The 57,671-nt window shown below is 57.7% G+C and carries 46 protein-coding genes, 2 tRNA genes and 1 pseudogene (2 of these 49 running past the window's edge); 18 read left to right on the top strand and 31 right to left on the bottom strand.

The features are described 5' to 3' along the window. Positions 1–1,623 carry the 5' portion of a PKD domain-containing protein gene (locus NCG91_RS11910; protein ID WP_251349846.1) on the bottom strand. It extends 333 nt beyond the left edge of the window, so only the first 1,623 of its 1,956 coding nucleotides appear in the window; its start codon is at positions 1,621–1,623; its stop codon lies off the left edge, out of view. Positions 1,624–1,954: 331 nt separating this feature from the next. Between NCG91_RS11910 and NCG91_RS11905 the strand changes: the two genes are divergently transcribed. Beyond that, on the top strand, positions 1,955–3,145 hold the full coding sequence (locus NCG91_RS11905; protein WP_251349845.1) for a DUF1566 domain-containing protein: 1,191 nt from the start codon (positions 1,955–1,957) through the stop codon (positions 3,143–3,145). 40 nt (positions 3,146–3,185) lie between these two features. Next, positions 3,186–3,704, top strand: coding sequence for a hypothetical protein (locus NCG91_RS11900; protein WP_251349844.1), 519 nt, complete (start codon positions 3,186–3,188; stop codon positions 3,702–3,704). Positions 3,705–3,707: 3 nt separating this feature from the next. Here NCG91_RS11900 and NCG91_RS11895 read toward each other — a convergent pair whose 3' ends face one another. Next, positions 3,708–4,424, bottom strand: coding sequence for an SDR family NAD(P)-dependent oxidoreductase (locus NCG91_RS11895; protein ID WP_099665266.1), 717 nt, complete (start codon positions 4,422–4,424; stop codon positions 3,708–3,710). Positions 4,425–4,575: 151 nt separating this feature from the next. Between NCG91_RS11895 and NCG91_RS11890 the strand changes: the two genes are divergently transcribed. Next, on the top strand, positions 4,576–5,880 hold the full coding sequence (locus NCG91_RS11890; protein WP_099665267.1) for an MFS transporter: 1,305 nt from the start codon (positions 4,576–4,578) through the stop codon (positions 5,878–5,880). Positions 5,881–5,936: 56 nt separating this feature from the next. Here NCG91_RS11890 and NCG91_RS11885 read toward each other — a convergent pair whose 3' ends face one another. Further along, a complete protein-coding gene (locus tag NCG91_RS11885) occupies positions 5,937–6,350 on the bottom strand; it encodes an SMI1/KNR4 family protein (protein ID WP_251349843.1) in 414 nt (137 codons plus the stop codon). Positions 6,351–6,735: 385 nt separating this feature from the next. Between NCG91_RS11885 and NCG91_RS11880 the strand changes: the two genes are divergently transcribed. Then, positions 6,736–8,316 carry an isocitrate lyase gene (locus tag NCG91_RS11880; protein ID WP_034784508.1) on the top strand — a complete coding sequence of 527 codons (1,581 nt, stop codon included), beginning with the start codon at positions 6,736–6,738 and terminating at the stop codon, positions 8,314–8,316. A 176-nt stretch (positions 8,317–8,492) separates the two neighbouring features. Next, on the top strand, positions 8,493–8,915 hold the full coding sequence (locus NCG91_RS11875; protein ID WP_251349842.1) for a type II toxin-antitoxin system HicB family antitoxin: 423 nt from the start codon (positions 8,493–8,495) through the stop codon (positions 8,913–8,915). 10 nt (positions 8,916–8,925) lie between these two features. Here the strand turns inward: NCG91_RS11875 and NCG91_RS11870 are convergent, their stop codons facing one another. Together NCG91_RS11870 and NCG91_RS11865 are read right to left on the bottom strand one after the other, a co-directional pair. Next, the gene (locus NCG91_RS11870) at positions 8,926–9,360 is read right to left on the bottom strand and encodes an STY0301 family protein (protein ID WP_251349841.1); all 435 of its coding nucleotides are present in this window, start codon (positions 9,358–9,360) and stop codon (positions 8,926–8,928) included. A 10-nt stretch (positions 9,361–9,370) separates the two neighbouring features. After that, positions 9,371–9,757 carry a BPSL0067 family protein gene (locus NCG91_RS11865; protein WP_251349840.1) on the bottom strand — a complete coding sequence of 129 codons (387 nt, stop codon included), beginning with the start codon at positions 9,755–9,757 and terminating at the stop codon, positions 9,371–9,373. A gap of 702 nt (positions 9,758–10,459) precedes the next feature. On the opposite strand from NCG91_RS11865, the gene NCG91_RS11860 reads away from it, so the two are divergent. The 3 genes from NCG91_RS11860 to NCG91_RS11850 all read left to right on the top strand — a co-directional run bounded on the left by NCG91_RS11860 (position 10,460) and on the right by NCG91_RS11850 (position 14,153). Further along, positions 10,460–11,395, top strand: a complete 936-nt coding sequence (locus NCG91_RS11860) for a retron St85 family effector protein (protein ID WP_251349839.1) — start codon at positions 10,460–10,462, stop codon at positions 11,393–11,395. After that, positions 11,392–12,333, top strand: a complete 942-nt coding sequence (locus NCG91_RS11855) for a retron St85 family RNA-directed DNA polymerase (protein ID WP_251349838.1) — start codon at positions 11,392–11,394, stop codon at positions 12,331–12,333. The genes NCG91_RS11860 and NCG91_RS11855 overlap by 4 nt, the downstream gene beginning before the upstream one ends. 122 nt (positions 12,334–12,455) lie before the next feature. Then, entirely contained in the window at positions 12,456–14,153 is a 1,698-nt protein-coding gene (locus NCG91_RS11850; protein ID WP_251349837.1) for an ATP-dependent nuclease, read from the top strand. Positions 14,154–14,171: 18 nt separating this feature from the next. On the opposite strand, the pseudogene NCG91_RS11845 reads toward NCG91_RS11850, so the two are convergent. Next, a pseudogene (locus NCG91_RS11845) lies at positions 14,172–14,477 on the bottom strand (IS4 family transposase); the annotation flags it as partial. A 395-nt stretch (positions 14,478–14,872) separates the two neighbouring features. On the opposite strand from NCG91_RS11845, the gene NCG91_RS11840 reads away from it, so the two are divergent. Beyond that, on the top strand, positions 14,873–16,903 hold the full coding sequence (locus NCG91_RS11840; RefSeq protein ID WP_251349836.1) for an STM2767 family DEAD/DEAH box helicase: 2,031 nt from the start codon (positions 14,873–14,875) through the stop codon (positions 16,901–16,903). After that, on the top strand, positions 16,890–17,528 hold the full coding sequence (locus NCG91_RS11835) for an STM2766 family helicase-associated protein (protein WP_251349835.1): 639 nt from the start codon (positions 16,890–16,892) through the stop codon (positions 17,526–17,528). Before NCG91_RS11840 ends, NCG91_RS11835 begins: the two co-directional genes overlap by 14 nt. A gap of 14 nt (positions 17,529–17,542) precedes the next feature. Here NCG91_RS11835 and dinD read toward each other — a convergent pair whose 3' ends face one another. The 6 genes from dinD to acs form a co-directional block, all read right to left on the bottom strand. Beyond that, complete coding sequence (dinD, locus tag NCG91_RS11830) at positions 17,543–18,556, bottom strand: DNA damage-inducible protein D (protein WP_251349834.1); 1,014 nt, start codon at positions 18,554–18,556, stop codon at positions 17,543–17,545. 203 nt (positions 18,557–18,759) lie between these two features. Next, positions 18,760–18,960: a helix-turn-helix transcriptional regulator gene (locus NCG91_RS11825; RefSeq protein ID WP_251349833.1), complete on the bottom strand. Its 201-nt coding sequence runs from the start codon at positions 18,958–18,960 to the stop codon at positions 18,760–18,762. A 136-nt stretch (positions 18,961–19,096) separates the two neighbouring features. Beyond that, positions 19,097–19,963, bottom strand: a complete 867-nt coding sequence (locus tag NCG91_RS11820) for a phage integrase N-terminal domain-containing protein (protein ID WP_251349832.1) — start codon at positions 19,961–19,963, stop codon at positions 19,097–19,099. A gap of 1,114 nt (positions 19,964–21,077) precedes the next feature. Next, positions 21,078–22,388: a tyrosine-type recombinase/integrase gene (locus tag NCG91_RS11815; protein WP_251349831.1), complete on the bottom strand. Its 1,311-nt coding sequence runs from the start codon at positions 22,386–22,388 to the stop codon at positions 21,078–21,080. A gap of 241 nt (positions 22,389–22,629) precedes the next feature. Next, positions 22,630–22,720 (bottom strand) — tRNA-Ser (locus tag NCG91_RS11810). Between the two features lie 184 nt (positions 22,721–22,904). Then, positions 22,905–24,911, bottom strand: a complete 2,007-nt coding sequence (gene acs / locus NCG91_RS11805; RefSeq protein ID WP_251349830.1) for an acetate--CoA ligase — start codon at positions 24,909–24,911, stop codon at positions 22,905–22,907. Positions 24,912–25,219: 308 nt separating this feature from the next. Between acs and NCG91_RS11800 the strand changes: the two genes are divergently transcribed. From NCG91_RS11800 to NCG91_RS11780, 5 genes are all read left to right on the top strand, one after another. Beyond that, positions 25,220–25,834, top strand: a complete 615-nt coding sequence (locus tag NCG91_RS11800; RefSeq protein ID WP_077400355.1) for a YqhA family protein — start codon at positions 25,220–25,222, stop codon at positions 25,832–25,834. 105 nt (positions 25,835–25,939) lie between these two features. Continuing rightward, positions 25,940–27,481 carry a fumarate hydratase gene (locus tag NCG91_RS11795; RefSeq protein WP_251349829.1) on the top strand — a complete coding sequence of 514 codons (1,542 nt, stop codon included), beginning with the start codon at positions 25,940–25,942 and terminating at the stop codon, positions 27,479–27,481. 68 nt (positions 27,482–27,549) lie between these two features. Beyond that, a complete protein-coding gene (murI, locus tag NCG91_RS11790) occupies positions 27,550–28,395 on the top strand; it encodes a glutamate racemase (RefSeq protein WP_251349828.1) in 846 nt (281 codons plus the stop codon). A gap of 142 nt (positions 28,396–28,537) precedes the next feature. Continuing rightward, a tRNA-His gene (locus tag NCG91_RS11785) sits at positions 28,538–28,613 on the top strand. 181 nt (positions 28,614–28,794) lie between these two features. Further along, positions 28,795–30,153 (top strand): family 43 glycosylhydrolase, encoded by a 1,359-nt coding sequence (locus tag NCG91_RS11780; RefSeq protein WP_251349827.1) that lies wholly within the window; start codon positions 28,795–28,797, stop codon positions 30,151–30,153. Positions 30,154–30,198: 45 nt separating this feature from the next. On the opposite strand, the gene NCG91_RS11775 is transcribed toward NCG91_RS11780, so the two are convergent. Beyond that, entirely contained in the window at positions 30,199–30,951 is a 753-nt protein-coding gene (locus NCG91_RS11775; protein ID WP_251349826.1) for a hypothetical protein, read from the bottom strand. Positions 30,952–31,004: 53 nt separating this feature from the next. Then, positions 31,005–31,451, bottom strand: coding sequence for a response regulator (locus NCG91_RS11770; protein ID WP_099665282.1), 447 nt, complete (start codon positions 31,449–31,451; stop codon positions 31,005–31,007). Between the two features lie 289 nt (positions 31,452–31,740). On the opposite strand from NCG91_RS11770, the gene NCG91_RS11765 reads away from it, so the two are divergent. The 3 genes from NCG91_RS11765 to NCG91_RS11755 all read left to right on the top strand — a co-directional run bounded on the left by NCG91_RS11765 (position 31,741) and on the right by NCG91_RS11755 (position 35,548). Then, entirely contained in the window at positions 31,741–33,855 is a 2,115-nt protein-coding gene (locus tag NCG91_RS11765; protein ID WP_251349825.1) for a TonB-dependent receptor family protein, read from the top strand. 327 nt (positions 33,856–34,182) lie between these two features. Then, positions 34,183–34,842 carry a DUF642 domain-containing protein gene (locus NCG91_RS11760; protein WP_099665284.1) on the top strand — a complete coding sequence of 220 codons (660 nt, stop codon included), beginning with the start codon at positions 34,183–34,185 and terminating at the stop codon, positions 34,840–34,842. A 256-nt stretch (positions 34,843–35,098) separates the two neighbouring features. Continuing rightward, on the top strand, positions 35,099–35,548 hold the full coding sequence (locus NCG91_RS11755; protein ID WP_035825219.1) for a hypothetical protein: 450 nt from the start codon (positions 35,099–35,101) through the stop codon (positions 35,546–35,548). Positions 35,549–35,939: 391 nt separating this feature from the next. On the opposite strand, the gene NCG91_RS11750 is transcribed toward NCG91_RS11755, so the two are convergent. From NCG91_RS11750 to NCG91_RS11670, 17 genes are all read right to left on the bottom strand, one after another. Next, positions 35,940–36,323 (bottom strand): hypothetical protein, encoded by a 384-nt coding sequence (locus tag NCG91_RS11750; RefSeq protein WP_077400334.1) that lies wholly within the window; start codon positions 36,321–36,323, stop codon positions 35,940–35,942. A 162-nt stretch (positions 36,324–36,485) separates the two neighbouring features. After that, positions 36,486–37,058: a hypothetical protein gene (locus tag NCG91_RS11745; RefSeq protein WP_251349824.1), complete on the bottom strand. Its 573-nt coding sequence runs from the start codon at positions 37,056–37,058 to the stop codon at positions 36,486–36,488. 167 nt (positions 37,059–37,225) lie between these two features. Next, positions 37,226–37,573: an energy transducer TonB gene (locus tag NCG91_RS11740; RefSeq protein ID WP_251349823.1), complete on the bottom strand. Its 348-nt coding sequence runs from the start codon at positions 37,571–37,573 to the stop codon at positions 37,226–37,228. A 60-nt stretch (positions 37,574–37,633) separates the two neighbouring features. After that, complete coding sequence (locus NCG91_RS11735) at positions 37,634–39,394, bottom strand: methyl-accepting chemotaxis protein (protein WP_251349822.1); 1,761 nt, start codon at positions 39,392–39,394, stop codon at positions 37,634–37,636. A gap of 520 nt (positions 39,395–39,914) precedes the next feature. After that, positions 39,915–40,379 carry a hypothetical protein gene (locus NCG91_RS11730; RefSeq protein WP_251349821.1) on the bottom strand — a complete coding sequence of 155 codons (465 nt, stop codon included), beginning with the start codon at positions 40,377–40,379 and terminating at the stop codon, positions 39,915–39,917. Beyond that, positions 40,379–41,374 carry a tRNA dihydrouridine(20/20a) synthase DusA gene (gene dusA / locus NCG91_RS11725; protein WP_251349820.1) on the bottom strand — a complete coding sequence of 332 codons (996 nt, stop codon included), beginning with the start codon at positions 41,372–41,374 and terminating at the stop codon, positions 40,379–40,381. Before dusA ends, NCG91_RS11730 begins: the two co-directional genes overlap by 1 nt. Positions 41,375–41,491: 117 nt before the next feature. After that, complete coding sequence (typA, locus tag NCG91_RS11720; RefSeq protein WP_076569139.1) at positions 41,492–43,324, bottom strand: translational GTPase TypA; 1,833 nt, start codon at positions 43,322–43,324, stop codon at positions 41,492–41,494. Between the two features lie 207 nt (positions 43,325–43,531). After that, positions 43,532–44,467, bottom strand: coding sequence for a tRNA pseudouridine(55) synthase TruB (gene truB / locus NCG91_RS11715; protein ID WP_099665289.1), 936 nt, complete (start codon positions 44,465–44,467; stop codon positions 43,532–43,534). 2 nt (positions 44,468–44,469) lie between these two features. Beyond that, positions 44,470–44,886, bottom strand: a complete 417-nt coding sequence (gene rbfA, locus NCG91_RS11710; protein ID WP_099665290.1) for a 30S ribosome-binding factor RbfA — start codon at positions 44,884–44,886, stop codon at positions 44,470–44,472. Between the two features lie 114 nt (positions 44,887–45,000). Next, positions 45,001–47,859, bottom strand: coding sequence for a translation initiation factor IF-2 (infB, locus tag NCG91_RS11705; RefSeq protein ID WP_251349819.1), 2,859 nt, complete (start codon positions 47,857–47,859; stop codon positions 45,001–45,003). 46 nt (positions 47,860–47,905) lie between these two features. Then, positions 47,906–49,471, bottom strand: a complete 1,566-nt coding sequence (gene nusA, locus NCG91_RS11700) for a transcription termination factor NusA (RefSeq protein ID WP_077400312.1) — start codon at positions 49,469–49,471, stop codon at positions 47,906–47,908. Further along, positions 49,468–49,956, bottom strand: coding sequence for a ribosome maturation factor RimP (rimP, locus tag NCG91_RS11695; protein ID WP_035828693.1), 489 nt, complete (start codon positions 49,954–49,956; stop codon positions 49,468–49,470). Before rimP ends, nusA begins: the two co-directional genes overlap by 4 nt. Positions 49,957–50,300: 344 nt before the next feature. Beyond that, positions 50,301–52,394 carry a 23S rRNA pseudouridine(2605) synthase RluB gene (rluB, locus tag NCG91_RS11690; protein WP_251349818.1) on the bottom strand — a complete coding sequence of 698 codons (2,094 nt, stop codon included), beginning with the start codon at positions 52,392–52,394 and terminating at the stop codon, positions 50,301–50,303. Next, positions 52,387–53,181 carry an SMC-Scp complex subunit ScpB gene (gene scpB, locus NCG91_RS11685; RefSeq protein WP_077400306.1) on the bottom strand — a complete coding sequence of 265 codons (795 nt, stop codon included), beginning with the start codon at positions 53,179–53,181 and terminating at the stop codon, positions 52,387–52,389. The genes rluB and scpB overlap by 8 nt, the downstream gene beginning before the upstream one ends. Positions 53,182–53,581: 400 nt before the next feature. Beyond that, entirely contained in the window at positions 53,582–54,601 is a 1,020-nt protein-coding gene (locus NCG91_RS11680; protein ID WP_035825187.1) for a glucokinase, read from the bottom strand. 389 nt (positions 54,602–54,990) lie between these two features. Then, positions 54,991–55,953, bottom strand: coding sequence for a VTT domain-containing protein (locus NCG91_RS11675; protein ID WP_251349817.1), 963 nt, complete (start codon positions 55,951–55,953; stop codon positions 54,991–54,993). Between the two features lie 150 nt (positions 55,954–56,103). Then, a protein-coding gene (locus NCG91_RS11670; protein ID WP_251349816.1) for an ABC transporter ATP-binding protein crosses the window boundary here: on the bottom strand, positions 56,104–57,671 show its 3' portion. Its footprint extends 124 nt past the window's final position; the window shows 1,568 of its 1,692 coding nt (coding positions 125–1,692); the start codon falls outside the window, past its right edge — the gene reads right to left on this strand; the stop codon is at positions 56,104–56,106.

The following is a 57,671-nucleotide window of genomic DNA, read 5'->3' as shown; positions in this document are numbered from 1 at the left end:
CTCGACCGGACCGGCCCCATTGTCCTGCACCTGGTATAAATTGAGCAGATTCGGCGTCGCCGTTACCGTGACATTATCTTCGCCACTATTCACCGAGCCATCGTTGACGATTAATGTCGCGACATAATCACCGGCCATATCTGCGACAAATGTCGGCTGCGCGGCAGTCAGCGACGACAGCACGGCCGCACTGCCAGCAGGCTTGCTCTTCAACTGCCAGCGGTATGTCAAGACATCGCGGTCCGCATCCGTACTGCCAAGTCCCGTCAAACGCACGGTCGTTCCTGGTGCGACAACCTGATCTATGCCCGCATTGGCCATCGGCTCCGCATTGGTCGAGCTTGCAGCGGCAATAATGGTGGCGGTTGATGGTGCACTGTCGACCGTACCGTCATTGACGACAAGGCTGACGACATAGGTTCCCGGCACATTCGCCCAAAATCTGCTGACTGCCTGGCTGCGGTACAATTCGCCGGGAAACGGTTGCAGCATGCTATTTGGCGGCACGGAGATGAACGTCCATTTATAGCTGAGATTGTCGCCGTCCGCATCCGAACTGCCCCTGCCATCGAGGGTCACACCATACGCACCTGCCAGCACACGCTGATCCACCCCGGCATTCGCCACCGGAGCGGCATTCGTGGACGTCGCCGTAATCGTGACGCTCATTGAATCGCTCGATGTCGTTGCGTCCCACACACGCAACGTGGCGACGTACGTGCCAGCCTTGTCGGCGATAAAAGAGGGTTTCACCAGCGTTGCGGACGACAACGTGGCAGTACTCCCCGCAGGACGGTAAGTCAGGGTCCAGTAATACGTCAGGGCATCGCCATTCGCATCGGAACTTGCGCTGCCATCAAGAATGACGGTGTTCCCCTTGAGCACGTTCTGCGCCACGCCCGCATTGGCCAATGGCCGGGCATTGCCGACAACCGCCGTCGTCGTCACGAAAGCCGGCGCACTATCGACCTTGCCATCGTTGACAACCAGGCTCAGTTCATAGGCACCCGGCAAATCCACGCCGACATACGGACGCACGGAGTTTGCATCCACGATCCGTACAGTACTGCCGGCAGGTTTCGATACCAGGCTCCATTTATAGGTGAGGATATCGCCATTCGCATCGCTGCTTGCGCTACCATCCAACATGATACCCATACCCGCAACAATGGTCATTGACTGCCCCGCGTTGGCGACAGGCGGGGCATTGGCTACCGACGCGGCAACCGTCACCGACGACAGCTCGCTGCTGATCTTGCCATCATTGACCATCAGCGTGGCCACGTACACGCCCTCCACATCAGCGGTAAAAGTCGGTTTCACGGCAGATAAGGAATCCAGGACAGCGGCGCTGGATGCAGGTTTGGAGCTGATCACCCATTTGTAGGTCAAGGCATCGCCATTCGCATCGGAGCTGGTGCTCGCGTCCAAGGTCACGACGCTGCCGACCACCACGCTTTGGGCGGGCCCGGCCTGCGCGACGGGCGCCGTATTCGCCACCGGAATGGAAGGGGTAACGGGTGGCACGACTGCGCCGCCATTGTCCGCCGAGTTATTACTTCCGCCGCCACAGGCCGACAAGGCAGCAAAAGCCAGCGCACAAAATAAAATTCTACTATTCACGTGATATTCCGATCAGGTTAATGATATTTCACTCGACCCGAATTATTCACGATAAGTAAAAAATATGATAGGCAACCGCTGAATTGAACGGCATAAAAATATATTAATTCCAGCGCCGCCTTCTTATTATCCATTTCAAGCAGAGAAAAATATCGCGCCACAACCATCTAATAAAATTCATTTGTAACGATGAGTCACCACAGGAAGCCGAATTAATAAACACGAAAACAAGGACGATGCATTTTGATCGAAAAGAAATCTGCCACCATCAATAAAATCACGGGCGGCACAGGTCATAATGGCAGCTCATCGCGATCATTTCATTCATGCCATGCCACCCTCATTCGAACACTGGAAAGCCGAACTTTTAATTGTGGGCAACATCATCCAGGACGACGACACCGCCATGCCGCCCGATGAAGCCCAGCAGCGCTTCCAGCGCTACTGCGCCATGCTCGATGCGCTGACGGGCAAGGAAGGCGCGCAATACGCACTGGCCATCTTTCAATCCGTGCAAGCCGAACACGATTACGGCGCCTATCAGATAGCCAACCGCGCCGCCTGGCGCTACGGCGAGACGGCGTATTGCATGGCACTGCTGCATGAACTGCCGCGCCTGATCGCCACCTTGCCCGACTGGGCGGGCGAGTTTCTCGTCGGTATCGCCAATCGCGCCGGTACGCCCCACGCCTCGGCCATCAACTGCTTCAACTCCCTGCTGGCCGGCGCGCCGCCCGCGCCTCAGGCGCTGATCGCGGCCTTTATTGCCGAGGAAGAAGACGATGGCTGGTTCGGGCATTGCCCTGGCGTGCTGGGCGTCATTGCCGGCGAGCGCTACGCGGGCATCATGCCTGGCCACGCTGGCGCCCCCGGCTACCAGCTGTTCCTGCTGCCCGGCGAGGCCGGCGCCCTGCCCTGGCAAGCCGCGCTCGACTGGGCCGCGGCGCGCGGCGCCTGCCTGCCCACGCGCAGCGAACTGGCCTTGCTGCACGCCAACTTGCGCGACGCCTTTCCGGATGCCTGGTACTGGTCGTCGGAAGCGGACGCCATCCTGCCCCGCCTGGCCTGGAGCCACGATTTCGATAACGGCACCCAATACAACTTTCGCAAGACCTACAGCGGCCGCGCCTGCGCCGTGCGCCGGGTCGAATTGGCGCCAGCGGCGGCCGCCCCCGTCCCCTTGCGGCAGGGCGAGCGCTATGCCGGCCTGATTCTCGGCAAGGATGGCGCGCCCGACTACCATCTGCTATTGCAGCCGGACAAGCTCGAGCCGGAGTACGACTCGTGGCAAGCCACGTCGGACTGGGCCGCCAGCCTCGGCCACAGCTTGCCGGATCGACGCGAGCAGACCTTGCTGTATGCGACATTGAAAGAGGCATTCCGGCCAAACTGGCACTGGTCGAGCGAGCCGGGCGACATCGAAGACGAAGCCTGGTGCAAGGACTTTGACACGGGCGTCGCCTATCAGACTTTGCGCGAGTTCGACGGCTACGCGCTCTGCGTGCGCCGGGTGCTTGTATAGTGCGCGTTTGCTCAGCCGAGCTGTCCCATCAAGGAAAACCATGCTGTTATCACTCGACGATCCCCTCTGGCCCACCCTAGAAGGCGGCTACCGCGTACCTTACGACGTGGCCGAGGCGCTCAAGGTCATGCAGGCGGGCGAAGACGTCTGGCATGAGCTGTGGGAAGAGCTGCACCACCAGGGCGACGTGGGCGTCGCCTCGTATGCGGCCGTACCCCAGCTCGTCGCCATGCTGGGCGGCGCGCAAGCGCGCGAAGAAGATTTCTATGCGCTCATCGCCCTGATTGAAATCGAGCGCCACCGCAAACACAATCCGCCTCTGCCGGACTGGCTGGCCGACAGCTACCGCGATGCCTGGGCGCAACTGCCCGCCATCGCCGCGCGCGACTTGCAGGGCCAGCTCGACCCCGTCATGCTGGAATCCGTGTTCGCCGTGCTGGCCCTGGCCAAGGGCAACTTGCGCCTGGGCGCCCTGCTGCTGCAGATGGACTCATCCGAAGCGGACGAGTGGCTGGAAGAGCGTCTCGGCTGGTCCGAGGTCTACGGCAAGGACGCGTAAGAGTCAGAAACGCTCGTCGCGCAGCGCGGGCATCACCAGTTCGCGCACGAACGAGGCGTTCGACAGGTTCAGCAGCATGCGCACGACGGCAACGACGTCATGCACGGGTATCAGCTCGCCTTCGCCGCGCGCGCTAGCGTCCGCCAGCGGCACGGACAAGCCATCGTAGGTATTCAGGTAACCGAGTTGCAGCGCCGTCACGGCCAGCCCCTGTTCGCGGAAACCTTCGCGCAAGGCGTCGGCGATGCCGTTCAAGGCGAATTTCGACGCGCTGAACGTCACTTCCGGGCGGCCGCTCTGGCGCAGGCCGGACGTCGACCCCGTGAGTATCAGCTGCGGCTTGTTGCTGGCCAGCAAGCGGGGCACCAGGCGCTTGAGCAGCAATATCGTCGCCGTGATATTCGTATTGACCATGTCGACGATGGCGTCGTCCGCATCGCCGAGAAAAGCGTAGTCATCGCTGAAGGCCTTTTCTTCCCACACGCCCAGGTTGTAGATCACCGCGTCCAGCGCGGCCGGCGCTGCACGCGCGATGCGTTCGACGGCCTCGGCGGGCGCGGCCAGGTCCGCCGCGATCCATTGCAGCTGCGTGCCCTGGCCGGCGGGCAAGTCGGCAGGTTGCTGGCGCGATACGCCGATGACGGCGTGCCCGTCAGCGAGCAAACCGTCCACCAGCGCGCGTCCCAGGCCCCGGCTGGCGCCCACGATCATGATGTGCATACTGTGTCCTTTGCAATGAAGTCAACGCCGATGATAGCGGCGTTGTATTAAGCACAGCTGAGGCGGCTCCCCCTCCCCCCGCATTTACTCACGCGGCGGAAATGCGTATGCTAGGTCTGGCAATCTCCCATAACACACAAGAACGAGACACATGCCTACCTCCGACACCGCCGCAAGCAACGCCGCAAGCCGTCCCCTCACCCAGCAAGACTACAAGACCCTGTCGCTGGCCGCCCTGGGCGGCGCGCTGGAATTCTACGACTTCATCATCTTCGTCTTCTTTGCCAACGCCATCGGCCAGTTGTTCTTCCCGCCGGAAATGCCGGAATGGCTGCGCCTGCTGCAAACCTTCGGCATCTTCGCCGCCGGCTACGTCGTGCGTCCGCTGGGCGGCATCGTCATGGCCCACTTCGGCGACTTGCTCGGCCGCAAGCGCATGTTCACCCTGTCCATCCTGATGATGGCCGTGCCGACCTTGCTGATCGGCCTGCTGCCCACGTATGCCACCATCGGCCTGGCCGCCCCGCTGCTGCTGCTGTTGATGCGCATCTTCCAGGGCGCGGCCGTGGGCGGCGAAGTGCCGGGCGCCTGGGTGTTCGTGTCCGAACACGTGCCCAGCCGTTTCACGGGCTTTGCCTGCGGCGTGCTGACGGCGGGCCTGACTGTCGGTATTTTGTTGGGTTCGCTCGTGGCGACGGGCTTGAACACCGTCTACACGCCGGCGGAAATCACCGATGGCGCCTGGCGCTATCCGTTCTTGCTGGGGGGCATCTTCGGCTTCGGCGCCATGTATCTGCGCCGCTGGCTGCATGAAACGCCCGTGTTTGCGGAAATGCAGCAGCGCAAGGCGCTGGCGACGGAAATGCCCTTGAAATCCGTGCTGCGCAGCCACCGCGGCGCCGTCGTCGTCTCGATGCTGCTGACGTGGATGTTGTCGGCCGGCATCGTCGTCGTCATCCTGATGACGCCTGCCCTGCTGCAAAAGATCCACCACATCGCGCCGCGCACCACGCTGGTGGCCAATACCGTGGCGACCCTGTGTCTGGCCTTCGGCTGCATCATCGCCGGCATGCTGGCCGACCGCCTGGGCGGCAAGCGCGTGATCTTCGTCGGTTCCGTGCTGCTGGCCATTTCCACGTACCTCTTCTACACCACCGTCGGCACCCGCCCCGACCTGCTGCTGCCCCTGTACGCCATGACGGGCCTGTTCGTCGGCGTCGTCGGCGCCGTGCCCTACGTGCTGGTGCAAGCGTTTCCGGCCCAGGTACGCTTCTCGGGACTGTCGTTTTCCTACAACTTGTCGTATGCGATTTTCGGCGGCCTGACACCCGTGGTGGTGACCCTGATGCTGAAGAACAACGTACTGGGCCCCGCCTATTACGTGATCGGCGTGTGCGTGGTGGGCATGCTGACGGCCCTGTTCATCAAGGACCAGCGGCAGACGGTGGGACGCTAGATTTGGGCAGCGCGCGGGCTTGCCTCGTGCGCTGCAGCAACTGTCCCGGCAAGCGATCAGGAAAATAGCAATAGAAAGTCTTCAAAGGAGTTTGAAATCTTCCGCCAGTAATCATCGTCCCACAAGATGACGGATGGTGCGCCCCGGGCACCCCTGAAATCGAGACAGAATGGACTGCCGTCACCGGCCATGCCGAAACAAATGATTTCTGTAAAATCAACGATGTCCGGCATGGCTCCCGGGCCAGCACTGCCGCTTCCAGGCTCCCCATAGCAGCCATCGCCGACGAAATACGCCCCAAGCTGCGCTGTCCGGGCAGTCAATTCGACGGCATCCGTATAGATGTGCGCCAATTCCGTCTGCAGGACGCGACCGAAAGAATCGAGCTCCTCCTTCAGCCTCAAATTGCAGAATCCTGCCGCATCCCGATATCTTGCCGCAAAAGCAATATACTCGGCGGGTAAATCCATACCGTTAATCTGCATCGCTGACGTTACCTTTCACAAGCGGAGCATGATATTAAAACAAATGTACCGCTACGCCACCTTCGGGTGGCTCCTTTCGCCCCGATTTGTCGCGCTGCACCAAAATCTGAAAAGGCGTTTCACATCGCGGGATTTCAAACGGCAGACTCATCCATTAATGCTCTCACTTTTTGAAAATTCATTTCACATCCTGAAAAATCATAATTAAGTCGTTGAAAAAGAACGATTAAATTTAAGTTATATGTCTTATATAAGACTTGAAGATCGGCGCGAATCGGCCTACTATTTAGTCATGCAGTTTGCTTCGACAAGACGTTGTGGCGCACTCGGCGATTTTCTCAAACATAGCTTTTCTTTTTAGGAGATTCACATGTCCCAATATCAAGACGACATCAAGGCTGTTGCTGGTTTGAAAGACCAACAAGGTAGCGCCTGGAACGCCATCAATCCCGAGTCCGCCGCCCGCATGCGCGCCCAGAACAAGTTCAAGACTGGCCTGGACATCGCCAAGTACACGGCGAAGATCATGCGCAACGACATGGCCGCCTACGATGCGGACCCATCCAAGTACACCCAGTCGCTCGGTTGCTGGCATGGTTTCATCGGTCAACAGAAGATGATCTCGATCAAGAAACACTTCAACAGCACCGACCGCCGCTACCTCTACCTGTCCGGCTGGATGGTCGCCGCCCTGCGCTCCGAGTTCGGCCCGCTGCCGGACCAGTCGATGCATGAAAAAACCGCCGTCTCCGCCCTGATCAAGGAACTGTACACCTTCCTGCGCCAGGCCGATGCACGCGAACTGGGCGGCCTGTTCCGCCAATTGGACGCGGCCCAGGGCGATGCCAAGCAAGCCATCCAGGCCAAGATCGACGGCCACGTGACCCACGTCGTGCCCATCATCGCCGACATCGACGCCGGTTTCGGCAATGCGGAAGCGACTTACCTGCTGGCGAAGCAGTTCATCGAAGCGGGCGCCTGCTGCATCCAGATCGAAAACCAGGTATCCGACGAGAAACAATGCGGCCACCAGGACGGTAAAGTCACGGTGCCGCACGAAGATTTCCTGGCCAAGATCCGCGCCATCCGCTACGCCTTCCTGGAACTGGGCGTGGACGACGGCATCATCGTCGCCCGCACGGACTCGCTGGGCGCCGGCCTGACCAAGCAGATCGCCGTCACCAACGAACCAGGCGACCTGGGCGACCAATACAATTCCTTCCTCGACTGCGAAGAAGTGTCGGCTGACGCGCTGGGCAATGGCGACGTCATCATCAAGCGCGAAGGCAAGCTGCTGCGTCCGAAACGCCTGCCGAGCAACCTGTTCCAGTTCCGCGCCGGTTCCGGCGAAGAGCGTTGCGTGCTCGACTGCATCACCTCCTTGCAAAACGGCGCCGACCTGCTGTGGATCGAAACGGAAAAACCGCATATCGCGCAAATCGGCGGCATGGTCAGCGAAATCCGCAAGGTCATCCCGAACGCCAAGCTGGTGTACAACAACAGCCCATCGTTCAACTGGACCCTGAACTTCCGCCAGCAAATCTTCGACGGCATGAAAGCGGCAGGCAAGGACGTGTCCGCCTACGACCGCGCCCAGCTGATGAGCGTGGAATACGACCAGACGGAACTGGCGATCGCCGCCGACGAGAAGATCCGCACCTTCCAGGCCGACTCGGCCCGCGAAGCCGGCATCTTCCACCACCTGATCACCCTGCCGACCTACCACACGGCAGCCTTGTCGACGGACAACCTGGCCAAGGAATACTTCGGCGACCAGGGCATGCTGGGCTACGTGGCCGGCGTGCAGCGCAAGGAAATCCGCCAGGGCATCGCCTGCGTGAAACATCAAAACATGTCCGGCTCGGACATCGGCGACGATCACAAGGATTACTTCAGCGGCGAAGCGGCGCTCAAAGCAGCTGGTAAAGACAACACGATGAACCAGTTCTGAGTTGTTGGTTTGGCTGTAGAGTGAGAAAGCCCGCTTTGGCGGGCTTTTTTGCGTCTGAACGTTGCGTAGCGTCAGACCTGGAGTACACACTGATACACATTATGCGTATGCTTGCAGAGAGCAACATTTCTCCTCCGCGTTGCCGAGTTCAACAGATAGTGCATGAGGGAACAGCCATGAATATCCCCGCTGTCATTTTTAAAGATGCCGATAGTGTGTACGGTGTGAACGTCCCCGACATCAAAGGCGTCCACTCGTGGGGCGATAGCGTGGAAGACGCGCTCAACAACGTCCGGGCAGCCATCACCAGTCACATCGAGACACTGCTGGAGCTGGGCGAGCCAGTGGAAATAACGCAAAGCAAGATCGAAGCTCTACAGGCCAATCCTGAGCATGCGGGTGGCATCTGGGCACTGGTCCACCTCGACCTAGAAAAACTCGATAGCAAGCCCGAACGCATCAACATCAGCCTGCCGCGCTTTGTGCTGAGCAAGATCGACCGCTATGCGGCAGCGCGGCACGAGACGCGCAGCGGCCTGCTGTCGCGTGCGGCGCTCAGCTTGATCGAGGCCGAAGCCAAGGGAGGCGGAGTGCGGTGATGCCAATGACTTAACGGCAATCGATATCGATCTCGTTCTGCCCGGCCTTGCGGCCCTTCCTGTAGGTGAATTCGCAAAGGCTGACGCTGTCGTCCATTCTCCGAGACAGCGTGACTTCGCCATGCGCGCCGTAACTGCATTGCAGCCACTTGCCGTCTGGATAGGGGCCTTCCAGGCGGTAGCTGAGTATCGTACGCCCTTTCTTCGTGCGCTCCCCGCCGGGCACGAGCTGCCCCCTGCGCTCCGGTGCGCCGTCAATCGGCGCTGCGGCACTGAGGTAGAGCGGGCTGCCGATATATGGCGTCCAGCCAGCCGGCACGGCGTTCAGGCTGATCGAAGTCGCAGGCACGCTCTGCGGGCAGGCAAATGAGGCGGTCACGGCAGCATGCGTGAACACAGGGAAAATGCAGCCGGCGGCGCAAATCAACAAACGTTTATGTCGCATGGATGCTCCTCTATTCGATGACAAAAAAAGCATCGGCATTGTTGCTGGGATCGATATGCAGGCCATTCTTGTACTGGCCTTTGGAACGCAAGGTTCGCGAAGTCACGATGCCCAGGCGCTTCCCCGTCCACTGATCCATGACAATGATGCCGTCCAGCGTCTGCCCCATATACAGGGCGGCGTGATTGCCTTGTTGATGATTCGCATACTTCCCGTTGATAAATGTGGCAATGGCCGTGCCCTTGCGCAGCAAACGATTCCCCAGCACGGCTTCCCCCTGCTTCCAGGCCAATGTGGCAGGCGCACCCGCGTAGTGGCGAACCAGCGCAACGCATTGGTGGTTGCCGACCATGGTGGTTTTTTCCAGGTCGTCGACTTTGGTGTAGGTGTAGGGCATGGGATTCTCCAATGGCTAGAGGGAGAGTCTTACGATATATTGGAGAACTGGGAGGGGCTTGAGGGGTGACAAGGTTTGTGGGGGAGTTTGGGTACTCGGGGCGGCAGGCTGGGATATTGAGCTGAAGGGCCGAGTTCCGCTCAAAAATGGGAGAGGGGGATTCGAATCCTATACCATAAGCCGCATATATCCTAGATTATGGCAATTTGAAATTTCCATGTATCCCAAAACATCCCCCTTCTGACATATGCATCAGCTACTTGGGAAGCTTCTGCTCTGCCATTGAGCTACACGCCCGAACCTGCATTTTACGCAGCTTTCATCGCTGTTGGCAACATTGCAGCATGGTTGCTGTGATCGAAAATACGATGGCTGATTTCACCGAGGTGTGATGGCTTGTGTGAAAAGCCTACCTGCAAAACTGCGAGTAGTTAAAAACAACAATCCAAGTTGTACATTTCAAAGAATATATGCGTTAAGCATTTGCTTTTCCTTCTCGCAACATCCATAATCGACTAACTCAGTTACGCGCATAGTGGTTGTTACTTAGGAAACATACCATCGTCGGGCGTATCGCCAGACGGGAAATAATTGATATACATCGGCGGCACGAAACAGGCCACGCGCCCAACTCGCTCCGTCGTCACTCCTTGGGCGCGTGGCCTGTTTCGTGCCTGTAATTTATGGTAGCTGAGTCTGCCTATGACGCTAAAAGCAATTGAATCTTTTATTGCGACAGTCGACCCTAAAAGGGCGACTGTCGTTTCTTTTCCCGAGTTCATTGCGATATTCGGCGGTGCAATATCGCCTAAGAAAAAAAATAAAGCAAAATCTCAAAGAGACGCATTCGTTCGGTGGTGGACGGAAAATCGACAGGAACAGGTCGAATTATTATTACTTCCCGAAAATTACAGTGACTGGAATGAATTCAATACATACTCAGACCTATTGTTGTTTGAAAAGGATCTAGGATATTTAACTAGCGCCGTTCTAGTTTTTCTTGAAGCGCCAGGTGCAATTGCAGAGCTTGGGGCTTTTTCACAAATTAATTCTCTGAGTGAAAGGTTGGTTGTTGTCGTAAGAGACATTCATCACCCAGCAAAATCATTCATTAGCCTAGGACCAATTAGAAGTCTTGAGAAAACACAAAAACATGAAAATAGTGTTTGTGTGATTCCAAATGTAAAACCTGAAGACCTCCCAAAACACATTTCGGTTGTTATCGCTACATTGGATCAAAAACGAGCTCAGACCAAACCAAGTTCAACGTTCAACGCCGCAGATGCTCAGCATGAAATTATTTTAGTCCTCGATTTAGTTAACCTTTTCCTCGTTTGTCAAATTACAGAGTTACAGAAAATATTACTACATTTTGGCATAGAGATCAAAACAGCCAGACTTGACCAAATATTATTCCTTCTACAAAAGACAGAACTAATTTCTTACCGTCAGTACGGCAACAATCATTACTATATTCCAAAGAAATTCCGTAAAATTTACGTTGACTATACCACATCCAAACCTGGCATTAATTTCAAACGAGAAAGATTCAAAACAATTATTTGGAAAGAAATACAAAGCGACGCCTTCAGGAAAAGCATATTTGAATTGGAGAATGATGGGAGTAAAAAATCATGAGCATCATTGATAAAATGATGATTGATCTTCCATTTTCCAGTGATGAACTAATTCAGTTGATATCTACTGCCCGCTATCGTTACAAAGTGTTTCAGATCCCGAAAAGACAACCAAATAAATTTCGCACGATAGCTCAACCGTCAGCGGAAATAAAAATCATACAGTGCTGGTTGATGAAAAATATTCTTTCATCGTTACCTATTCATCAAAGTGCAACGGCGTATCGCCAAGGCCTGTCTATCGGTGACCATGCAACTACGCATGCTGGAAAGCGGTTCCTCCTAAAACTCGACTTTTCTGATTTTTTCCCGTCTATTTCTGCAAATGATGTACAAAAACACCTAACACAAGTTGGAAAAATTCCAGAAAATGATGCTCAATTTATAACTCGCGCTGTATGCTGGTACGATAGACTAAACAAAAAATTATGCCTTTCTATTGGAGCACCTAGTTCACCTTTATTATCCAATTCAATTCTATACGATTTTGACAGGAAAATTTCTCAATTATTACGAGGGAAAAAGATAACTTACAGCAGGTATGCTGATGATCTCGCTTTTTCCACGAACAGGGTTGACGTACTATCAACAATTCCCAAACAAATTCAAGAAATCGCCGATCAACTTTCATACCCTCGATTGAGAATAAACCATTCTAAGACGGTTTCAACATCCCGCGCTTGTCGTCAGTCCTTGGTGGGGCTAATTTTAACTCCTACTGGAGACGTTTCATTAGGAAGAGATAAGAAGCGAAGGCTTCGATCGGAGCTATATCGATTTTCAAAAGGGTTGTTGAATGAAATTGATCATCCACGATTACGTGGCGAGCTCGCGTTTGCTTGGTCTATTGAACCTAGCTATATTTTGTCGTTAGTTCGACAATTCGGCACTTCCATTTTCCGCGAATTAGATTTGCCCTTTGGCTCTGAAATAAAATAATGATTGAAATGATGTATCGTACCGTGCCAAATCAGACGCGCTATCATACTTTATAGAATTACTTCTAAAGTAAAGTTAGGTATTTAAGGTAATTTTTATAAATTTCACCCAATTGGACATACATGCGCCTCGCTTTTTTCTCAGTTACCAACTATCGAAGCATCATTGGAACACACCGAATCCCTATTGGCGATATTGCTGTTCTCCTAGGAAAAAACAACGAAGGAAAATCAAACATATTAAGAGCGCTAGCCATTTCTATGAAGATGTTGACGAACCATGGAACAAGACCGAGATCTATTCGTATTGGAACATTGAGTGACCGTGAGAGATTTATATGGAACCGGGATTTCCCCATTTCGCTACAAGGTCGAAAGAGTGGCTTGGAATCGAAATTTAGACTTGAGTTTTCCTTAGATGAACATGAAGTCAATGAATTTCGAAATGCCATCAAAAGCAATCTTAATGGAATTCTTCCGATTGAAATAAAAATTGGAAAAACGAACGAGCATGATATCCATGTACCAAAGAAAGGGCCAGGCGGAAACACACTATCTTCAAAGTCCGCAAAAATTTCTCAATATATTGCTGCAAAGATCGAATTTAATTACATTCCGGCCGTGCGAACGGAGGAACATGCCGAAGAAGTGGTACAAGAAATGCTCGCCGACGAATTGGCGAAACTTGAATCAGAGCCAAACTATATTGCAGCATTACAAGCTATTGCAGACCTTCAGGAGCCAATTCTGAAGCGGATTGGAAAATCAATAAAAGAATCATTGAATGAATTTTTGCCAAGTATTAGTAATGTATACGTTCAAGTGCCGCCTGCTGCACGACGTAGTGCACTGCGAAGTCAATGTAGAGTAGAGATTGACGATGGCACGCGAACATTACTTGAGTTTAAGGGCGATGGTGTAAAGAGCCTTGCTGTACTGGGCCTTTTAAGGGCGAAACGCAGATCGCTTGGCGCTGCCTCAATTATTGCAATTGAAGAGCCGGAATCTCATTTACATCCAGGGGCAATTCATAGTCTTCGTGAAGCGATTCTGAATTTGGTGCCGGAAAATCAAGTTGTTCTGACGACTCATTGCCCGCTATTTGCCGACCGTGATCAAATCTCGCGAAATATTCTAGTTGACGCAAATAGTGCAAAACCGGCGAAGACAATCGCAAGCATAAGAGAATTGCTTGGTATTCGATCTTCTGACAATCTTGTAAATGCAAGCCACGTCTTAGTAGTTGAAGGAAGTGAAGATGTAATAGCATTGAAAGCGCTATTACCAACACTGAGCAGTATCATTGGGAGCGCAATGAAGCAAAATCTTTTGGTAATAGAAGGTTTGGCTGGCGCGGGAAACCTATCATACAAGCTTAACATGTTAAGTAATGCACTATGTTCCGGCCATGTATTATTAGACCATGACGCTGCTGGGCGGCTTGGTTATGAAAAGGCTGAAAGAGACGGTCTTCTGAAAATTGCTGATCTTACTTTGGTTATATGCAAAGGTATGCAAAATTCAGAGCTCGAAGACTGCTTCAATGTTGATGTATATGCTGATGAAATCATGAGTAAATTCGGCGTGGATTTCAGATCGACCAGTTTCCGTGGGAATGAAAAATGGTCTGATCGGGCGAAAAAATCGTTTGAAAAATCAGCAAAACCTTGGGGTGACCGAATTAAATCTCAATTAAAAGATACAGTCGCTCGTGCTGTTGCTAAGTCTCCTTCTACCGCCCTAAATTCGCACAAACGAGCTTCAATTGATGCGTTAGTAAACGCTCTCGAAACAAAGCTAACCTTGAGTGGCGGCACGTAAAAGTAGGACAGGAGGGCACTTTTTCCTTGTCGGCCAGTCGGTCGGCGTGCCAAGTTGTTGGGCACAGGCGGGCCATCAACGGCATCAGATCGACTTCGCGGTCGTCCACGTACACTAGACGCGTGTCGGCAAGCGCGGTGGCCATCTCGGTAATGCGCTCGTAGCACTCGATCCAGCGCAGGCGTTCCTTTGGGCCAGCCGCGCTGACCGTTCTCATTCTTCAACGTGCGCGCCCACATCCACGCGTTCGGCACACCCAGCGGGCGGGCGCTAGGGCGTACCGGCGTAGGTTGGATGCACGTACTTGCAGCGCTGGGCCTCGTACGCGCGAGTTCAGATCCACCATTTGGACACGGATTGGTGCAGTGGTTGGAGTAGAAGACCTTAGGTCTTTGTCGGCAGCATCGCGTGCCGAGGACGTGTGTTCGTTGCTCGAATTGACTGGGCTTCTGCAGTGCTCAATGCATCAGCCCGTGTCCAAATGGCAGACCGGCCCCTGGTCCCTGCCGTGACCCTCGTCCCTGCCGGTGCAATTCGTCTCGGAAGTTGCGGCGGCGAAGTAAGATTGATTTTTCTCCAAGTAAGAGGTGAAATGGCTATGGGCAAATGGCACAAGTTGGGTATCATTCGAGGCAGGCACAACGGTTAGCGTGCCACGGAAACCCTGTCGCTGCCAGCGAAGGCGTTAAGCTCAACGCAATCACTCCGGTATTAATAAAATGTCAAGTAGCTTCTTTTTTCTCAAAGCCGATAAAAGTCAGTTAAATCAAGAATTTATTGATAAAGTTGAGGCTGATGCCATCTCTCGAAAAGAGCAGACCTATATAATTGATCGCCCATTGGGTGATAATCGCTATACATATTCACATGAAGCCGCATTGGTGGTGCTTACGCCGCGACGCAAACTTAGTTTTGTTGATTTTTCTGGAAATAGTGATTCCTTTGGCGATTTTGTTGAAGACTTCCTTGAGGATTTAGCTTCAATCTCGGACAAGTATCGATATAAGGAAGCTATCGGTCGACCACGTTCTTGGAAAAATGATCTGGTTTTAGAAATTCAAGCTACTGATCTAAATGCTTTTGATGAGTGGGAACAGAATTCGAAAATTGAAGACCCAGCTAAGCAAAGAATTGCTGAGTTGCTCGTTTCTTTACTAACTGGCAGCATTAATGATATTGAACGAGTAAGAGCCGATCTGCCCGCGAGTTTACTAGACCGCGTAAAAAGAAAGATTTTGCTTTTTGATGGAGATCAGACTCGTTTTATTTATGAAAAACGTGATAACAAAATAGTTAGAATTCAGGGGTTATCCGGGACTGGCAAGACTGAGTTGTTAATGCATAAGCTTCGTGATCTTTATGTAAACACTCCTAAGTCTACGATTCTTTTTACCTGTCATAACCGAATATTGGCCGATAATTTAGCCAAACGAATCCCTGATTTCTTCAACTTCATGAAAGTTGAAGAACAAATCGCATGGGAAGAGAGGCTTTGGTGCTTTCACGCATGGGGCTCAACTAACGCTCCAAATTCGGGAGCCTATCGTCTGATTTGTGAGAAATACGGTCTTCAATTTCATCGATACAGTCATTACATGACTTTTGATCGAGCTTGTAAGGAAGCGCTAGTAGAACTAAGGACACGTGGCGCAGTCGAGCCTGTCTTGGACTATATCTTAATTGACGAGAGTCAGGATTTTCCGGACTCATTTATAGAATTATGTGAACTAGTAACTCGAACAACTGTTTACGTTGCAGGTGATATCTTCCAAAGTATTTTCGACGAAAATATCGCCCCATCTATTGCACCAGACTATTTATTGAGCAAATGTTATAGAACTGATCCGAGAACATTAATGTTCGCTCATGCTATTGGTATGGGATTGTTTGAGGAATCTAAGCTCCGCTGGCTTGAAGATAATGAATGGCAGGCTTGCGGATATGTAGTTCAGCAAGCTGCGCATGGCTCGTTATATCGATTAACCAGAGAACCATTGCGGCGCTTTGAGGACATAGATAACAACATTCCAAGCGTGATTGTAGATTCCGTAGCGGGACCTTTCTGGGATGCTATCGGAAGTGGGATTATCGATGCAATTAAGCAACTAGCGTTGGAGCATCCGACATTAACACCGGATGATGTCGGGATTATTTTGCTTGATTCTGGGAACGTCGTTTACTCATTAGCTGACCATCTAGAGGTGTCGATTCGTAGGGAGTTAGGTTGGACAGTAAATAAAGCTTATGAAACCAAGCGGCGTCGGAAAGGTCAACTCTTCGTTAGCAATCGTAACAATGTTAAGGGCCTTGAGTTTCCTTTTGTGATCTGCGTCAGCGAACAAATATCACCAAGTTACAAGTATCGAAATGCTCTTTACATGACTTTAACCCGATCATTTATCCAATCACGCCTTATTGTATCTGCTGCCTACAACGCAGCAGTCTTGCCTCGAATATTGGATGGACTGCAACGGATTAATAACGAAGGATGTATCGAGGTTTCCCCACCAGGTGAGTCGGAGAAGGCTAGGATTAAGACTACGATTCGAGTAACTGCTAGTTCAATGCCTTTCTTTGATGTGGTGGAAAGAGTATTTGATGAAATGGGAGTACTCCCTATCTTGCGTCAGCCGCTTTTCGATGCAATTAAGCTTGTTGGCGAAGATGTGGATATCGACAATATTAGGGAGACAGTAACTTTCCTGTATCCGAAAATGCTTGGTCGGGGAGGCGCTGGTGAAGCGCTTTGACTTGATGATCGATAGATATCAAGCTTTGCATTTCTTGAAGGCAGTGCGAGCGAAACGCGATATTATCGTTTTATGGATGACTGCAATAAAATCATTTCTTGTAAATCAGCCGACCACTGAGGCTCAATCTGAAGCACGCTTATCTATTGTCATTATGTCGATGAGTCGGCTATTTTGCGAATTGAATGGGGGTGGCAAGATATTTTCAATATCGTTTCCCTTTGCTGTCCGCTTCGAGCGTGGAGAGTATACATTCACTTCTAGAGAAGGTGTGCAAATTGACAATCGGGTTAGCTCACAAATTATTGCCTTGGTAGAAAGCGGAACTCTGCAAGCGGCTGATTTTTCCCACTTCATTGATCCGATAATAGAAGCAGTCGATGTCGATCCGCTGTTATGGAGTTTATTTAGAGAGTTAATGTTAGCTGAGGATGCCTATATTCGGTATGATTGGGACTTGGAGCGCATTGATGGACACCGACACCCAGAACATCATCTAGATCTGTACTACTCGCAAGGATCATCCTTTAAAATTGGGCTTCGTGGTGAATTGAGTCATGACATGATGGTATCAATTCTCAACATCGAGAGTGATTGTCACTACCTTCGCCCAGCACTAGAGTAAGCAGACTAGCTTTCCTACGCAATCTTAGGTGGATCCTCTTTTCGCAAACGATGCCTAATTTTATTGATATCTTCTGCAGGTTCGAGCTTTTCCGGCATAGTACCTCCGATATCAGCGATCGCTTTGCGCACTTTCTGTCCAACCTCAAAGTGTGCGGCATTCGCGTTGAACTTGCCCCTTATACCCTCACGGCGCAGTTTTTCTTCAGCTTGAGTAAGACGGAAGAGATTGGCCGCTAACTCTGTGCTACCCATGTGATCTAGAATCTTTGCGTTCCCCGTGAGTCGCTTTGCGTTTTTGATGCCCATGGCATTTAGTCCATTGTAAAGGCCACGATAGCCAGAATTTTGAAACTCTGCATATTCCATTGGCTGAATTACTCCAGCGTCTTTTGCCGCATCTGCCAAGTCCTTATTGTGCACAGAAATGTCATTGCGCAGCGATAGGCGGCGCTGCTGTTCGACAAGTTGCTCATCGTATTTATTTTTTAGTTCTTGACGGCGAGTCTGTACCGCAAAATATGTTTGAGCAAAAGCTACCTGTTTTTTCTTGGAGTCGGCGTTTTGTGCGATTAAGTAAGCGCCGTATCTGGTGACATGGATATCGTAAATACGCGACTCTATTCCTGCTTGCGTTTCAACTTTTTCGCTTATTTCCGCGAAATGCTCATTAATGGTGAGTCCACTTTGGTTGCAAGCTATGTATGCGCGCTGTATGACGCCCTCGAAGCTTTTCCAAGCTCCGTAGCCGAACAGTCCCATTAATTCAAGCGCACTCCAATATTCGACATTCTCAGCAGTCATCTTCGCTGCATTTTCGAATCCTGCGATTACTTCCTCTGATGTGCCATGAAACGGCGGTTCTTCCGTAATAGACTGCACGACTGGAACGGCAGCTTTAATCATCTCTGCTGTAGCGTCTCCTGGCGTGGGAAACTCTATCTCCCCCTTCAGCATGCGGCGAATGTTTTCGAGCGCAGCTTTAGCCGTTTGACTAGGTACAGTCGTGCCTTCTTCGTCCTTAGACATAAAACCACCTCAGTTGTGCTAAAGCTCGATTTTATACCTGTTCTATCAAACTGAGCACAGCGAAAGGATGACATTGAGCTTAGGATTGCTTTGATGCATCCCATCCAAGGCAAATACAACAAGCACTTATCACATCAATAACGCCCTCTGGTTAGCTATAAGTTGATGAGGCGCTACTGATCAAGCAGAATTCAATCGTCGTCTCAAGCGACTCCACGGCTTGCATCTATACAGCGCTGCTGCCACTGAGCGATTTCCTCTGCGTCCCAGGCAACAGACTTGGGGCCGATGGGAATCGGCGCTGGCAACACGCCCGCCTTCACCTTGCGCCAGATTGTGGCGCGGGACCAGCCGGTGGCCTCGATGACCGCAGGCAAGCGGAGGAATTTTTTAGTCGTGGTCATAAGATTCTCCTTCGATTGATGAACAGCAAACAATGGAGAGTCATGCCGACTCTCCGCGATGGTTCCAGCAGCGCCAGGGCTGCACCCTTTACATATCTTCCGCTCCATGCGCTGCTGCCCTGATACAAGTGGGCGGTCATCTCCCCAGGTAGATAGACGTGACCTGTTCACGACCATGCCCCATCTCCACCGAAATCTTCATCCGCGCAGCGTGATCTGCGAGTTTTTGTGAAGTATCCAGCTGTCTGGACGTCGCGCCGCCACATGCTGGACTAGGTCGGCCAGTCAGTTCGGCATAGCGCCGCTGCGCGTACTCATGGCGCAGCCCATGCACGCCATGGATACCCGCCTTGTCGCACTGCGCACGAAAGCGGTTCAACTGATCCCGATAACGCAACTGCGCCGGAATCAGGCTGCCTTTTCCCGCCAGCGACTTGGCCGCTTCCAGCACGGCGCGCTGCTGCATGGTGGTAATCGGCACCTCCCGGTATTTGCTACCCTTAGTCCAGCTATCCTGCAGCCGCAGGATGTTCCCGCCATCGGCCCATCCCGGCTTGATTTTGATGCTTTCCTCGCGCCGCAAACCAAACGCCGCCTGCAACTGCAGGGACATGCGCGTATACGGATCATTCACGCGGGCCAGCGTGTCGGCGTCGAGCACCTTCGCCTTCGAGACGTTGGTGACAAACACCCGCTCCGCGATGCCATATTCGCCGTTGGTGCGCGCGATGATGTTCTCCTTGCCGATCTTCTCGGCCCACCAGCGCAAAGCGCTCATGCGATTCTTGATCGTTCCGGTACTGACGCCATCCTGCTTCCACTTGTCGAGCAGCGCCGCCACATGCTTCGGCTTCAGACTGTCCACGCTCATCTGCTGGAAGCCCCGCTCCGCCAGGTCGTTGGCGCACAGGTTTAATAAGCGCTCGCGGTCGGCCTGCGTCGCAAAGCTGCCATCCCGGTTGCGGTGACACAGTTGCTTGAGCTGGTAGTTCAGGTCGCGCATGGCAAAGTCATCCCTTCGATCTTGGGTTTCCAAATCAATGTTGCGTGGTGTAATGCTGTCTGGTAAGTGTTTCTGGCCACCCTCACTGCCTCGGCAGAAAAGGTTGAATCAAGGGCCTCGGGACACCACTCCCGTGTATACGGTTGCTGTTGCTGCCTGCCCGCGCCGCATGCGCGTGTGGCACCGCTGCGCGCTCCCGGAGGAAGCTGCCGCAGCGGGGACCAATCACCCAGGGTCCATGGAGTGCACATCGTGCACGGATCAACTTCTATTAATCAGCCCATAGCGGGCAAAGGACATCGCAGGGCTTGCCTGCGATGCGGGGCGCCTGGCCCCGTCACTGAACACCATCACGCGGTGGAATGCCGCTTGCCACCTGGGCCTATGCCGTCGGCGGCGCATCGTCACTGGCAGCACGCCGCCAGTAACGACGCGCGCACGCAGCCATGGCATGTGACGGCATACATGCCAGCATCGCACTCGCGGTGACGATACTGGCGACTCTGAAGCACATGCGCTGGCGGCAGCCGCGATGGCATCGCATCGCTGGCATTTCTGCTAACGGTGCGGCTTGCGGCAAAGCCATGCTGTGCTTCATACGGTGCGCTACCTCGCGGGGCATGCGAACCAATCGGGGCAGGAGTCTTGCTCCTGTTTGAGGAAGCGCCCACCGGGCGCAATCATCCAGACAATCCGTCTTGCGGACTGTGGGATATGAAGACGCTGAAGGCAGCGCTTTATCGTGCCGAGATGTGCATGCTTCTGCATGGCCCGGCGATATATCTAGCAGAAACTGCTATGTATCATGGTGGCGGGTAACGACCGCAACGCCTATGCCGCTAAGCACAGGGACATGCTCGATGCATGCCCTCGTGGGAGCGATTCCCACATAAGAGAGCTTCATTCTATGCCTGATATCGACGTTTGCAAGTGGTTCGTTTCGTCAAGTGCGCTTTTCGTAGTACACAGATTGCGACCGGCGCGGACTGGGCTGGTGCTACTGGCATTGACCGGCAGCGTTGCAGCCCGGACAAAGGCTCCGATAGCTAGTCAATATAATTTGTCTTTGGGGGCCGCTTGCTTGATAAGCGCATCCGTGAGGCGCAGTATATACTTAGACATGGTGCCCTCCTGTTCCGCCATCCCGGCTGAATTCCCCGCTGACCAGCGTTAATCTTGGCGTCTGCGGCGGCTCTCCCTTGCCGCTGACGGCATCGATGTAGTCGGCCCAATCCTGCATCATCTTGCGCCGTTCCGCCAGGAACTGCGCCCGGTCATAGGCACTGGCCACCTTATCCTTCGGTGCATGCGCCAGTTGCCGGTCCACGACTTCATGCCGGTAGCCCAGGCGTTCCTTGATGGTGCTCATGGCCAGCGCCCGGAAGCCGTGGCCGGTCATCTTTCCCTTGTATCCCATGCGTCCAAGCGCCACCAGTATCGTGTTATTGCTGATCGGCTTTTCGTGGTCGCGCTGATTCGGGAACAGGTACTTGCTGCGGCCCGTGATCGCGTGCAGTTCGCGCAGCAGCTCCAGCGCCTGGCGCGACAGGCAGACGTGATGGTTGGTCATATCCGGATTGACGGTCAGCTTGCCGCGCTTCATGCGCTGCCATGGAATGATCCACTCGCCGCGTTCCAGGTCGATTTCACTCCAAGGCGTCTCGATCAACTCGCTGGTACGCACAAAGCACAGCAGCATCAGCCGCAGCGCAATGCGCGTCGGCGCGAACATGCGTGCTTCGTTGCGGTCCAGAATGGCCAGAAACTTCGGCAGTTCATCGGTTTCAATGGCGGCGAAGTGTCCGGCACGGACGGTCTTCAACACATCCTTCATATCGGTGACCAGATTACTCTCTGTGAATCCGCATTGAATCGCGTAGCTGAAAATTGACGCACATACCGCTTTCTGGCGATGGGCGATTTCGCTTGCGCCGCGCTCCTCGATCTTGCGCAGTGCAGCGATTACATCGAGGTGCTTGAGTTCATCGATGGGCCTGCGGCCGATGGCCGGGAAGATATCTGCCTCCAGCCGTTGCAGGACGTTCTTGGCGGTGCGCTCGCTCCAGGTCGGCACCTTGTTGGCGTGCCACTCGCGGGCAATCTTTTCAAATGTGTTGGCGGCGCGCTCTTTCAACAGCCGCTTGGCATCATCGCGGTGCTTTCCGGGATCGATCCCTTGCAGCATCAGGCGGCGGGTCTCCAGGCGCTTTTCGCGAGCATGCTGCAGCGTGATTTCCGGATATGGGCCGAAGGTCAGCAAGTTGTCCTTGCCGTTGGCCTGTCGGAACTTGAAGCGCCAGATGCGCGAACCGCTTGGCGTCACCTCGATATACAAGCCGTCGCCATCAAACAGTTTGTACAACTTCTCGCGTGGCTTGGCGTTCCTGATACGAGCGTCAGTCAGCGGAGCAATGATCTTGGGCATGATGCACCTCCACGTCAACGTGTTGAAAGAACACTATAGACAAGATGGCGCAAATTAAAAGAGTAGACGATCAAAGGTATGGTGCCGATCCCGCATCACCTACCCTAAAAAAAGCGCAATGCATTGAAATGGGCTGACACGGCCTGAGACGCCGAAAAACGAAAAAACCGCTTAGAATCAAGCCCTAAGCGGTTTTTGAGGGACTTCCTGAGACGTCCTGATCTTACTTAATTACTATCCGTGGCGGAGAGAGGGGGATTCGAACCCCCGATAGGCTATGAACCTATACACGCTTTCCAGGCGTGCGACTTCAACCACTCATCCACCTCTCCTGCAGGCAATGCGTCGACTTGCTCGCATTGCGTACTATTTCTCGCTTGTCGCGAAGCCGCAGATTATAGCAAAGATTCTACGGACTGCCAAAGTTATTTACCGTGGGGTAAAAGTTAAATCACACAACGACAAGCCGCGGCCCAATACAGGCAGTGGTCGGCCCCCGCAGGGACCGACCTTTCATTACGACGCTTCCTTCAACTGCTCCAGGATGGCCGGGTTTTCCAGGGTCGAGACGTCTTGCGTGATCGTCTCGCCCTTGGCCAGCACGCGCAGCAGGCGGCGCATGATTTTGCCGGAGCGGGTTTTCGGCAGGTTGTCGCCGAAACGGATTTCCTTCGGCTTCGCGATCGGGCCGATTTCCTTGCCGACCCAGTTGCGTAGCTCCAGGGCCAGCTTCTTCGCTTCCTCGCCTGTCGGACGCGCTTGCTTGAGCACAACGAAGGCGCAGATCGATTCGCCTGTCGTGTCGTCCGGACGGCCTACCACGGCTGCCTCGGCCACCAGCGGGTTGGCCACCAGGGCCGATTCGATTTCCATCGTGCCCATGCGGTGGCCCGACACGTTCAGCACGTCATCGATGCGGCCCGTGATGGTGAAGTAGCCCGTGTCCTTGTTGCGGATGGCGCCGTCGCCTGCCAGGTACATCTTGCCGCCCAGTTCTTCCGGGAAGTAGCTGGACTTGAAACGCTCGGGGTTGTTCCAGATCGTGCGGATCATCGATGGCCATGGGCGCTTCACCACCAGGATGCCGCCCTGGCCGTTCGGCACGTCCTGGCCCGCTTCGTCGACGATGGCGGCCATGATGCCCGGCAATGGCAGGGTGCAGGAACCGGGGACCATCGGCGTCGCGCCCGGCAACGGGGTGATCATGTGGCCACCCGTCTCCGTTTGCCAGAAGGTATCGACGATCGGGCATTTCTCGCCGCCGATATGCTTGTAGTACCACATCCACGCTTCCGGATTGATCGGCTCGCCGACCGTGCCCAGCAAACGCAGGCTGGTCAGGTCGTAGTTGCCTGGATGGACTTTCGGGTCCACGTCGGCTGCCTTGATCAGCGAACGGATGGCCGTTGGCGCTGTGTAGAAAATGCTGACGTTGTGTTTTTTGATGGTTTCCCAGAAACGGCCCGCGTTCGGGTAAGTCGGGATGCCTTCGAACACCACTTGCGTGGCGCCCACGGCCATCGGGCCATACGCGATGTAGCTGTGGCCCGTCACCCAGCCGATGTCGGCCGTGCACCAGAACACGTCGTCAGGCTTGATGTCGAAACTCCACTTCATCGTCAGCGCGGCCCACAGCAGGTAGCCGCCGCTCGAATGCTGCACGCCCTTCGGCGTGCCCGTCGAGCCGGAGGTGTACAAGATGAACAATGGATGCTCGGCATCGACCCATTCCGGTTCGCATTGCGCGCTCTGGCCTGCGACCAGGTCGTGCAGCCATGTGTCGCGGCCAGCCACCATCGGCAAGTCGCTGCCCGTGCGTTTATACACGATGACGTTTTTCACGGTATCGCAGCCGCCCAGCGCCAGCGCTTCGTCGACGATGGATTTCAATGGCAACTTCTTGCCGCCGCGCAATTGCTCGTCGCCCGTGATGACGGCCACGGCGCCCGCGTCGATGATGCGTTCCTGCAAGGATTTTGCGGAAAAGCCGCCGAACACGACGGAGTGGGTGGCGCCGATGCGCGCGCAGGCTTGCATGGCGGCAACCCCTTCGACGGACATCGACATATAGATGATGACGCGGTCGCCCTTGGCGATGCCCTTGGATTTCAGGCCGTTGGCGAACTTGCAGACTTTTTCGTGCAGTTCTTTATAGGTTGCCTTGGTAACGGTGCCGTCGTCCGCTTCGAAGATGATGGCCGTCTTGTCGCCCCGGCCATTTTCGATGTTGCGGTCCAGGCAGTTGTACGACACGTTCAGCTGGCCGTCTTCGAACCATTTGTAGAACGGGGCATTGTCTTCGTTCAGGGTGCGGGTGAACGGCTTTTTCCAGCTCAGGTTTTCGCGCGCCAGTCTGGCCCAGAAGCCTTCGTAGTCGGTTTCCGCCTCTTTCACCATGGCGTGGTACGCGGCCATACCGGAAATGGTGGCTTGTGCGGCAAAGGCCGCCGATGGTTCAAATACGCGCGACTCTTCTGGTCCTTGCTGCTGCGTGCCCTGTCCTTGGTTTTCTGTAGCGGCCATGCTTGTCTCCAGTGTAGTAATTGTTTGCTAACACGATAAGCGCCATGTCTTACGGACGCCTTACATTGCGCATTTTCTGCAGCGTTTTCCTCCGTCAAGGCTAACCATAAGCGCCTTCGGCGATGGGCGTCAAGGGGACGCCGTACAGTATTTTCACTGGGAAAATGCCTGGCGCGCCGAAGCTTCAATACCACTTTGTGTTTCATCAAACCCAATAATACAGAGCAAGGCCATGCGCAGTAATCGACAGCAAGTGTAAAATGTCGGGCATGCCAAAAATTGGTATTTACTCCCCCAGGAACCCCTACATGATCGACCACCTACCACCGTCTGCCAAACATACCAAGCTGCATCCATTGTCCGCCTTCATCTTCATGTCGCGCTGGCTGCAGTTGCCGCTGTACCTGGGCCTGATCCTCGCACAATGCGTGTATGTCTTCCATTTCTGGGTGGAATTATCTGACCTGATCGGCGCCGTGTTCGGCAATGATGCAGCCCTGCAGCACGTACTGACGGCCGTCGCCGTGCCCGGCAGCGCCCTGCCGACCAAGCTGAACGAAGCGACCATCATGCTGGTGGTATTAGGCCTGATCGACGTGGTCATGATTTCGAACCTGTTGATCATGGTCATTATTGGCGGCTACGAAACCTTCGTTTCGCGCATGCACCTCGATGACCACCCAGACCAGCCGGAATGGTTGTCGCATGTAAATGCTTCCGTGCTGAAGACGAAATTGGCGATGGCCATCATCGGCATCTCGTCCATCCACCTGCTGAAGACTTTCATCAATGCCAACTCCTACAAGATGGAAGTGATCATCGCGCAGACGGTGATCCACATGGTCTTCATTATTTCCGCCATGGCGATCGCGTACACCGACCGCATCATGACGGTGACACAGAATCAAGCACGACCGCATTAAACCCAAAGCCCATGACTGCCAGCAGCGGCCATGGGCTTTGTCACTCCAATGCAGTAACTAGTATTAGTAAAGAGTCTTACCCTTCTTATCTACCGCGAGAACACCATGACTGTCATAAAGCAAGAAGACCTGATCGAATCCGTCGCCGCAGCGTTGCAGTACATTAGCTACTACCACCCTGCTGATTACATCGAACACCTGGCGCGCGCCTATGCGGCCGAGCAAAGCCCGGCGGCAAAAGATGCGATCGCGCAAATCCTGACCAACTCGCGCATGTGCGCGGAAGGCAAGCGTCCTATTTGCCAGGACACGGGTATCGTCAACGTCTTCCTGAAAATCGGCATGGGTGTGCGCTTCGAAGGTTTCAGCGGCACGGTTACCGACGCCGTCAACGAAGGCGTGCGCCGCGCGTACAACTTCGACGACAACAAGCTACGCGCCTCCATCGTGGCCGACCCGCATTTCGACCGCAAGAACACCAAGGACAACACGCCAGCCGTCGTGCACATGGAATTGGTTGAAGGCAATACCGTCGACGTGAAAGTGGCTGCCAAGGGCGGCGGTTCGGAAAACAAGTCGAAGATGATCATGATGAACCCGTCCGACTCGCTGGTGGACTGGGTCATGAAGACCGTGCCGACCATGGGCGCCGGCTGGTGCCCGCCTGGCATGCTGGGCATCGGCATCGGCGGCACGGCCGAAAAAGCCATGCTGATGGCAAAAGAGGTGTTGATGGAAGACATCGACATGTTTGAGCTGAAACAACGCGGCCCACAAAATAAACTGGAAGAATTGCGTATCGAGCTGTGCGACAAGATCAACTCGCTGGGCATCGGCGCGCAAGGCCTGGGCGGCCTGACGACCGTGCTCGACGTCAAGATCATGATGCACCCGACGCATGCCGCGTCGAAGCCCGTCGCCATGATCCCGAACTGCGCCGCCACGCGCCACGGCCACTTCGTGCTGGACGGCTCGGGCCCTGCCTACATGGAACCGCCATCGCTGTCGTCGTGGCCGGAAGTGCACTGGACGCCGGACACGGAAAAATCCAAGCGCGTCGACCTGAACACCCTGACGAAGGAAGAAGTCGCTTCGTGGACGCCGGGCCAGACCTTGCTGTTGAACGGCAAGATGCTGACGGGCCGCGACGCCGCACACAAGCGCATCCAGGACATGCTGGCCAAGGGCGAAGAGTTGCCGGTCGACTTCAAGAACCGCGTAATTTACTACGTCGGCCCCGTCGACCCTGTGCGCGACGAAGTGGTCGGCCCGGCCGGCCCGACGACCGCCACCCGCATGGACAAGTTCACCGACATGATGCTGGAACAGACGGGCTTGATCGCCATGATCGGCAAGGCCGAACGCGGTCCCATCGCCATCGAATCGATCCAGAAACACCAATCGGCCTACCTGATGGCCGTGGGCGGTTCCGCCTACCTGGTGTCGAAAGCCATCAAGGGTGCGAAAGTGCTGGGCTTTGCCGACATGGGCATGGAAGCCATCTACGAATTCGACGTCGTCGACATGCCGGTGACGGTGGCCGTGGACTCGAAAGGCACCTCCGTGCACAACACGGGCCCGAAAGAGTGGCAGGCGAAGATCGAGCAACTCAATAGCGTCAGCAAGATTCCCGTGACGGTCGCTTAAACAAGCACTACCATTAACGCCGCGCGGCAACACAGCGCGGCGTTTTTTTTTATCTTCTTCGGCTTTATATGACTTCTATTGCAAGCAATGCCCGCCCGGACGCCCCCATCGGCATTTTTGACTCCGGCGTGGGCGGCCTGTCGGTACTGCGCCATATCCGCGCGCAGCTGCCGCAGGAAGACCTGATCTACTTTGCCGATTCCGGCTATGCCCCGTATGGCGACAAGACGGAACAGCAAGTGATCGACCGTTCGCTGGCGATCACCGCCTTTTTATTGCAGCAAGGCGCGAAGGCGCTGGTCGTGGCCTGCAACACGGCCACCATCGCCGCCATCAAGGCGCTACGCGCGCGCTACCCCGACCTGCCCATCGTCGGCGTCGAACCGGGCTTGAAACCGGCGGCAGGCATCAGCCGCAACGGCAAGATCGCCGTGCTGGCCACGGAACGCGCCTTGCGCGGCGACAAACTGCTGGCCTTGCGCGAGCAGGTGAGCGCCGCCACGGGCGCCACGTTCATCTTGCAGCCGTGCATCGGCCTGGCCGACCGCATCGAGCAATGCGAGCTGGGCACCGATCCGCTGGACGCCACCAGCGCCATGCTCGAGCGCTACATCGCCCCCATGCTGGAACAAGGCGTCGACACCTTGGTGCTGGGCTGCACGCACTACCTGTTCGTGCAGGACGCCATCGAACGCACGGTGCGCGCCCACACGCGGGAAACGATCACCCTGGTGGACACGGGCGACGCGGTGGCGCGCCAGCTGGCCCGCCTGCTCGATGCAGCAAGCTTGCGCCGCATCAACAACGACGCGCCACGACTGCAAGGCTACACGACGGCCAAGGTCGAGTCCCTGGCGAAAGCCTTCGCCGGTTTGCTGGACTTGCAGCCGCCCGTCGAACACCTGTCCGTGTGAGCTGGGTGAGCAAAAGCGACCGTTTTCATGCAATCTTTCGATTCTTTAAAAAAGACTGCATTTAGATTTGCCACTTTGCCGAGTTCTTTGTATAATTCGGCACCTGTTCAGCAAAACAGCTAAACAGGTAAGTAAGACAGTGGTGGCTGTAGCTCAGTTGGTAGAGTCCAGGATTGTGATTCCTGTTGTCGTGGGTTCGAGCCCCATCAGCCACCCCACAGAATAATGAAGAGCCCGGTTTTCGAACCGGGCTTTTTCTATTCCGGCGCCGCTTTTCTTCATTCTCCGATACCGGCCCCGGTATCGCTTCCTGCAAAAAATTCATTAGTGCAAATTTGACCATCGCCCTACTCTGGGGTGCGGCCTGGACCGCCCCATAAAAACAGTACGGAGACAACGATGAAGCAAATCCTGACAGCACTGTGCCTGATGTTCTGCGCCCATGCGCACGCGATCAACCTGACGGGGGTGCCGAACGCGCACGACCCCGGCACCCTCACGCGCGACGGCGACACGTATTTCAATTTCACCACGGGCGACGGCATCTGGTATTCCACCTCGACGGATCTGCTGAAATGGTCGGCCGGCCCCGGGCCCGTGTTCAGCACGCCGCCGGCCTGGATCGCCAATAAGATCCCCAACTTCAGCGGCTCGTACTGGGCGCCCGACGTGATCCACATGAATGGCTACTATTATCTGTACTACTCGGTATCCACCTTCGGCACCTCCGTGTCGGCCATCGGCGTGGCCCGCTCGGCCTCGCTGAAAAACCCCAACTGGACGGACCTGGGCATCGTCGTGCAATCGTATGGGGGCGGCGCGGAAATCAATGCCATCGACCCGGCCCTGTTCCGCGATCATGACGGCAAGGTCTACATGTCGTACGGCTCGTTCTTTGGCGGCATCGGCGTGACGGAAATCAACCAGGCCACGGGCAAGACGAGCGGCAACGTCACCACCATCCTCGGTGGCGGCGGCAAGGATATCGAAGCGCCCTACATCACGCACGACGGCGAGTATTACTATCTGTTCGTCAACCGCGGCAAATGCTGCCAGGGCGCGGCCAGCACGTATTACGTGGAAGTGCAGCGCGCCAGCAGCGTGACGGGGCCGTACAGCGGCACGCGCACGCTGCTGCCTAACCTCGATGGCAAATACAAGGGACCGGGCCATATCGGCATGCTCAAGCAGGATGGCTGCAACTACACCTCGATCCACTACTACGACGTCAATGACAATGGCGCGGCCAAGCTCGATATTTTGAAGATGACATATGACAGCGGCTGGCCCAGCCTGACGCGCAATTTCTCTGTCGCCAGCTGCGGCGGCATCTCGGACGGCCCCACGGTGCTACGCTCGCGCCTGAGCGGCAAGGCGCTGGCCGTGGCGGGTGCCGGCACGGCGAATGGCGCACTGGTGCAGCAGCAAACCTATACGGGAGCAAAACACCAGCAATGGTATGTGGTAGGACACGGCGATGGCTACTATAGCCTGATCAATGCGAACAGCCTGCTGGGCCTGGACGACTACAACAATTCGACCATGGCCGGCACGAATATCGCCCAATGGAGCTACTGGGGCGGACTGGGCCAGCAATGGCGCTTCGCCAGCCCCGCGTCCGGCTACCAGACAATTACCAACCGCTACAGCAACCTGACCCTGGACGTCCTGAACCTGAGCACGTTGGAAAACGCGCAAATCATCCAGTGGAACCTGACCAATGCGAATAATCAGCAGTGGTCGCTGAGCCGGCCCTAACAGACGAACAGTATCCCGGCAGCATGGCACTGCCGGGGCGTCCTCTCAGCGGGCGGGGAGCAGGCCCAGCAAAAACTCGCGCGCCCGCGCTGAACTTGGCGAGCGCGACGAAGGATGCTGGATGCGATAGCAATCCCTGTGGTCCAGCGGGAACTGCCACAATTGCGCATTCGGTATGCCATCCTCGACGTAATCGCAGCCCAGCGCCTTGCCCTGCGCATCGCGGGCCAGCGGAAAGAAATCGCGCCGATGTCCGGCCGTGGCGCTGCCATTGGCAAAGATGATGATCTCGGGCTGAAAGAAAGCGATTTGTACATCCAGCAGCAGTTTGGAGTACTTCTTGATGACCTCAAAATGCCGACATTTGACGGGACTACCTTTATTCCACGCCATGCACAGCAGATTGGCATAGATCAAGCCATCACTGCCCGAACGCCGGGCCACCGCGCGCGTGAAATTATGAAAGGCACGGCCCTTGATATCCGCGCGTGACAATTGCTGCGCAAAATAAGCCTGATGCACGGCCATCGACCGCTCGACATAGTACTCCAGCGAACTAAAACGCTCCCCTAGCGGCAACACATTCCATTGCCGCGTTTCGCAGCCCACGATCATGATGCGCTGCCGGGCCTCCAGCCAGTTGGGCGGAATACTGGGGAGAAAGAGACCCGAGAGCTTTTCCGCATCGGCATGCGGCGCATGGCGATGCAGCAAGGCCGTATCAAAATCGGCCAGTACGCCCAGATAGCGGCTGGCCAGGTCGGTGCTTGCAGCTTGCTGCGGGGAATGCATGGTCATTGCGTGCCTGTGTCCGGATGCCCGGGGATGGGCCGCAAACCATAGCACACATTTCAGCCCGCCAGCACCGACTGCACCGTCGTCGCCAGGTCTTCCAGGCGCACGGGTTTCACGAGGAAGTGGCGAAAGCCCACGGCCAGCGCGTCGTCCATGTACATGGGCAGGCTGTGGCCGGTGACGGCGATCAGCACGGCGTTGGCCGTTTCGGGGTTGTGGTGCAGGCGGCGGCCGATTTCGATGCCGCTGATGCCGGGCATTTCGATGTCGAGGTAGACGGCGTCGGGCACGCACAGCTTGACTTGCTCGACGGCCATCTGCCAGTTGCGCACCACCACCGCGTGGTGGCCCAGCGCTTCGAGCAGCATGGCCAGCGATTCGCCCACTTCCTGGTTGTCGTCGACCACCAGCAGATTCAATTTGCGCGCAGCACTTGCCGGCTGGTCGCCCTGGCGGCGTTCCACGGGGGGATTGCCTGGTGTCGTTTCAGTTGTCTGGCTCATTGTACGTTCACGTCTGACGGCTGCAAAAACGGGAGTATACAAGAAGCGCGCACAATGCCGCCGCACCCGAGCACTGGTGCCAAGCGGCAATCAAGACCACCCGCTGTACCGCGCCAGCAACACTTCCCCACCCTGCGGGCGGGCATACCGCCACTACGCAATATTCGCAATTGACGGATAAAATGAGAATCATTATCATTCTTATCCCCTTGCGCAGGATGCCCACGCCACGATGTTGTCGCGCCGCCCAAAATGCCCGCGCAACCATTGTCCCTACGGAGATCCATGCATGGCCGCCACACTTTCCCCACTGCCTTTTTCGCTGCGCCCGTGCGCGCTGGCCATCGCCCTCGCTTGCCTGGGCACGTCCCTTGCCGCGCAGGCACAGGACGCCAATACGGCCAGTGCCGCCAATGACGCCGGCCCCATCCTGGAATCCATCCAGGTCAGCAGCAACCTGCTGGGCACGAGCATGGCCGCCAGCACGAAGAATTTCGCGGGCGCCCGCACGGTGGTGCAAAAGGATGACATCGAAAACTCGGGCGCGACCAGCCTCAGCGACGTGATGCGCCGCATTCCCGGCGTGCAGATCAGCGACAACTCGGGCAGCGCCGGCAGCGCCATTTCCCTGAATATCGGCGTGCGCGGCCTGGCTGGACGCTATTCGCCGCGCAGCACGGTCTTGCTCGATGGCATCCCGATGTCGGTCGCGCCGTATGGCCAGCCGCAACTGTCGTTCGCGCCCGTCAGCCTGGCCAATGTGGAAACGGTCGACGTGGTACGCGGCGGCGGCGCCGTGCGCTTCGGCCCGCAGAACGTAGGCGGCATCATCAACTTCAAGACGCGCCGCGTGCCTACCACGCCAGGCATCACGGGCGACGCCACCGTACGCTACAACTCGTACAGCGAAGTGGGCCACAACACCCAGGCCAGCGTGTTTGCCGGCACCCAGCTCGACAGCGGCCTGGGCCTGGCCGTGCTGTATTCCGGCATCCGCGGCAGCGACTGGCGCGTGGGCAGCGATGAGAAGGTCAACGACTTCGCCCTCAAATTCCGCTACGACCTGAGCCCGACGGCCGAGGTGTACGGCAAGCTGTCCTACTATGACGTGACGTCGCGCACGCCGGGCGGCCTGACTGCCGCGCAATACAAGCAGGACCCGTTCCAGAACACGCGCCCCACCGACTTCTGGAGCGGCGAGCGCAAGGCCTTCGACATCGGCTACCTGAATGCCATTTCCGGCACGCAAGAATTCGAGGTGCGCGCCTATTACAACAAGAGCTCGCGCGAAAGCACGCTGATCAGCGGAAAAAACCTGGGCCACCAGCCGCGCAACTATGAAACGACGGCCATCGAACCGCGCTACACGCAGCGCTTCACGACCGGCAAGGTGTCGCAGGACGTCACCGTCGGCTACCGCTATCTGGTCGAACGGGCCGATGAAAGCATCTACAACGTCGTCATCGCCAGCGGCGTGCAGCAGGCGCCGACGCGCTTCGCCGACAACTCCACCGATGCGCAAGCCGTGTATATCGACGACAAGATCGCCATCGACGCCTGGCGCATCACGCCGGGCGTACGCTACGAGCACATCAAGACGGTGCGCTTCAACCACTTGCCGACCGACCAGAAGATCGAGTTGCTCAACAACAAAGCCCTGCCCTCGCTGAACGTGGCCTACTTGCTCAACAACAACGTCACCCTGTTCGGCAACTACAACAGCTCGTTTGGCGCCGTGCAAAATACGCAGCTCAATGCACAGTCGAGCAAGAACCCGCTGCAGCCGGAACTGGCGAAAACCGCCGAGCTGGGCGCGCGCTGGAAGAGCGGCCAGCTATCTGCCGAAGCGACCTTGTTCAACATCAAGTTCGACAACCAGATCCAGTCCGTCGGCAGCGGCGAGAACGTCGTCTTCTACAACGTGGGCGCCACGCATCACCGGGGCCTGGAATCGGCCGTCGACTACCACTTCGACCAATCCGGCCCGCTGGCCGGCTTGAACGCCTACGCCACCTACACCTATACCAAGGCCACCTTGCAGGATGGCGTGAACGCGGGCAATGACGTGCCCTTCTATTCGCGCACTACGGACACCGTCGGCGCCCACTACCAGCTGGGCGCCTGGGGCTTCGACCTGTCGAGCAGCCACCAGAGCCGCCAGTTCTCCGACGAGGCCAACACCGTGGCGGAAAACCCGGCCGGCAGCGTGGGCGTCATTCCCGGCTTCCGCACGTGGAACACGCAAGTGAAATGGAAAGTACCGGGCCAGAACGGCCTGGAACTGGTTGCCGGCGTCAACAACCTCGCCGACAAGCGCTATTTCACGCGCACCTCGGACGGCAACCTGGGCAAGCTGGTGGGCGCGCCGCGCATGGTTTACCTGCAAGGACGGCTGGCGTTCTAGTCCCGCGCACGTCGCGGCTATGGCATCAATAGCCGGACCCGCACGCGGGCGGCACGCAAAAAACCTGCATCGTTGTTGTTTCGATGCAGGTTTTTTTACGTCCCGATGTCACAAAAATACTCCGGGGCAAGCAGCCTCAGGGCCGCGCTCACCCTGCGGCAGCACTGCAATTGGTTCACCATGGAAATTAATGCAATTTTGAACACAAATGATTTCACAATTACAAATATTTTTATCGTGCAGCAGTTTTTTTCGTGAGTTTTAGTGATATTCTTTAAATGTCATTTAGGAAATTAAATTAACTTTTAAATAATAGAACGGACCCACATGAAAATGCCTGCTACCCTCTTCAAGATCGCCGCACTGGCCTCCCTGATCACTGCCGGCGGCGCCAACGCCGCGACCGAACTGGTCGTCAACGGCAGCTTCGAAAGCAATGCCATCACCACCCCATTCGCACAATTGAGCGCCGTGACGGGCTGGACCTCATCCGTCAGCGGCAATACGGCCTTTGAAATCCAGAAGGGCGCCACGCAAGGCGGCCAGAGCGGCTTCAACCCCGTCGCTGCCGCCGGCACGCAATACCTGGAACTCAACGCCGAGCGCCTGACGTCCGTGTCGCAATCGCTCGCCACCACGGCCGGCGGCACGTATGCGCTGTCGTTTGCCTACTCGGGCCGCCCGAATACGCCAGGCGGCGCAAGCAGCCTGATGAACGTCTACTGGGGTTCGACCCTGCTGACGCCAACGGCCCTGGTCGGCAATACCACCGGCGTGTGGCAAACCTACAGCCAGAACGTCACCGCGCTCGGTTCGTCCACCTTGCTGCGTTTCGAATCGATCGGCCCGGCCTCCGCGCCAACCTATGGTTCCTACCTGGACAACGTCTCGGTGACGACGGCCGTGCCGGAACCGGAAAGCTACGCCATGATGCTGCTGGGCCTGGGCTTGCTGGGTTTCATGGCACGCCGCAAGACTGCCGCCTGAGTCTGAAGTCGTCGTGCAACAGCCGCTCCGCCACCAGGCCGGGCGGCTTTTTTTATGGCCCAAACGGAAGCATAATTCCCAGGAAATGTTGCCAAAAAGAATTAAATTGACGCTACAATAGCGGGGTATCAAGCAATGCCAAGCATCGCTCCGCCAGGGCCACTACCCCGCCCTGATCATCAGCACGCATTTTTTGAACAGGATGACTGGCGCTGCCGGGCCCGATCGCGCTCCCGGCACGGCCACCACACGCACCATGTCTGCAGAAAAAACCATTACCGAAACGAGTTCCTACGGCAAGGAAACGCCCGTGGGACGTCCCGACATCGATGGCCGCGCCGGCATTTTCGTGCCCACGGCGGAATTTGACATCGACAACACCACCACCATCCGCAAGGGCGCGGGCATTGTCGGCTTCGGCAACCTCGATGGCACCCTGACCGTGTATTTCGAAGCGAACCGCTTCGACGAAAGCAATCTGCACAAATGGGAACACAAGGCGCGCAAGGCGTATGACCGCATGGTCATGGGCGCGCCCACGGTGTCGAAGGCGAAAATCGATGCGCGCATGCTGGAACAGGTCGGCATCATCGATGGCATGGGCATCAATCTCAAGCATCCGGAACGCCTGACGCACTGGCTGGCGATCTCGAACGTGCCGGACACGGCGCCGGAAGAGCCTGTAGTGCGCTGGAAAAACCGCTAAACGGCCGGAGAGCGAGACGGGGCGCCAGGGACGAGGTGTTGTCCTACATCGTGGCGGACGTTCATCCGATGCCCAAAGGCATCGAGTCATCCTATGATGAAAGCCTGACCACACCTCACACTACTCAGGAGTACGACATGTCCCGCCTCATCCCGATCAGCTTTGGCGCCTTGCAAATAGGTCTGGCAGCGGCGGCGATGTACATCCTGTGCTCGGCGGACGTGCTGCACCAGAGTTCCGTGTATTTCCACTGAGCTCATATTACGTCACAACTCTCACCAAATTGTAGCGAGCGGCAGTGAGTCGTGGGGGAGAAGCGCAGCTGTACTTTAGTACAGCGAGCATCGCAGCCCGCGAATCGCGACGCGCAGTAAATTTGGTGGGATGTTGACTAGCGGCGGCCGTAATAACGTCCGTGCCCGCCCCAGCCACCGCGGTGTCCACCGTAGCGCCCAAAGCCAAACACGAAGTCCAGCCCGATCGATACGGGGGGATTGTAATAATACGGTTGCGGCGCGTACACGGGCGCCGGCACATACACGGGCTGTTGCACGTACACCGGTTGCTGCTGCACATACACGGGTTCATTCGTGTATTCCACGCGCGGCGCGCTCACCACGCGCGATGACTGCACCGGCTCGGACGAGACCGTATGCCATTCATAGGGATTGTAAGCCCCCTGTGGCGCGCGCGAACCGTAATACGCGGGACCAGGCGGCGCCACGACGCAGCCCCCCAGGGCGGCCAGCGAAATTACTGCCAACAGGGTTTTCATTGCAATTCTCCTCGGGTACCAATACTGGTGTACTACCTTAATTAAGTACTATAAGAAATTACGCCGCGCTTTGCTGTGCTTTTACCGATTGTTACACCCCGACGCACGCCGCAACATGAAGTGTCGCAAAGCCGCCACAAACAGCGCGCGCGGCATGTTTCCTCAAATAAACGGTATCGCGCAAGTATCGATGGCCTTGCCGGCCGCATCGTAGCGCTGCACGCACACTTGGTAGCGCACGCCGTAATCGAGCTCCACCTGCTCGACCTTTCCATACTTCAATTTCCAGCTAGGCTGCACCTGTTGCCGGCCAGCCAGCGCTGCCACATCCTGCGGAATCGCCATCGCCGTCTGCGTTTCGCCCTGGCGCGCATCCTGGCGCCGCGCCACGTCGATAGCCACGTTCACGGCCAGGTCGACGCCGCCGTCCGCATACTGCAAAGCGGGCGCGCCGCGCTGCGCCCGCATCACGCCCCAGGCGCAAGGCTTGCCGCCCGCCTCGCATTGCTTCAGCTGCGCCAGCGGAAAATACTCAGGGGCAATCTTGCCGTCCTTGATGGGCCAGCTGGTACGCACGCCGTCGCGCTTGCCCGTCAGGGGATTGTCCCAGCTCAGGCTATTGACGACGGCCACGGTCTGCCCCGCCTGCAAGCCCACGGGCGTACCCAGCGAGGCGCAGGCGGAAAGCAGCATGCCGCTGGCGGCGAGAAGGGAAAGTGTCAGGATGCGCTGCATGGTAGGCCTCTTGTGGTGGGAGATCCCGAAGGTATGTTTCGAGGGTAACAGAATCGGCGGCGACAGTGCCGTTGGCTGGCGCACATAACACTACGGGCGGCACCCTTGCAGGCGCCGCCCGTAGCGGAAAACTCATGCCGGGAGCCAGGCTCCCGGCAATAGGTGGATCAGTCCAGCTTCCAGGCGTAGTCGACCTTGGTCCAGGTCTGCGCTGCGGCGCCATCCTTGGTGCCCGGCTTGAACTTGCACGCGGACAGGGCCTTGATGGCGGCCTTGTCCAGGTTCTTGAAGCCGCTGCTCTTCTCGACTTTCGAATCGGCAACGCTACCATCGGCATTGACCAGGAAGGACATCGTCACGGTGCCCTGCTCTTCGTTCATCAACGAAGCTTTCGGATAGTCGGCCTTGCAGTTCTTGGCATCGAACGACGCCGGCACCTCGGCAGCGAAAGCTACGGAAGAAACGGACACCAGCAAGGCTGCTGCAACACTCATCAAACGCTTATTCTCAAACATGTGCTTCCCCATGATTATCAGATACGGTAATTACAACTTCCTGTGCGCTGTTGGCCGCGCTTAAAACTCTTCCCACTCGTCATTGCTGCCGGCGCTTGCCGCCTTGCGCGGTGCCGGAGCAGCCACGGGAGCTGCCGCTTCCGCCTTGCGTGCCAGCGATTTCACCGGACGCAATGCGGGCGCCGGCTTGCGCGCGGCAACGGGCGCAGCCACAGCCGCCACGGGGGCCGGCACATACGCTGCCGGCTTTTCTTCGCCTTCGACCAGTTTGAAGATGCTGACCACGTGGGCCAGTTCGGCCGCCTGGTCTTGCAAGCTTTGCGCCGCGGCGGCGGCCTGCTCCACCAGGGCCGCATTTTGCTGCGTCATGCCATCCATCTCGATGATCGACAGGTTGACCTGTTCGATGCCGGCGCTTTGTTCCTGGCTGGCACTGGCGATCTCGCTCATGATGTCGGTGACGCGGCGCACGCTGTCGACCACTTCGCCCATCGTCACGCCAGCCTGACCCACCAGACGCGTACCGCGTTCCGTCTTCTCGGCCGAATCGTCGATGAGGATCTTGATTTCTTTCGCGGCGCCAGCGGAGCGCTGGGCCAGGTTGCGCACTTCCGACGCCACCACGGCAAAGCCGCGGCCTTGTTCGCCGGCGCGTGCCGCTTCCACGGCCGCGTTCAGCGCCAGGATGTTGGTCTGGAAGGCGATGCCATCGATCACGCCGATGATGTCGACAATTTTCTTCGCCGATTCATTGATCGAACTCATGGTGTCAACCACTTGCGACACCACGGAGCCGCCCTTCAGGGCCACGTCCGAGGCGGTGGCAGCCAGCTTGTTGGCTTCCCGCGCATTGTCCGCATTCTGTTTCACGGTCGAGGTCAGCTCTTCCATGGCCGACGCCGTTTTCTCCAGCGCGCTGGCCTGCATTTCCGTGCGCGACGACAGGTCGATATTGCCGTCGGCAATTTCACGCGACGCCGTGCCGATGGTTTCCGTGCCGACACGTACCTGGCCGACGATGCCCACCAGGCTGTTGCGCATTTCCTTCATTTCCGCCAGCAGGCTGGAATTGTCCGATGGCTGCGTGTGGATGCCGATCGACAGGTCGCCATTGGCGATGCTGCCGGCGATCGATGCCGTGTAGTCAGGTTCGCCGCCCAGCTGTTTCAGCAAGCCGCGGGTGATCACCAGTGCCGCCGCCACGCCCATCGCCACGGCCAGCACGCCGAGGATGATCATGAACAGGCGCGCGCTGTCGAAGGCCTTGCGGGCGTCCGATTGCATCTGCTCATTGAGCTTGTCTTCCAGCACGGCCAGTTGCTCCAGCGCTTCCATCCATTTTTTCTGTACCGGGCGGATTTCCTTGATCATCACGCGCGTGGCGCCTTCCGCATCGTTGGCCATCCACAGCGCGGACGCCTTGGCGATGGCCGGCATGGCGGCGGCTTCGTATTCCTTGATCGAGGTCAGCAGGGCTTTTTCTTCAGAAGTCGACTCGACGGCGAATTTCTCTTCGAGCTTCTTCTGCGTTTCCTGATAGGTGGTCGTTTGCGTCTTGATACGCGCCATTTCCGGCTCCATATCGCTCGCGTCGGTCATCAGGGTCAGGATGCGCAGCGAGGTGATGCGGTCGCTGACGTTGCCACGCATGTCGATCACCAGGCGGGTGACGACGTTGTTGACATTGATCACGTGATCGAGACGTTCCTGGATTTGCGCCATGCGCGCGATGCCGAGGACGGTCACGGCCACCAGCAGAACCAGTACCAGGGCGAAACCCAGGCCCAGGCGGGTACCAACCTTCATTTTTGCTAAATTCATTTCGGCTCTTCGTAAATGAAACTATTGATAAGGATTTTTGCCCGGCACGACAAGACGAAGGCTGCGCAACACCGGCATCCGCCCTTACCCATTGGTATGCTGGCGGTATCCGGCCGCACGCAGCCTGGGGTACTTCCTGATCTACAACAGCCCTGAAAACCCCCAGTGACTGCGAATGCAAATTTGTTCCACAAACTGAATTTTTGACGCAGATGATGTGAGATCAACATCAAACATTCATATGAGAAATATTTGTCTATAATCAATTATAGGTGTAAATTTTGCCTCAAAGCAAGCAATAAGTACCTGAATAAATGGCTGATTAACTTTCTTCGGGGAAATGGCAACAACGCCGTTTCTTGCCCCATAGAAATGCCCCACGACAGTGCGGCCGTGCGCCGAAACAGCGCATTTACAACACATGGCATAGCCATATGACATCGTTTCGGAAGTGGTATTCAGAGGAGGGGGTGGTGCGGACAATACCAGTGCGCCGGGGCACCGGTATAGACAAGTTTGCTCAGCGGTCCCAGCTGCAATGCATCACATAGGCGTGACGCTCTGTACCAAAGACAAAGACGCTCCAGATGGCGCCCAATTGAGCGGTCAGGCTGCGCTGACCGGACGATACCAGTTGATACCAGCGGGGCGCACTGCCCAGCAGTACGGCCAGTTCGCTCTCGAAACCATCGAACAGGCGCGCATCGAGCGGCTGGCGGTCGGCCTCGCTCGCCGGGTGCAAGCGCTCGAGCAGCCACTGGCGCGGCGTGCACAGGACGCCGCTGCACACCACGCTCTCGATGGGCTGCAGGCGCATGCCGTCCGGTGCGATCTCCAGCGCGCGGCACAGCGCGTCGAACGCCGCCTGCGGTGCCACGGGGCCCAGACAGGAGCATGCGAAAAGGCTGCCATCGTCCTTCAGCGCGCTGACGGCTTGCAGGTAGCCGTCAATCTGGCGCGCAAGACCATGGCAATCGCCGCTCATCAGGCAGGCAACGACAGGCGCGCCGCCGCTTCCAGCAGCAAACGGGGGTCGCCCGAAGCCAGCTTCTTCGAATCGGACAAGGTCTGGCGGAAGCCGCGCGCACCGGGCAGGTTTTGCATCAGGCCCAGCATGTGGCGCGTGACGCTGTTCAGCTTCAAGCGCCCCGCTTCTTTCTCCAGCTGCGCACTAATATAAGGAATCATCGCTTCGAGCACCTGTTCGCGCGTTTTGACGGGAGCGTCGTCGCCGTAATAGCGCTGGTCGAACTGCGCCATCACGTACGGGTTGTGATACGCCTCGCGGCCCAGCATCACGCCGTCGAGGTGCTGCAGGTGCAGGTCGATTTCCTCGAGCGTCTTGATGCCGCCGTTGATAATGAACTCGAATTGCGGAAAATCACGCTTCAAACGGTAGGCATAGTCATACTTAAGGGGCGGCACTTCACGGTTTTCCTTCGGACTCAGCCCTTTCAGGATGGCGTTACGCGCATGCACGATAAACGTCTTGCAGCCGGCGTCGGCCACGGTGCCGACGAAGTCGCGCACGAAGTCGTACGATTCGCTGTCGTCGATGCCGATGCGGTGCTTCACCGTGACGTCGATATCGACCACGTCGCGCATGGCTTTCACGCAATCAGCCACCAGTTGCGGCTCGGCCATCAGGCAGGCGCCGAACGCGCCCTTTTGCACGCGCTCGGACGGGCAGCCGCAGTTCAGGTTGACTTCATCGTAGCCCCACTGCTGGCCCAGCTTGGCGCTGGTTGCCAGATCCGTCGGGTCGCTGCCGCCCAGCTGCAGCGCCACCGGATGCTCTTCTTCGTTGAAGCGCAGATGGCGCTCCACGTCGCCGTACACGAGCGCGCCCGTCGTCACCATCTCGGTATAGAGCCAGGTGTGGCGCGTGATTTCGCGGTGGAACTTGCGGCAATGGCGGTCGGTCCAGTCCATCATCGGGGCAACGGACAGGCGGCGGGAAGGCAAAGAAGAGGAAGTCATGGTGTCTACAAAAAACAGGAGCTGCAAATGACAAACCCGCTGCGCGCCTCACCAGTGACGGTGACGCGGCGCAGCGGGCCGGAGCGGCATGGCCCGCAGGCCATGCTCTACAACAAATTACGAATCACGCGACGCTTTTTTACGCTCGTGCTCTTTCAGGAAGCGCTTGCGCAGACGGATCGATTTAGGGGTGATTTCCACCAGTTCGTCGTCCTCGATGAATTCGACTGCGTATTCCAGCGACATCTGAATAGGTGGTACCAGGCGCACCGCTTCGTCGGTACCCGACGAACGCACGTTGGTCAGCTGCTTGCCCTTGATCGGGTTGACGACCAGATCGTTGTCGCGCGAGTGGATACCGATGACCATGCCTTCGTAGACCGGGTCATTGTGCGACACGAACATGCGGCCGCGGTCTTGCAGTTTCCAGATGGCGTAAGCAACAGCGGCGCCGTCGTCTTGCGAGATCAGCACGCCGTTACGACGGCCAGCCATTTCGCCACGGGTGTTGTCGACTGGCGCGTATTCATGGAATACGTGGCTCATCAGGCCGGTGCCGCGGGTCAGGGTCATGAATTCGCCCTGGAAGCCGATCAGGCCACGCGCCGGGATCAGGTACTCGAGACGCACGCGGCCCTTGCCATCCGATTCCATGTTTTGCAGGTCGCCACGACGACGGCCCAGTTCTTCCATGACGCCGCCCTGGTTGGCTTCTTCCACGTCGACCGACAGGTTTTCAAACGGCTCGTGGCGCACGCCATCGACCATTTTGAAGACCACGCGTGGACGCGAAACGGCCAGCTCGAAGCCTTCGCGACGCATGTTTTCGATCAGAATCGTCAGGTGCAGCTCGCCGCGGCCCGATACTTCAAAGATCGTGTCGTCGTCGGTTGGTGCCACGCGCAGAGCAACGTTGGCTTTCAATTCTTTTTCCAGACGGTCACGCAGTTGACGCGAGGTAACGAACTTGCCTTCGCGGCCAGCCAGTGGCGAGTTGTTGACCATGAAGTTCATGGTCAGGGTCGGCTCGTCGACGGTCAGCATAGGCAGCGCTTCTGGGGTGTCCACTGCGCACAGGGTCGAACCGATGCCGATTTCGTCGATACCGTTGATCAGGCAGATGTCGCCGGCGACGGCTTCGTCCACCAGCACGCGCTCCAGGCCCTTGAAGTTCAGCACCTGGTTGATGCGGCCCTTGATCGGGGTAGCGCCTGGGCCATTGATGACCAGCACGTCTTGACCGACTTTGACGGTACCGCGGTTGACGCGGCCAATGCCGATCTTGCCGACGTACGACGAGTAGTCCAGCGAGGTGATCTGCATTTGCAGCGGGCCTTCCGGATTGTCGTCACGTACTGGAACGTGTTCCAGGATGGCGTCGAACATCGGCTTCATGTCGCCGCCGCGCACGTCTTCGGTCAGGCCGGCATAGCCGTTCAAGCCCGAAGCGTAAACGATAGGGAAGTCCAGTTGTTCGTCGGTAGCGCCCAGCTTGTCGAACAGTTCGAACGTCTGGTTGATGGCCCAGTCCGGACGTGCGCCTGGACGGTCGATCTTGTTGACGATAACGATAGGCTTCAGACCCAGTGCCAGCGCCTTGCGCGTGACGAAACGGGTTTGCGGCATCGGGCCTTCTTGTGCATCGATCAGCAGCAGAACCGAGTCCACCATCGACAGAACACGTTCCACTTCGCCGCCGAAGTCGGCGTGGCCTGGGGTGTCGACGATGTTGATGTGGGTGCCTTCGTACTCAACGGCGCAGTTCTTCGACAGAATCGTAATGCCGCGCTCCTTTTCCAGGTCGTTCGAGTCCATGACTCGGGTGTCGACCGCTTGGTTTTCACGGAAGGTGCCGGACTGGCGCAGCAGCTGATCCACCAGCGTGGTTTTGCCGTGGTCAACGTGGGCGATAATGGCGATATTACGAATTGCGCGTTTTGTATTTGACATGGTCGTAGTAGTTACTGAAAAACTGCGGAGTGCGTACAAGATGTACGAGATACCCGAATGCTAATCTATTTCCGGAACCGCGTAGTATAGCATGTTGCGTTGCAACGCTATCTAAAAATGCTGGCGGCTCCCGCAGTCGGGGACGGTTTGTTTAAAAAAGCGACACTGTTTAACGAGTGTCGCTGGGTAATATGACGTTGCTGTGACTTATTGATGCGCCGTGGCAATCAAGCGCTCCGGCGCCAGGATGCTGTATTCCTGCAACTGGCCCGTGCCCAGCAGCTTGCTGTCGTGATACACGCGCACCCTGCCCGGCTCGGCCGGCACGGCGACGTCTTCCTTGCCCAGCGCGATGCGCTGGCCATGCAGGAAACGCTTGGCCAATTCTTCCGTCAGCTGGACGGCGGGAAAGCTCGACAATAATGCATCGACGGGCGCCAGCAAGCTCAACGGTTCGGCATGCGCCGTCAATTCATCGAGCGTGACGACGCCGTCAAGGGTCAGGTTGCCCACCTGCGTGCGGCGCAAGGCGTTCAAATGGCCGCCGCAACCCAAGGCATGGCCGATGTCTTCGCCCAGCACGCGGATATACGTGCCCTTGCTGCACATCACGGACAATTTCAGGAACGGGGCTTCGTAGCCGAGGAACTCGAGCTTGTGGATGGTCACCGGGCGCGCTTCGCGCTCCAGGGTGATGCCGGCCCTTGCATACTCATATAAGGGCTTGCCGTCCCTTTTCAAGGCCGAGTACATGGGCGGCGTCTGCAGGATCGGCCCGCGGAACTGCGCCAGCACGGCTTCGATCTGCTCTTCGGTGACGTTGACGTCGCGCGTTTCCAGCACTTCGCCCTCGGTATCGCCCGTATCCGTCGTCTGCCCCAGGTGCACCAGGGTTTCGTAGGTCTTATCGGCTTCCAGCAAGTCCTGCGAGAACTTCGTCGCCTCGCCAAAGCATAGCGGCAACAGGCCCGTGGCGAACGGATCCAGCGTGCCCGTATGGCCCGCCTTCTTCGCGTTCAGCACGCGCTTGGCCTTGATCAGGGCGTCGTTGCTGGACCAGCCGACAGGCTTATCCAGCAGCAAGACGCCATCGACCAGGTCGCGCACCCGCTTGATGCCCGGTGGTTTCTTCGGACCCGCCACTGTTATTGCTCGTCCGTCTCGGGTTTCGCGTCCGGCTCGGCGTCGGCCGCGCGCGTGGCGTTGGCCTTGTCGATCAGCAAGGACATTTCCATGCCGCGCGAGGTCGAGCTGTCGTGCACGAAATGCAACATCGGCAAGGTGTGGATGTGCAGGCGCTTGCCCAGCAAGCCACGGATGAAGCCGGCCGCGGCCATCAAGCCTTCGGTGGTGTTCTTGATGGCTTCCTTGCTGTCTTTCAACATCGTGAAAAACACCTTGGCGTGCGCGTAATCGGGCGTGATCTGCACTTCGGTGATGGTGATCATCGTGCCGACGCGCGGGTCTTTCAATTCGTAGGCGACGATTTCTGCCAGATCGCGCTGGATCTGGTCGGCCACGCGCAAGCCGCGCGCTGGCATGGTTTTGCTATGTTTAGCCATGATTTTATGCTGTCCTAAGTGCCGCAGGGCGCATGGGTCAAACGGTTGCCCGTTGACCAATGCGCCCCACGTGTTTGCGCGGACAAAGATATGTCCGCGCCATTACTGCTGTGATTACAGGGTACGAGCGATTTCCTGGACTTCGAACACTTCCAGCGTGTCGCCAACCTGAATGTCGTTGTAGTTCTTCAGCGACAGGCCGCACTCCAGACCGGAGCGAACTTCTTTCGCATCGTCCTTGAAGCGTTTCAGGGAGTCGATCTCGCCGCTCCACACCACGATGTTGTTGCGCAACAGGCGGACGGAAGAAGCACGCTTGACCACGCCATCGGTGACCAGGCAACCGGCAATCGCGCCCACTTTCGAGACCAGGATAACCTGGCGGATCTCGACCTGGCCGATGACCGTTTCGCGTTTCTCTGGTGCCAACATGCCCGACAACGCCGATTTGATCTCGTCGATCGCATCGTAAATGATGTTGTAGTAGCGAATGTCCACGCCATTCGACTCGGCCAGCTTGCGTGCCTGGGCATCAGCACGGGCGTTGAAGCCGATGATGACCGCTTTCGAGGCGACTGCCAGGTTGACGTCCGATTCCGTGATGCCGCCGACGGCAGCGTGTACCACTTGTACGCGCACTTCGGAGGTCGACAGCTTCTGCAGCGAACCGACCAGCGCTTCTTGCGAACCTTGCACGTCGGTTTTGATGATCAATGGCAAGTTTTTCACTTCGCCTTCGGCCATCTGGTCGAACATGTTTTCCAGTTTCGCAGCTTGCTGTTTCGCCAGTTTCACGTCGCGGAACTTACCTTGACGGAACAGACCGATTTCACGCGCCTTGCGCTCGTCAGCCATGACGACGACTTCTTCACCGGCAACCGGCACTTCCGTCAGGCCCTGGATTTCGACCGGAATCGAAGGACCCGCTTCAGCGATGGCTTTGCCGTTCTCGTCCAGCATGGCGCGAACACGGCCATACGAAGAGCCAGCCAGGATCACGTCGCCGCGGCGCAAGGTACCGGACTGCACCAGGATCGTCGCGACAGGACCACGGCCCTTGTCCAGACGCGCCTCGACTACCAGGCCGCGCGCAGGCGCTTCGACCGGTGCCGTCAATTCCAGCACTTCGGCTTGCAACAGCACTTGTTCCAGCAGGTCGTCGATACCCTGACCCGTTTTTGCCGACACCGGCACGAATGGCGATTCGCCACCGTATTCTTCCGGCACGACTTGTTCGGCGACCAGTTCCTGCGTCACGCGGTCAACGTTGCCGCCTGGTTTGTCGACCTTGTTGATCGCCACGACCAGCGGTACGCCGGCTGCTTTCGCATGGGCAATCGCTTCTTTCGTTTGCGGCATCACGCCATCGTCGGCGGCAACCACCAGAATGACGATGTCGGTTGCCTTGGCGCCACGGGCACGCATTGCGGTAAACGCTTCGTGACCCGGGGTGTCGAGGAAGGTGATCATGCCGCGTGGCGTATCGACGTGGTAAGCGCCGATATGCTGCGTAATGCCACCCGCTTCGCCGGAAGCAACCTTGGCGCGACGAATATAGTCCAGCAGCGAGGTCTTGCCGTGGTCGACGTGACCCATGACGGTGACCACCGGTGCGCGTGGCTTGGTTTCGAAGTGCGCGTGTTCGCCCACATCGGCCAGCAGCGCTTCCGGATCGTCCAGTTCGGCGGCGAACGCCTTGTGGCCCATTTCTTCCACCAAAATCATGGCGGTTTCCTGGTCCAGCACCTGGTTGATCGTGCACATCTGGCCCAATTTCATCAAATGCTTGATGACTTCGGATGCCTTGACGGACATTTTGTGCGCCAATTCGGCCACGGTGATCGTTTCCGGTACGTGCACGTCCTTGACGACGGCTTCCGTAGGCGCCTGGAAGTTCGATTCACGGTCGTCATGGTGCGTCGGGCGACGGCCCTTCGCGCCACCGCGCCAGCTGTCACGGCCGCCTGGGCCGCTGTTGCCGCGTGGTTTAGGACCACCGGTGGTGCCGCGTTTTTTCGCGTCATCGGACCAGGTGGACGACACATTCGCCGACTTGATGGATTTCTTATCTGCAACAGCAGGCTTCTTGTCGCCCGGCTTGTCGCCAGGTTTCTTGTCAGCAGGCTTGTGCAGCGTGCCTTCCGGCGCCTTCGGCTTGACCGGTACCGGTGCAGGCTCAGGAGCCTTGATGGCGCGACGTGGCGCGTTCATCATGGCCTTGATCTGGGCGACTTCGTCGGCTACGGCCTTGCGTGCACGCTCGGTGGCTTCCGCTTTGTCAGCGGCTTCCTTGGCGGCAACAGCAGCGGCGGCGGCTTTCTTCTTCGCTTCTTCAGCGGCAGCAGCTTTTTTCGCTTCGGCGGCGGCATCGTCAACGACAGGCGCAGCGGCGCTGGCGGCAGGAGCAGCGGCAGCCTTGGCGGCCGCTTTCTTCGCTTCCGCTTCAGCTTCTTTCTTCGCAGCCAATTCAGCCTGTTGCGTGGCTTTCGCCTGGGCTTCTTTTTCCGCGTCGAGCTTGGCCAGACGTTCTTGCTTTTCGCGCAGATCGGCTTCCTGACGGGCGATCAGTTCAGCCTGTTTACGGGCTTCTTCTTCACGGCGCGCCACGTCGGCGGGATCGATCACCGGTGCGGCAGGCGCGACCGGTTCAGCTGCGACCGGCGCAGCTTCGTCACGCTGGACGAAAGTGCGTTTCTTGCGCACTTCCACCTGGATGGTGCGCGATTTGCCGGTGGCGTCAGCTTGCTTGATTTCAGTCGTTTCCTTGCGGGTCACGGTGATTTTCTTCTTTTCTGTGTCAGCCGCTGCGCCGTGTGTGCGGCGCAGATGATCCAAAAGCTTGTCCTTATCATCTTTCGACAATGGATCTGACGTCGAACTTTTCTCGACGCCGGCAGAACGCAGCTGCGTCAGCAGCAAATCTGCAGGCATCTTCAGTTCGGTGGCAAATTGGGCTACGTTGTTACTCGCCATTCAGTCCTCTTTTCTATGTGTCGCGGAGATGATAAAGATACTCAAATTAAGCCTTTGCGGATTCGGCCAGACTCCATGCCTTGGCTTGCAACGCCTTGGCACGATCGTCGTATTTCGAGTCAACCAACTTCATCTCATCGTCGGTCACATCTTTAAATTCACTTGTAATCAGTTCACGCGCACGGTCCGCAGACAAGGCCAGGATTGCGCCAAATTCGTCGTATGCCAGTGCTGCAAATGCTTCAACGGTCTTGATACCAGCCAGACCCAGCTTGCCGGCGGTAATGCGGTCCATGCCTTCCAGACCGACCAACGCCTCGTCCATGCCTTCCAGACCCTCTTCCGAAGCAATCGCTTCGGTCACGAGCGCATCACGCGCACGGGTACGGAGTTCATTGACGGTATCTTCGTCAAACGATTCGATTTCCAGCATTTCGGAAATTGGCACGTAAGCGATTTCTTCCAGACTGGCGAAACCTTCTTCCACCAGAATATCGGCCACTTCCTGGTCGACATCGAGCTTTTCCATGAACAGGATGCGCACGGCAGCCGTTTCCTGGGCAGCTTTGTCAGCCGATTCTTCGGCCGTCATGATGTTGATCTTCCAGCCGGTCAGGTCCGAGGCCAGGCGCACGTTCTGGCCGGAACGGCCGATCGCGATTGCCAGGTTTTCTTCATCCACGACGACATCCATCGCGTGTTTTTCTTCATCGACCATGATCGACGACACGTTCGCCGGCGCCAGGGCGCCGATGACGAACTGCGCCGGATCTTCCGACCACAGCACGATATCGACACGTTCGCCGCCGAGTTCGCCGGTCACGGCCTGCACGCGCGAACCGCGCATGCCGACGCAAGTACCGATCGGGTCGATGCGCTTGTCGGCCGTGTAGACGGCGATCTTGGCGCGGACGCCGGCATCGCGGGCTGCGGATTTGATTTCCAGCATGCCTTGCTCGATTTCCGGCACTTCCAGTTCAAACAGCTTCATGATGAAGTCTGGCGCGGTACGCGACAAAATCACTTGCGGGCCGCGCATATTGCGGTCGATGCGCAAGATGAAAGCACGCACGCGGTCGCCGATACGCAGATTCTCTTTCGGGATCATCTGGTCGCGTGGCAGACGCGCTTCGATCTTGCCCGATTCGACGATGGCGTCGCCGCGTTCCATGCGCTTGATGGTGCCGGTGACGAGCGAGTCGCCGCGCTCCAGGAAGTCGACCAGGATCTGTTCGCGCTCGGCGTCACGCACGCGCTGCAGGACAACCTGTTTGGTATCCTGGGCGAAACGGCGGCCGAATTCGACGGATTCGATCGGTTCTTCGATGTGGTCATCGACTTCGATATCCGGAATCTGTTCTTTTGCCTCGAAATGCAGGATCTCCTGATCCGGCAATTGCAGGCCCGCTTCATCGGGCACCACGTGCCAGCGGCGGAACGATTCGAATTCGCCCGTTTCGCGGTCGATCGAAACGCGGATGTCTACCTCACCCTCATACCGTTTCTTCGTGGCTTGCGCCAACGCGAATTCGAGGGCGCCGAAGACGACATCTTTATCGACGTTTTTTTCGCGCGCCAGCGCGTCAACCAATAATAAAACTTCGCGGCTCATGCTTTGCGTCCCTTAAAAACCACCTGCGGCACCAAGCGTGCCTTATCCACATCCGCGAGCGTAAACTCCAACATCGCCGGACCATCCTTACCTTCAAATTCCAACGACAATTTATCGCCCACGGGTTCTTGCAAGATCCCCTGGAACGATTTCCGGTTGTTCGTACCCGGCATCGCCACCATCAGCTTGACGATGATTTCCTGACCTGCGAAACGGACAAAGTCTTCCAGCTTGCGCACCGGACGATCCAGACCCGGGGAAGAAATCTCGAGGCGCTCGTAAGGAACGTTCTCTACCGTCAACACATGCGATAACTGGTGACTCACCGTGGCACAGTCTTCGACCGTGATCGGACCTTTTTCAGCGGCATCGGCGGCGCTGAAATCAATAAAGACGCGCAGCAGTCCGCGCTCGGCACGTTCGACATCAACGAGCTCATAGCCCAGACCTGTAACTGTCTTTTCAATTAATCCCAACTGCTGCAAGAAATTCTCCAGAAATAAGGCCCGTTTTCGGCATGACAGCGCCACATCGGGCGCCTACAACATGCAAAAACACGCATTCAAGTCATATATGGCCCCTTGCGGAGCCATTACAAACGGTTCAACAAAAAAAAAATGGGCATCTGCCCATCTTCTTGTATTTCCCCAACCAGATGAAAGCACTCCCCACCAAACAACCCTGCGGAGAACTTTTATTAGGCTGCAGATTATAACCTCTTATTAACTTCGCCGCAATGCCGCACACGCGGAGCGGCCCGGCTTACAACAGTTACAAGAGCGCGCACCCGCGGCAGATCGGCGGGCGCGCAAGAAGAAACTCTTCCCGATTAACCTTTGCTGCGGCGGCGCGGCATGCCATCCATGCCGCCACGATCCATGCCGCCACGCGGCTGGCCACCGGAACGTTGCCCACCGGCACCACCACCCGTATTGCGGCGCGGACCCGTGTTGGCGAAGCCGAAGGCCGTTTGCAGCGGATCGGGCTGGCGCGGACCGCGCTGCGGCGCGCGGCCTTCGCCACCCGGACGACCTTGACCCTGGCCTGCCGCACGCGGCGGACGGCCCTGGCCTTGCGGCGCGCCTTCGAACGATGCCGACGAGCGGGGCTGACCACCCTGGAACGGACCTTGCGGCTGACCACGGCCAGGACCACGCGCGTCGCCTGGACGGCCGGCGCCGCCTGGGCGACCCTGGCCTTGCGGACGGGCAAACTGGCCTTGCGGCTGGCCACGGCGCGGCGCGACCGGGAAAGGATCGGCGTTGCGGTTGCTCACATCGATGCGGTTGCCATTCGGCTCGTCATCGCGGCTGGCCTTGCGCGCTTCGCGGCCCTTGGCGGCGCCAGCGGCACGGGGGTCGCCCGATGCCGGCATTTTCTTTTCGATGCCGTAGGCCGTCAACAGGTCGCGCACGGTGTTTTCATCCATCTCTTCCCAGCGGCCGCGTTTCAGGCCGCTCGGCAAGGTCATGGCGCCGTAGCGGGTACGGATCAGGCGCGAAACGGTCAGGCCGATGGCTTCGAACATGCGGCGCACTTCGCGGTTACGGCCTTCGCCGATCACCACGCGGTACCACTTGTTGATGCCTTCGCCGCCGCCATCGGCGATCTTCGAGAACTGCGCCAGGCCGTCTTCCAGCTCGACGCCGGCCAGCAGTTTCTGGCGCATGCCCTCTTCCAGCTCGCCCAGGGTACGCACGGCGTACTCGCGGTCGATGCCGTAGCGCGGGTGCATCAGGCGGTTGGCCAGGTCACCGGAGGTGGTAAACAGCAGCAAGCCTTCCGTATTGAAGTCGAGGCGGCCAACGGCCAGCCACTTGCCGGCTTTCATGGTCGGCAAGCGGTCGAATACGGATGGACGGCCGTCCGGGTCATTATGGCTGACGATTTCGCCGGCCGGCTTGTGGTAGACCAATACGCGTGGCGGCTTCTTGCTGACGCGACGCTGGATCAACTTGCCATTGATGCGCACGTGATCGCTCGGCAAGATGCGCTGGCCGATGTGGGCTGGTTCGCCATTGACGGATACGCGGCCCGAAATGATCAGGTCTTCCATGTCGCGGCGCGAACCGAGACCGGCTTCGGCCAGCACCTTGTGCAGCTTCGGCGCATCGTCGTCGGACGTCAGGTCGCGGCGCACGACGGCTTTCTGTACGCGGCCCGTGCCGCCTTCTTCGCTGTCGAACGCGTCGGAAGTGACGAACGAGAAGACAGCATCAGCGTCGCTGAGCTTGCCCGGCGCAGCCTGGCGGCCCTTGCCCTTCTTGCGGCTCTTGCCGGCATTCTTGCCGGCGCCCGGCACGTCGTTGCGCGGACCGCGCGGCAGGCGCGGGCCGGACACGAGGTTGCCTTCGGCATCGAACACATCGGCGACAGGCGCGGCAGCTTGCTCGGCGGCAGGGGCGGCTTCCGCTGCCTGCGGCGCTTCGGCGCGCGGCGGCTGGCGCAGCGCGCGCTCCGCCTGCACGCCACGCATCTGGCGCGGACCGCGCGTCGGGCGCGCTTCGGCCGGCTTGTCGGCGACGACTTCCGGCGCCGTTTCAGCGACGGCGGCAGCGGCCTTGGCGGCGGCGCGGGCGCGCGGCGGACGCGGTGCCGGAGCGGCAACCGCCTCGGCAGCCGCTTCGGCGGCGTCGGCCACGGCCTTCAGGGCTGGCTTGGCGCGGGTTTTCTTGGCGGCTGGCGCCGCTTCAGTTTCAGCAGCGGCGGCGACGACGGGCGCATCGGCAGCCACGTCGGCTTTCGTGCGGCGCTTCGGCTTGGCAGCGGCGGTGTCGCCTGCAGCGGCGGCAGCGGCGGTGTCGCCTGCAGCGGCGGCAGCGGCCGTATCGGCTTCGATCTGGGCCTTGGTGCGGCGCTTGGGCTTGGCAACGATGGCTTCGTCGCTGGCGGTTACTGTCTCGGGTGTGTTCGGATTATTCATTCTTCGTTTCTTGGCTGTGCTGACCTGGCGCAGCGTCAACCGTTAGTTCTGGCGCAGGGTCGTGAGTGTAGGCTTCGTCCGTGGGCGAAGCATCGGGGCCGGCATCAAGGCTTGCTGTCACATCTACATCTGTCACAGCCGTATTGCTACCTGCACCAAGCTGGGGGACAAGCTCATTGCTTGCCTTGTCAAAATTCTCTTGCAGGGCCGCTTCCAGGGCTTCCAGCCCATTGCCCTGCATTTCGCTGATTTGCTGCAACGGCGGCAGCTGGGACAGCGAATGCAAACCCAGGTCATCCAAAAACTGCTTGGTGGTGGCCAGCAAGGCCGGCCGTCCCACCACATCGCGGTAACCGATGGCATCGACCCAGCCACGGTCTTCCAGCATCTTGATCGTCTGCGAATTAACGGCAACGCCGCGAATCTCCTCGATATCGCCGCGCGTCACCGGCTGGCGGTAGGCGATGATGGCCAGGGTTTCCAGGGTCGCCCGCGAATACTTGGGCGGCCGCTCGGGCGTCAAACGGTCCAGATACATCTTCATTTCCGGACGGCTTTGAAAGCGCCAGCCCGAAGCGAGACTGACGATCTCGATGCCGCGCCCTTCCCACTCATCGCGCAACTCTTCCAGCAATTGCTTGATCGTGTCGGCGCCGACGCCGACGCCACGCACGCGACCATTCTCGTCCGCATCGACGAACAGCTTCTTCAAGCTGTGGATCGTCAGCGATTCACGAGCGCACAGCAACGCGGTTTCGAGGACTTTTTTAGCCTCAATTGTATTCATAGCAATTCTGTGCGGATGTGTGTTGCAATTCGTATGCAGAGAAAGAAATCAAAAACGTTCATTTCAACGTAACAGAGGGCAGACATCGATGATGACGCCGTGCTGGGTTACTAGTTGAGGCTGTTTTTCCGACGCCTTGGCCGATGCGCGCAAAGCGGGACTAAAGCGGATGCAGTGAAAGTCCTGCCATCCATGGTGCTGGCCTTAAATAACCAGCAATGAAACGAACTCCGGAGCAGCTGCTTTTCCCGTGGCGGCGAACCAGCCAGACGGGAGAGCGACAGTCGTCGTTTCATCCAACGATGCCAATTGTACCTGATAAAAAGCGGAAAAGCGCAAAACCGGGTAAAACACGCGTTTTACCCGGCCCTGGCGCGACACATCGCCCGCACCCTGCATATCACAGGGAGGCGAGTTTCTCCGAGAGAATAGCCGATGCACCCAGGAAAGCTGGGTACTGCGCCGTGATGACGAAGGTCGGCACTTGCGAGACATAATTGGCGAAACGGCCCTTGCGCTCGAAGCGGGCGCGGAAGCCGGAGCGGTCGAAACGCGCCCCCAGGCGCGGCACGATGCCGCCGCCGATATAGATGCCGCCCAGCGCGCCCAGGGTGACGGCGACGTTGCCCGCCACCGTGCCCAGCATGCAGCAGAATGCTTCGATGACGTCGTCGCACAGCTGGGACTCGCCAGCCAGCGCGCGGCGCGTGATTTCCGCCGCCGGCAAGTCTTCCGCCGGCACGCCCGCGCGGTCGGCCAGGGCGCGGTAGATCAATTCCAGGCCATCGCCGGAAATCAGGCGCTCGGCCGAGACATGCTCGTATTCGCGCCAGGCAAACTGCAGAATGCTCACTTCCACTTCGTTGAACGGCGCGAAGCTGACGTGGCCGCCTTCGCTTTGCAGGGCGATCCAGCCGCCATGCGAAGGAATCAGGCCCGATACGCCCAGGCCCGTGCCGGCGCCGATCAGGCCGATGGCCGTGTTCGGACGGGCCGTGCCCGCGCCCACCTGGTGCTTTTGCTCGTTGGACAGCTGCGGCAAGGCGCGCGCCAGGGCCGTGAAATCGTTGACCACGTCCAGGGTCGTGAAACCGCACTCTTCGCGCATGGCGCGGATCGAGAACGACCAGTGGTGGTTCGTCATGCTGAGGAAATCGCCGTCGACGGGATTGGCGATGGCAATCACGGCATGGCGCACGGCTTGCCCGCCGGCCGCGGCGATATGCGGCAGGGCCAGGTAGGCTTGCAGGGCGGCGGACAGGCTCGGGTAATCGGCACAGGGCAACACTTCCACCAGGGTGATGTGGCCGGCGGCCACTTCCAGGGCGAAACGGGCATTGGTGCCGCCCACGTCGGCCAGCAGGCGCGGTCCATCGGCGAAGGCGGAAGTCGGCAGTACGGGAGAAGACGAAGCGCTCATGATTTTAAATGATGAAGTGGGACGCATGGGACGCCAAGCTTAAAGGATGAATGCGCCCGGAGGCAAGCAAAGTTTGTAGTTTAAGTACATCAAAACAAGCCTTTATTGGTAGTTCCACTCCAAATGCAACAGGCAGCGTCAAAATTGCTTAGAAACAATGATTTATAGTAAGTACTTGCACTCGTCAGGCACGCGAAAAGCATGCTGCACAGCAGCAGGAATCACCTTGAAAACAGAGTATGCCGGAGTTTGCGCAAAGCCGCTTGGTACGCGGCGGCGCTGGTGCGGCGCTGCCGTCCTGGGCGCGCCGCAAAGGTGTTTTCGTATTATTACTACCGGTTTTTACTGCGGGTTTTATTGCCGGCCTGGCGTGCCGGCGGCAACCCGGATCAGGAGGGCAAGCCTTCGCCCAGCAGGCTGGCGGGCGCCGGCTGGTCCGAGCGGTAGGCGGCGTTCCACGCATCGAGGCCGCCATGCAGGGGCTTGGCCCGGTGGAAGCCGTGCTGGTGCAGCAGCTTGGCCACTTGCGCGGCCGTCACGTCGTTGGGGCAGCTGCAATACACAATGATGTGGCGGTCCTTGTCCATGGCGATCATGGCGGGCACCGGTTCCTTGCCGTTGAAGAACAAGGCGCCCGGCACGGCCGGCTCCAGTGCCTGCGCCGTGGCGCTGCGCGCGTCGACCATCAGCGGCTCTTCGCCCTGCTCTATGAGTTCGAGCAATTCATCGATGCCGATGCGCTCGATCTGCAAGGCCTGGCGGAAACGCCGGCGTTCGAGGAATTTGTACAGCAGGAACAAGCCCAGCAAGGTGGCCAGCATCAGCAAGGCCGTGCTGCCCATGGTGCTGAGCAAGTCGAGCACCTGCTGCACGCTGGCATGGAAAATCACGCCGACGACGATGCCCGTGCCGGTCCACAGCAAGGCGCCCAGGCCCGCGTACAGGAAGAACAGGCCCGGCGGCGTGCCCAGCGCGCCCGACATGGGCGCGGCCACGGTATTGAATCCCGGCACGAACTTGGAGACGATCAGGGCTTTCGGGCCCCAGCGCTTGAATTTGTCTTCCGTCTGGCTGACGCAGTAATCGGGCGACAGCGAGATGCGGCACAGCAGCCGCAGGATGCGCTTGCCGAAATGGCGGCCCGCGCGGAACCACGTGAAGTCGCTGATCAGGCAGGCGCTGAGCGCGGCGGCCAGCACCAGTCCCCCATTCATGTCGCCATCGACGGCCAGCGCCCCCGCCACCACGAGGATGGGAAAGGCGGGAATCGGCAGGCCGAGCTGCTCCACCAGCACGATGCCAAAGACAATCAGGACACCGTAATGTTCGAGCAGGTAAATGAGGTTGGGCATGGCCGCTATCTTACCGTAAAAAGCCCGACCTAAACGTCGGACATAACCGTAGCGAGCGGCAGTGATTTGTGGCTAAGAAGCGCAACCGTGCTTGAGCACGGCGAGCATCGCAGGCCGCAAAGCGCGACGCGCAGCAGGTTTTGACAGACGTTATATTTGCACGCCCTTCGGTATGGCGCTTAATAACGTGCGCGTGTACGGATGCACGGGATTGCGGTACAGCTCATCCGAATCGGCCAGTTCCACCACCTGCCCCTTGTGCATCACCATCACCTGGTCGGCGATGTATTTGACGACGGACAAATCGTGCGAGATGAAGATGTACGACAATCCGAATTCATCCTGCAAATCCTGCAGCAAGTTCAATACCTGCGCCTGCACCGACACGTCCAGCGCCGACACGGATTCGTCGCAGACGAGAATTTCCGGCTGCATCGTCAGGCAGCGGGCAATGGCAATGCGCTGGCGTTGCCCACCGGAAAACTCGTGCGGATAGCGGTGGAAAGCCTGTTCCGGCAAGCCCACTTTATCGAGCAGCCAGTAGGCCTTGGCGATGCGTTCCTGGTCCGTCGCGCCGATCTTGTGGATGCGCATGGGTTCCAGCAGGATCTGTCCCACCGTGAAGCGCGGGTTCAGCGAGGCATATGGATTCTGGAAGATGATCTGGATGCGGCGTTTATACGGCAAATACTCCTTGTTCGGCATGGCGATCAGATCCTTGCCGTGGAACATGGCCGTGCCGCCCGTCGCCTGGTGCAGGCGCAGCAGGGTCAAGCCCACCGTCGTCTTGCCGGAACCGGACTCGCCCACCACGCCCAGCGTTTTTCCGCGGGGCAAAGTGAACGACACATCCTTGACGGCCTGGAATTCGCGCTTGCCGAACAGGCCTGTACGCGTATAAAAGCTTTTGCTCAAGTTATTGACCACCAGCACGGGCTCGTCGCCCGGCGTGTAGCCGCGCGTGCGCTGCTTCACCTCGATGCCGGGACCCGCCTTGCCATCCATATAATCGGCGATGACGGGCAAACGCCATGGACGCTCGTCCAGGGACGGACGGCAATGCAGCAGCGCCTTGGTATAACTGTCTTGCGGCGCTTCAAACACTTGCTGCACGTCCCCCGTCTCGCGCACTTCGCCGTGGCGCATGACGATCACCTGGTCGGCGATTTCTCCCACCAGGCCCAGGTCGTGGGTAATGAAGAGCACGGACATCTGGTGTTTCTTTTGCAGCGCCGCGATCAAGTCCATGATCTGCTTCTGGATCGTCACGTCCAGCGCCGTCGTCGGCTCGTCCGCGATCAGGAGCTTCGGTTCGCAGGCGATCGCCATGGCGATCATCACGCGCTGCTGCTGGCCGCCCGACATCTGGCTCGGGTAGGCGTCGATCTTGGTGGCAGGATCGGGTATGCCCACTTCCTCGAGCAATTCCAGGGTGCGCGCGCGCGCCTGCTTGCGGTTCATGCCCATGTGCTGGCGCAACACTTCGGCGATCTGGAAACCCACCGTGAACACGGGGTTCAGGGACGACATCGGCTCCTGGAAGATCATCGAGATATCCTTGCCGCACATGGTGCGCCGCTCGGCGATCGACAGTTGCAGCAAGTCGCGCCCGCCGAAGTGGATGCTGGAAGCGGGATCGATGATGGTGCTATCCGGCGGCAACAAGCCCATCACGGCCAGGGAGCTGACGGACTTGCCGCTGCCCGATTCGCCCACCA

This window comes from Janthinobacterium kumbetense, from assembly GCF_023703445.1.
GTDB classification, from domain to species: domain Bacteria; phylum Pseudomonadota; class Gammaproteobacteria; order Burkholderiales; family Burkholderiaceae_D; genus Janthinobacterium; species Janthinobacterium kumbetense.
This window is presented reverse-complemented; position numbering and strand designations above follow the sequence as displayed.

What these genes read in the sequence shown, in the direction of transcription:
- scpB (WP_077400306.1), bottom strand. Translation starts at nt 53,181, where the DNA reads ATGAATACAATTGAGGCTAAAAAAGTCCTCGAAACCGCGTTGCTGTGC.
- murI (WP_251349828.1), top strand. Translation starts at nt 27,550, where the DNA reads ATGACTTCTATTGCAAGCAATGCCCGCCCGGACGCCCCCATCGGCATT.
- NCG91_RS11820 (WP_251349832.1), bottom strand. Translation starts at nt 19,963, where the DNA reads ATGCGCGACCTGAACTACCAGCTCAAGCAACTGTGTCACCGCAACCGG.
- NCG91_RS11730 (WP_251349821.1), bottom strand. Translation starts at nt 40,379, where the DNA reads ATGAGCGGCGATTGCCATGGTCTTGCGCGCCAGATTGACGGCTACCTG.
- NCG91_RS11860 (WP_251349839.1), top strand. Translation starts at nt 10,460, where the DNA reads ATGACGCTAAAAGCAATTGAATCTTTTATTGCGACAGTCGACCCTAAA.
- NCG91_RS11875 (WP_251349842.1), top strand. Translation starts at nt 8,493, where the DNA reads ATGAATATCCCCGCTGTCATTTTTAAAGATGCCGATAGTGTGTACGGT.
- NCG91_RS11795 (WP_251349829.1), top strand. Translation starts at nt 25,940, where the DNA reads ATGACTGTCATAAAGCAAGAAGACCTGATCGAATCCGTCGCCGCAGCG.
- NCG91_RS11735 (WP_251349822.1), bottom strand. Translation starts at nt 39,394, where the DNA reads ATGAATTTAGCAAAAATGAAGGTTGGTACCCGCCTGGGCCTGGGTTTC.
- NCG91_RS11780 (WP_251349827.1), top strand. Translation starts at nt 28,795, where the DNA reads ATGAAGCAAATCCTGACAGCACTGTGCCTGATGTTCTGCGCCCATGCG.
- NCG91_RS11825 (WP_251349833.1), bottom strand. Translation starts at nt 18,960, where the DNA reads ATGACCACGACTAAAAAATTCCTCCGCTTGCCTGCGGTCATCGAGGCC.
- NCG91_RS11770 (WP_099665282.1), bottom strand. Translation starts at nt 31,451, where the DNA reads ATGAGCCAGACAACTGAAACGACACCAGGCAATCCCCCCGTGGAACGC.
- NCG91_RS11745 (WP_251349824.1), bottom strand. Translation starts at nt 37,058, where the DNA reads ATGCAGCGCATCCTGACACTTTCCCTTCTCGCCGCCAGCGGCATGCTG.
- NCG91_RS11850 (WP_251349837.1), top strand. Translation starts at nt 12,456, where the DNA reads ATGCGCCTCGCTTTTTTCTCAGTTACCAACTATCGAAGCATCATTGGA.
- NCG91_RS11815 (WP_251349831.1), bottom strand. Translation starts at nt 22,388, where the DNA reads ATGCCCAAGATCATTGCTCCGCTGACTGACGCTCGTATCAGGAACGCC.
- NCG91_RS11855 (WP_251349838.1), top strand. Translation starts at nt 11,392, where the DNA reads ATGAGCATCATTGATAAAATGATGATTGATCTTCCATTTTCCAGTGAT.
- NCG91_RS11740 (WP_251349823.1), bottom strand. Translation starts at nt 37,573, where the DNA reads ATGTTTGAGAATAAGCGTTTGATGAGTGTTGCAGCAGCCTTGCTGGTG.
- rbfA (WP_099665290.1), bottom strand. Translation starts at nt 44,886, where the DNA reads ATGGCTAAACATAGCAAAACCATGCCAGCGCGCGGCTTGCGCGTGGCC.
- NCG91_RS11885 (WP_251349843.1), bottom strand. Translation starts at nt 6,350, where the DNA reads ATGGATTTACCCGCCGAGTATATTGCTTTTGCGGCAAGATATCGGGAT.
- acs (WP_251349830.1), bottom strand. Translation starts at nt 24,911, where the DNA reads ATGGCCGCTACAGAAAACCAAGGACAGGGCACGCAGCAGCAAGGACCA.
- NCG91_RS11755 (WP_035825219.1), top strand. Translation starts at nt 35,099, where the DNA reads ATGTCTGCAGAAAAAACCATTACCGAAACGAGTTCCTACGGCAAGGAA.
- rluB (WP_251349818.1), bottom strand. Translation starts at nt 52,394, where the DNA reads ATGAATAATCCGAACACACCCGAGACAGTAACCGCCAGCGACGAAGCC.
- dusA (WP_251349820.1), bottom strand. Translation starts at nt 41,374, where the DNA reads ATGACTTCCTCTTCTTTGCCTTCCCGCCGCCTGTCCGTTGCCCCGATG.
- nusA (WP_077400312.1), bottom strand. Translation starts at nt 49,471, where the DNA reads ATGAGCCGCGAAGTTTTATTATTGGTTGACGCGCTGGCGCGCGAAAAA.
- NCG91_RS11680 (WP_035825187.1), bottom strand. Translation starts at nt 54,601, where the DNA reads ATGAGCGCTTCGTCTTCTCCCGTACTGCCGACTTCCGCCTTCGCCGAT.
- NCG91_RS11760 (WP_099665284.1), top strand. Translation starts at nt 34,183, where the DNA reads ATGAAAATGCCTGCTACCCTCTTCAAGATCGCCGCACTGGCCTCCCTG.
- NCG91_RS11880 (WP_034784508.1), top strand. Translation starts at nt 6,736, where the DNA reads ATGTCCCAATATCAAGACGACATCAAGGCTGTTGCTGGTTTGAAAGAC.
- NCG91_RS11905 (WP_251349845.1), top strand. Translation starts at nt 1,955, where the DNA reads ATGCCACCCTCATTCGAACACTGGAAAGCCGAACTTTTAATTGTGGGC.
- typA (WP_076569139.1), bottom strand. Translation starts at nt 43,324, where the DNA reads ATGTCAAATACAAAACGCGCAATTCGTAATATCGCCATTATCGCCCAC.
- NCG91_RS11840 (WP_251349836.1), top strand. Translation starts at nt 14,873, where the DNA reads ATGTCAAGTAGCTTCTTTTTTCTCAAAGCCGATAAAAGTCAGTTAAAT.
- dinD (WP_251349834.1), bottom strand. Translation starts at nt 18,556, where the DNA reads ATGTCTAAGGACGAAGAAGGCACGACTGTACCTAGTCAAACGGCTAAA.
- NCG91_RS11750 (WP_077400334.1), bottom strand. Translation starts at nt 36,323, where the DNA reads ATGAAAACCCTGTTGGCAGTAATTTCGCTGGCCGCCCTGGGGGGCTGC.
- NCG91_RS11865 (WP_251349840.1), bottom strand. Translation starts at nt 9,757, where the DNA reads ATGCCCTACACCTACACCAAAGTCGACGACCTGGAAAAAACCACCATG.
- NCG91_RS11800 (WP_077400355.1), top strand. Translation starts at nt 25,220, where the DNA reads ATGATCGACCACCTACCACCGTCTGCCAAACATACCAAGCTGCATCCA.
- NCG91_RS11890 (WP_099665267.1), top strand. Translation starts at nt 4,576, where the DNA reads ATGCCTACCTCCGACACCGCCGCAAGCAACGCCGCAAGCCGTCCCCTC.
- infB (WP_251349819.1), bottom strand. Translation starts at nt 47,859, where the DNA reads ATGGCGAGTAACAACGTAGCCCAATTTGCCACCGAACTGAAGATGCCT.
- NCG91_RS11675 (WP_251349817.1), bottom strand. Translation starts at nt 55,953, where the DNA reads ATGCCCAACCTCATTTACCTGCTCGAACATTACGGTGTCCTGATTGTC.
- NCG91_RS11870 (WP_251349841.1), bottom strand. Translation starts at nt 9,360, where the DNA reads ATGCGACATAAACGTTTGTTGATTTGCGCCGCCGGCTGCATTTTCCCT.
- NCG91_RS11900 (WP_251349844.1), top strand. Translation starts at nt 3,186, where the DNA reads ATGCTGTTATCACTCGACGATCCCCTCTGGCCCACCCTAGAAGGCGGC.
- NCG91_RS11775 (WP_251349826.1), bottom strand. Translation starts at nt 30,951, where the DNA reads ATGACCATGCATTCCCCGCAGCAAGCTGCAAGCACCGACCTGGCCAGC.
- NCG91_RS11765 (WP_251349825.1), top strand. Translation starts at nt 31,741, where the DNA reads ATGGCCGCCACACTTTCCCCACTGCCTTTTTCGCTGCGCCCGTGCGCG.
- NCG91_RS11895 (WP_099665266.1), bottom strand. Translation starts at nt 4,424, where the DNA reads ATGCACATCATGATCGTGGGCGCCAGCCGGGGCCTGGGACGCGCGCTG.